Annotated in this window: 47 protein-coding genes; 8 read left to right on the top strand and 39 right to left on the bottom strand. The window is 43.1% G+C overall.

Annotated features, from left to right (window positions below):
• Positions 1-108: 108 nt before the first annotated feature.
• Genes ACTNBF_RS12595 through ACTNBF_RS12575 form a run of 5 tightly spaced genes read right to left on the bottom strand, consistent with a single transcriptional unit; the run spans position 109 to position 4,082 of the window.
• Positions 109-501 (bottom strand): pyridoxamine 5'-phosphate oxidase family protein, encoded by a 393-nt coding sequence (locus ACTNBF_RS12595; protein WP_427820138.1) that lies wholly within the window; start codon positions 499-501, stop codon positions 109-111.
• A gap of 20 nt (positions 502-521) precedes the next feature.
• The gene (locus ACTNBF_RS12590) at positions 522-2,615 is read right to left on the bottom strand and encodes a molybdopterin-containing oxidoreductase family protein (RefSeq protein ID WP_441017174.1); all 2,094 of its coding nucleotides are present in this window, start codon (positions 2,613-2,615) and stop codon (positions 522-524) included.
• 15 nt (positions 2,616-2,630) lie between these two features.
• Complete coding sequence (locus ACTNBF_RS12585; RefSeq protein WP_441089395.1) at positions 2,631-3,065, bottom strand: 4Fe-4S dicluster domain-containing protein; 435 nt, start codon at positions 3,063-3,065, stop codon at positions 2,631-2,633.
• Positions 3,058-3,786: a molybdopterin dinucleotide binding domain-containing protein gene (locus tag ACTNBF_RS12580; protein ID WP_441089394.1), complete on the bottom strand. Its 729-nt coding sequence runs from the start codon at positions 3,784-3,786 to the stop codon at positions 3,058-3,060. The genes ACTNBF_RS12585 and ACTNBF_RS12580 overlap by 8 nt, the downstream gene beginning before the upstream one ends.
• Positions 3,787-3,797: 11 nt before the next feature.
• Positions 3,798-4,082: a hypothetical protein gene (locus ACTNBF_RS12575; protein WP_441017181.1), complete on the bottom strand. Its 285-nt coding sequence runs from the start codon at positions 4,080-4,082 to the stop codon at positions 3,798-3,800.
• Positions 4,083-4,353: 271 nt separating this feature from the next.
• Here ACTNBF_RS12575 and ACTNBF_RS12570 point away from each other — a divergent pair, with 271 nt between their 5' ends.
• From ACTNBF_RS12570 to ACTNBF_RS12560, 3 genes are all read left to right on the top strand, one after another.
• Entirely contained in the window at positions 4,354-5,439 is a 1,086-nt protein-coding gene (locus tag ACTNBF_RS12570; protein WP_427808790.1) for an extracellular solute-binding protein, read from the top strand.
• Between the two features lie 92 nt (positions 5,440-5,531).
• Entirely contained in the window at positions 5,532-6,527 is a 996-nt protein-coding gene (locus tag ACTNBF_RS12565; RefSeq protein WP_441025998.1) for an ABC transporter ATP-binding protein, read from the top strand.
• A gap of 5 nt (positions 6,528-6,532) precedes the next feature.
• Positions 6,533-8,206, top strand: coding sequence for an ABC transporter permease (locus tag ACTNBF_RS12560; RefSeq protein ID WP_441089393.1), 1,674 nt, complete (start codon positions 6,533-6,535; stop codon positions 8,204-8,206).
• Positions 8,207-8,596: 390 nt separating this feature from the next.
• Here the strand turns inward: ACTNBF_RS12560 and metG are convergent, their stop codons facing one another.
• From metG to ACTNBF_RS12535, 5 genes are all read right to left on the bottom strand, one after another.
• On the bottom strand, positions 8,597-10,501 hold the full coding sequence (gene metG, locus ACTNBF_RS12555) for a methionine--tRNA ligase (RefSeq protein ID WP_427808794.1): 1,905 nt from the start codon (positions 10,499-10,501) through the stop codon (positions 8,597-8,599).
• A gap of 58 nt (positions 10,502-10,559) precedes the next feature.
• The gene (locus ACTNBF_RS12550; protein ID WP_441089392.1) at positions 10,560-10,808 is read right to left on the bottom strand and encodes a hypothetical protein; all 249 of its coding nucleotides are present in this window, start codon (positions 10,806-10,808) and stop codon (positions 10,560-10,562) included.
• 162 nt (positions 10,809-10,970) lie between these two features.
• A complete protein-coding gene (locus ACTNBF_RS12545) occupies positions 10,971-11,177 on the bottom strand; it encodes a type II toxin-antitoxin system HicA family toxin (protein WP_441089391.1) in 207 nt (68 codons plus the stop codon).
• Positions 11,156-11,581, bottom strand: a complete 426-nt coding sequence (locus tag ACTNBF_RS12540; RefSeq protein WP_427820131.1) for a hypothetical protein — start codon at positions 11,579-11,581, stop codon at positions 11,156-11,158. The genes ACTNBF_RS12545 and ACTNBF_RS12540 overlap by 22 nt, the downstream gene beginning before the upstream one ends.
• A gap of 176 nt (positions 11,582-11,757) precedes the next feature.
• Positions 11,758-12,240, bottom strand: coding sequence for a GNAT family N-acetyltransferase (locus ACTNBF_RS12535; RefSeq protein ID WP_291817189.1), 483 nt, complete (start codon positions 12,238-12,240; stop codon positions 11,758-11,760).
• Between the two features lie 184 nt (positions 12,241-12,424).
• Here ACTNBF_RS12535 and ACTNBF_RS12530 point away from each other — a divergent pair, with 184 nt between their 5' ends.
• The 4 genes from ACTNBF_RS12530 to ACTNBF_RS12515 all read left to right on the top strand — a co-directional run bounded on the left by ACTNBF_RS12530 (position 12,425) and on the right by ACTNBF_RS12515 (position 15,849).
• A complete protein-coding gene (locus tag ACTNBF_RS12530) occupies positions 12,425-12,784 on the top strand; it encodes a BlaI/MecI/CopY family transcriptional regulator (protein WP_291817187.1) in 360 nt (119 codons plus the stop codon).
• 2 nt (positions 12,785-12,786) lie between these two features.
• On the top strand, positions 12,787-15,333 hold the full coding sequence (locus tag ACTNBF_RS12525) for a M56 family metallopeptidase (RefSeq protein ID WP_291817185.1): 2,547 nt from the start codon (positions 12,787-12,789) through the stop codon (positions 15,331-15,333).
• Positions 15,334-15,395: 62 nt separating this feature from the next.
• Positions 15,396-15,578 carry a hypothetical protein gene (locus ACTNBF_RS12520; RefSeq protein ID WP_291817183.1) on the top strand — a complete coding sequence of 61 codons (183 nt, stop codon included), beginning with the start codon at positions 15,396-15,398 and terminating at the stop codon, positions 15,576-15,578.
• A 13-nt stretch (positions 15,579-15,591) separates the two neighbouring features.
• Entirely contained in the window at positions 15,592-15,849 is a 258-nt protein-coding gene (locus tag ACTNBF_RS12515; protein ID WP_291817180.1) for a spore coat protein, read from the top strand.
• Positions 15,850-15,904: 55 nt separating this feature from the next.
• On the opposite strand, the gene ACTNBF_RS12510 is transcribed toward ACTNBF_RS12515, so the two are convergent.
• Together ACTNBF_RS12510 and ACTNBF_RS12505 are read right to left on the bottom strand one after the other, a co-directional pair.
• Positions 15,905-16,207: a hypothetical protein gene (locus tag ACTNBF_RS12510; RefSeq protein WP_427820128.1), complete on the bottom strand. Its 303-nt coding sequence runs from the start codon at positions 16,205-16,207 to the stop codon at positions 15,905-15,907.
• A gap of 26 nt (positions 16,208-16,233) precedes the next feature.
• Positions 16,234-16,632 (bottom strand): DUF6483 family protein, encoded by a 399-nt coding sequence (locus tag ACTNBF_RS12505; protein ID WP_291817176.1) that lies wholly within the window; start codon positions 16,630-16,632, stop codon positions 16,234-16,236.
• Positions 16,633-16,819: 187 nt separating this feature from the next.
• On the opposite strand from ACTNBF_RS12505, the gene ACTNBF_RS12500 reads away from it, so the two are divergent.
• Positions 16,820-17,149 (top strand): hypothetical protein, encoded by a 330-nt coding sequence (locus tag ACTNBF_RS12500; protein WP_441089390.1) that lies wholly within the window; start codon positions 16,820-16,822, stop codon positions 17,147-17,149.
• Positions 17,150-17,232: 83 nt separating this feature from the next.
• Here ACTNBF_RS12500 and ACTNBF_RS12495 read toward each other — a convergent pair whose 3' ends face one another.
• The 27 genes from ACTNBF_RS12495 to ACTNBF_RS12365 form a co-directional block, all read right to left on the bottom strand.
• On the bottom strand, positions 17,233-17,898 hold the full coding sequence (locus tag ACTNBF_RS12495) for a YczE/YyaS/YitT family protein (RefSeq protein WP_441089389.1): 666 nt from the start codon (positions 17,896-17,898) through the stop codon (positions 17,233-17,235).
• Positions 17,899-17,903: 5 nt separating this feature from the next.
• Complete coding sequence (locus tag ACTNBF_RS12490; protein WP_441089388.1) at positions 17,904-20,132, bottom strand: alpha-galactosidase; 2,229 nt, start codon at positions 20,130-20,132, stop codon at positions 17,904-17,906.
• Positions 20,133-20,222: 90 nt separating this feature from the next.
• Entirely contained in the window at positions 20,223-21,104 is an 882-nt protein-coding gene (locus ACTNBF_RS12485) for an AraC family transcriptional regulator (RefSeq protein ID WP_441049557.1), read from the bottom strand.
• A 7-nt stretch (positions 21,105-21,111) separates the two neighbouring features.
• Complete coding sequence (locus ACTNBF_RS12480) at positions 21,112-22,500, bottom strand: MATE family efflux transporter (RefSeq protein ID WP_441089396.1); 1,389 nt, start codon at positions 22,498-22,500, stop codon at positions 21,112-21,114.
• A gap of 286 nt (positions 22,501-22,786) precedes the next feature.
• Positions 22,787-23,725 (bottom strand): LCP family protein, encoded by a 939-nt coding sequence (locus ACTNBF_RS12475; RefSeq protein WP_441026014.1) that lies wholly within the window; start codon positions 23,723-23,725, stop codon positions 22,787-22,789.
• 10 nt (positions 23,726-23,735) lie between these two features.
• Positions 23,736-25,244, bottom strand: a complete 1,509-nt coding sequence (locus ACTNBF_RS12470) for a polysaccharide biosynthesis tyrosine autokinase (RefSeq protein ID WP_441089387.1) — start codon at positions 25,242-25,244, stop codon at positions 23,736-23,738.
• 5 nt (positions 25,245-25,249) lie between these two features.
• Complete coding sequence (locus ACTNBF_RS12465; protein ID WP_441089386.1) at positions 25,250-26,701, bottom strand: polysaccharide biosynthesis tyrosine autokinase; 1,452 nt, start codon at positions 26,699-26,701, stop codon at positions 25,250-25,252.
• A 1-nt stretch (position 26,702) separates the two neighbouring features.
• Positions 26,703-27,575 (bottom strand): hypothetical protein, encoded by an 873-nt coding sequence (locus ACTNBF_RS12460; RefSeq protein ID WP_441089385.1) that lies wholly within the window; start codon positions 27,573-27,575, stop codon positions 26,703-26,705.
• Positions 27,576-27,590: 15 nt separating this feature from the next.
• Positions 27,591-28,352: a tyrosine-protein phosphatase gene (locus ACTNBF_RS12455; RefSeq protein WP_441089384.1), complete on the bottom strand. Its 762-nt coding sequence runs from the start codon at positions 28,350-28,352 to the stop codon at positions 27,591-27,593.
• Between the two features lie 18 nt (positions 28,353-28,370).
• Complete coding sequence (locus tag ACTNBF_RS12450; RefSeq protein ID WP_441089383.1) at positions 28,371-30,155, bottom strand: ABC transporter ATP-binding protein; 1,785 nt, start codon at positions 30,153-30,155, stop codon at positions 28,371-28,373.
• A 6-nt stretch (positions 30,156-30,161) separates the two neighbouring features.
• The gene (locus ACTNBF_RS12445; protein WP_441089382.1) at positions 30,162-30,626 is read right to left on the bottom strand and encodes a S24/S26 family peptidase; all 465 of its coding nucleotides are present in this window, start codon (positions 30,624-30,626) and stop codon (positions 30,162-30,164) included.
• Positions 30,623-31,507, bottom strand: a complete 885-nt coding sequence (locus ACTNBF_RS12440) for a hypothetical protein (RefSeq protein WP_441089381.1) — start codon at positions 31,505-31,507, stop codon at positions 30,623-30,625. Before ACTNBF_RS12440 ends, ACTNBF_RS12445 begins: the two co-directional genes overlap by 4 nt.
• The gene (locus tag ACTNBF_RS12435) at positions 31,500-32,597 is read right to left on the bottom strand and encodes a radical SAM protein (protein ID WP_291816738.1); all 1,098 of its coding nucleotides are present in this window, start codon (positions 32,595-32,597) and stop codon (positions 31,500-31,502) included. Before ACTNBF_RS12435 ends, ACTNBF_RS12440 begins: the two co-directional genes overlap by 8 nt.
• Positions 32,598-32,671: 74 nt before the next feature.
• Positions 32,672-33,106: a hypothetical protein gene (locus ACTNBF_RS12430; RefSeq protein WP_441089380.1), complete on the bottom strand. Its 435-nt coding sequence runs from the start codon at positions 33,104-33,106 to the stop codon at positions 32,672-32,674.
• Between the two features lies 1 nt (position 33,107).
• Positions 33,108-33,404, bottom strand: a complete 297-nt coding sequence (locus ACTNBF_RS12425) for a PqqD family protein (RefSeq protein ID WP_427820112.1) — start codon at positions 33,402-33,404, stop codon at positions 33,108-33,110.
• Between the two features lie 79 nt (positions 33,405-33,483).
• Entirely contained in the window at positions 33,484-34,368 is an 885-nt protein-coding gene (locus ACTNBF_RS12420) for a metallophosphoesterase (protein ID WP_441089379.1), read from the bottom strand.
• A gap of 169 nt (positions 34,369-34,537) precedes the next feature.
• Positions 34,538-35,917: a polysaccharide biosynthesis tyrosine autokinase gene (locus ACTNBF_RS12415; protein WP_441089378.1), complete on the bottom strand. Its 1,380-nt coding sequence runs from the start codon at positions 35,915-35,917 to the stop codon at positions 34,538-34,540.
• A gap of 3 nt (positions 35,918-35,920) precedes the next feature.
• Positions 35,921-37,429, bottom strand: coding sequence for a polysaccharide biosynthesis tyrosine autokinase (locus tag ACTNBF_RS12410; protein ID WP_441089377.1), 1,509 nt, complete (start codon positions 37,427-37,429; stop codon positions 35,921-35,923).
• Positions 37,430-37,442: 13 nt separating this feature from the next.
• Complete coding sequence (locus ACTNBF_RS12405; RefSeq protein WP_441089376.1) at positions 37,443-38,240, bottom strand: hypothetical protein; 798 nt, start codon at positions 38,238-38,240, stop codon at positions 37,443-37,445.
• Between the two features lie 335 nt (positions 38,241-38,575).
• The gene (locus ACTNBF_RS12400) at positions 38,576-38,851 is read right to left on the bottom strand and encodes a PqqD family protein (protein WP_441089375.1); all 276 of its coding nucleotides are present in this window, start codon (positions 38,849-38,851) and stop codon (positions 38,576-38,578) included.
• A gap of 12 nt (positions 38,852-38,863) precedes the next feature.
• Entirely contained in the window at positions 38,864-39,436 is a 573-nt protein-coding gene (locus ACTNBF_RS12395; RefSeq protein WP_441089374.1) for a hypothetical protein, read from the bottom strand.
• Positions 39,426-40,541 (bottom strand): radical SAM/SPASM domain-containing protein, encoded by a 1,116-nt coding sequence (locus tag ACTNBF_RS12390; protein WP_441089373.1) that lies wholly within the window; start codon positions 40,539-40,541, stop codon positions 39,426-39,428. Before ACTNBF_RS12390 ends, ACTNBF_RS12395 begins: the two co-directional genes overlap by 11 nt.
• On the bottom strand, positions 40,528-41,418 hold the full coding sequence (locus ACTNBF_RS12385; RefSeq protein WP_441089372.1) for a hypothetical protein: 891 nt from the start codon (positions 41,416-41,418) through the stop codon (positions 40,528-40,530). Before ACTNBF_RS12385 ends, ACTNBF_RS12390 begins: the two co-directional genes overlap by 14 nt.
• Positions 41,419-41,489: 71 nt before the next feature.
• Entirely contained in the window at positions 41,490-41,753 is a 264-nt protein-coding gene (locus ACTNBF_RS12380; protein ID WP_441089371.1) for a hypothetical protein, read from the bottom strand.
• Positions 41,754-41,773: 20 nt separating this feature from the next.
• A complete protein-coding gene (locus tag ACTNBF_RS12375; protein ID WP_441089370.1) occupies positions 41,774-47,653 on the bottom strand; it encodes a family 20 glycosylhydrolase in 5,880 nt (1,959 codons plus the stop codon).
• A 504-nt stretch (positions 47,654-48,157) separates the two neighbouring features.
• Complete coding sequence (locus ACTNBF_RS12370) at positions 48,158-48,391, bottom strand: hypothetical protein (protein ID WP_441089369.1); 234 nt, start codon at positions 48,389-48,391, stop codon at positions 48,158-48,160.
• 75 nt (positions 48,392-48,466) lie between these two features.
• Complete coding sequence (locus ACTNBF_RS12365) at positions 48,467-48,682, bottom strand: hypothetical protein (protein WP_441089368.1); 216 nt, start codon at positions 48,680-48,682, stop codon at positions 48,467-48,469.
• Between the last annotated feature and the right edge of the window lie 138 nt (positions 48,683-48,820).

The raw sequence follows: 48,820 nt of genomic DNA, 5'->3' as shown, positions 1-48,820 counted from the left end.
CCCGCGGCCCCGGGCCCCCGCCCCACACCCCCACCCCCCCCCCCCCCCCCCCCCCCCCCCCCCCCCCCCCCCCGCCCCCCCCCCCCCCACCCCCCCCCCCAAAACAAACTAGAAACAAATCGTCTCCGGTTCACTTGTGAAGCTGCTGAATACTGCAGTTGCATTCTGAAAATAAAATACTGCTGTATTTCCATCATCTTCGGAATACATGGCTCTAAGAGATGTATAATCATCCAACATAGATTTTCTTGCCTCTCTTCTGTCATCTTCTACCAATTCTCCTGATACGCGAAGCCATTTTCCGTTCATGCATGCGCAGACTTCTACGTTCGGGTTCTCTTTCAACTGTTTATACACACTTTTCACTTTTCCGGTCTGTATATATAACTTTCCTTCAAAGATATGCGCCGTTCCAAAAGGTCTGACTCTTGGCTGGTTTCCGTCCATCGTTGCGAGATAATATGTTTCTGCTTCTTTTAAAAATTTTTCAACGCGTTCCATGTTAGTATCCTCCATGTTCTTTATTTTATACTTGTCACTTTACAAGGTACGGATTTGAATGTCAAGAATCCGGACAATGGATCTGAATACTTCATACTGCAGATTTCATTGACATTATGTTTCTTCCATTCTCCTTCCATATAGAAGCTTCCTGCACCGCCGGCAATATGTATACTGCCTTTTGCCATCGGGCAAATGCGTACTTTGAATTCACCTTTTCCAAAGACTGTCTCTACGATTGCTTCTTCTCCATCTTCCAAGCCATAACGTTTTGCATCTTCTGCGTTCATATCAATTGTTGGAAGTGGTTCTCTTTCGGCTATTTCCTTTAATCCCGGTCCAAATGAGCAAAACCTTAGGGCACTTCTTGCAGCTGTTGTCATAATGAGTGGATATTCTTCTTTGCTTCCCATTTCTTTGACAGAACGGATATCCTCATATTTCGGATACGGTGTATAACCGCATTCTGCAATATAAGTCGAACTGATCTCAAATTTCCCGGAAGGAGTCGGAAATCCCGGCTTACCATCCTCGCGCAGTTCTCCGGTCTTATATTTTTCATATTGGATTTCAGGTGGATTGACCACACCATATTCACTCTTCTTAAGCCGGTCAAGCAGTTGCTCGTTGCCACCGCACATCCAGAGCATAAGCTCCTCATCGTTCTTCGGATATGCGTCTCCAAATCCCATTCGCTCCGCCAGTTCCTGTAAAATAAACACATCACTTTTGGCCTCTCCGACCGGTTCTATGATTCGGTTACGCAGACGCATGCCACCCTGAACCGGAACGACCGACTGATCTTCATAATAAGTTGTGGCAGGCAGAATCACGTCAGCATATTTTGCATCATCGGTCATAAACCGGTCGAGAACCACCAGACAATCCAACTTTTTATAGACCTCGTGCCACAGGCTTTGTTCCGGATATGTGATGGCCGGAGAGGCTGCACAGATCAGCATTCCCCGCACCGGATACGGATCGTCATGCAGCACCGCCTCCGGTATTTTCACAAACTGTCCGCTTCCGGTAAGCCTGCTGTAAAGCGGAAATTCTTTCGCACCGACAGCATCTTCCACAGTTTCCATCGGTCGTAGAGGAATCGTCGGATTCTTCTTAGAAGCAATACAGATTCCGCCGGGAACATCGATTTTCCCGGTGATCGCCCAAAGTATCTGGATGGCTCTGTTATTTTGTACACCGCTCAGCTGATATTCCAGTCCTGTGTATGAAATCAGTGAAATCTTTGTCGTACTGCAGAAAATATCTGTTAATTTGCGGATGTCTTCCATGGAAATACCGCAGCACTCTGACATTTCTTCCAGGGAAACCGTTCTCAGATATCCTGCAAATTCATCGAACCCTTTTGTATATTCATTAACAAATACTTTGTCATATCGTTCTTCTTCCACAATAATCTTCAGCATCGCAACCGCGAGTGCTCCGTCTGCTCCCGGAATCACCGGAATCCACCAATCGGCAAGTTCTGCCATTCCTTCTCCTCTCGGGTCAATCACAATGATTTTTGCACCGCGCGCTTTTGCTGCCTTTACCAGTTCCAGTGTAGTAAGCGGTCCGGAATCTGTTTTTGAATTTTTCCCCCAGATAAATACGACTTCACTGTTCGGAATATCCTGATAAAGCTTCGGCGTCGGGACACCATAGGTCAGTACAGGTGTCATCATATTAGAAGAGACATTACAGATACATCCACAGCTCATATCGTTATGGGATCCCAGATTTTTAAAAAATGCATTCACTCCGTTAAAGCATCGCATCGTTGCTGCTTCTCTTCCGCTGCTGCCCACATAACTTACCAATGCGTCTGCACCATATCGCTCTTTAATTTTCATAAATCCGGCTGCCGCTGCGTCTAAAGCCTCTTCCCAAGTGGCCTCCCGAAACGCTCCGCTTCCTTTCTCTCCGTTGCGGATCAGTGGTTTCCGTATCCGTTTTTCTGAATAAACGATCTGTGGAGATAATGCCCCACGCGGACAGACACGCCCTCCCGGGCAGTCCCTGTCGGGTTCTACTTTGATCAGTCTGCCGTCCTCTACAGTAGCTTCAATCGGACATTTATCCGGACAGATGCCGCAAAATCCTTTTTTCTTCATTTCTTCCTTCCTCCTTTATTCTGCGAGGCGAAGCGCTCCCGTATTGCACGCCCTCACACACGCCGGTTCCAGTCCACAGGCCACCCGGGTTGCACAGCCGTCACATTTTACGATTTTTCCTTCTTTATCATATCTCGGAATATCATGCGGACAGACTCTCGCACATGTTCTGCAGCCAATACATTTTTCTTTGTGCAATGCGACAACAAATCCATTTTCCGTCCGTTCAAACACCTTCATCGGGCACTGCTCCATACAGGGTGCATCCGCACAATGAAGGCAGCTTCTGGTTATATAGCTCACAAGCCCGCTCTTCCGGGATGTACGTTTCTCATAGATCCGGGGTGAAACCGCATCGGCCTTCGTTTCATCATAGTGCTGATCCATACAGGCTACTACGCAGGCAAGGCATCCCGAACACAGTGCCGGATCACATACAACTCTACTCATGGTGCACCTCCTTCTTTTCCAGTCTGCAGCAGTAAGATTTATATCCCGGGAATCCGGATACCGGATCAAGATAATTATCATCAATCAGAAGATTGATGTCCTTATCTCCCGCTCCATGATATACATTCACTGCTCCCGGCAGACAGGACGAATTGATGCTTAGTGTCAATTCCATGCTTCCTACCGGTGTCTTTATCATTACAATCTCATTGTCTTCCATCCCCAGTTTTTGGGCATCATCCGGATGAATCTCAACAAGCGGATACTCTTCCAGATTTGCAAGCCACGACATCCGGTAGGTTCTGGAATGGAAGAGCTGTGGTTTTCTGCTGCCTGTCGTCAGAATCAGCGGGTATTCGTCCATCGGAAGTTTTTCCCTGAAATCATGGTAAACCGGAAGTGCCTCATTTCCTTCTTTATTACATGACGCCATGATGCTAGAGACAAATTCAATCTTTCCGCTCGGTGTCTTCACCTGCAGAATCTGTTCCGATGTGCGCCCCGGCATGATTTTCCTTGCCTTGATTCCTTTTGGCGCCTGCCTGATTTCTTCCAATGTGAGTCCTGTCGCCGAAACAGATTTCCTCAGATAATCCTCATGGCACCTGATCGGTTCTTCTCCTCCGATTGTAATTCCCAGTTTTTCTGCCAATCCGGTAATCACATCCATATCGCTCCTCGCCTCTCCCATCGGTTCTACTACCGGTGCCTGATAGTACACGGTGTCTGCGCCTAATACGGCAACCTGCTCCCGTTCCAGAGACGTTTCATCGGATACAACAGTCGATCCGGATGATAAAGTGACTGCTTCAGCGCAGCCCCTTTCACGCAGATTCGCCCGTTCGAACCGGGCATATCTTTATTTCCTTCTACCTTGATCACTTTTCCGTCTTTACAGTAGGCATCCACCAGACATGATCCCCCACAGAATCCGCAGATTCCGGTCTTAACCGTAATGCCTGTCTCTTCACAGGGAATCTTTGCCCGTAAGAGTTCCTCCTTCTCTAGTGCTTTCATAGTTTTCTCCTCGATATTTTTTCCATTTTACTATTGCTTCTATCGTAAATTTCTTTTTTCTAAATGTCAATCGAGCCTGAAAACTTGAATACATAATTAGTAATTTCAATATTTTCCCACTAAATATTACGTTTCTTGATATTTTGAAGCTGAAATATAGTTTTTTTCTATAAAATAGTGCTGTAATGTTTATTTATTAGCATTATTTTCTATAGTGCGTTATAATTGTCATGCCCTTGAGGCGAAATATAAAATTATTGGGAGGACAATTATGAAGAAAAGACTACTTGCAGCACTGCTTGCCGGTATGATGGTATTCTCACTGGCAGCTTGCGGAAGCAAAGAAAGCACAACAACAGAAGACCAAAAGGAAGATTCCAAGACAGAGGAGTCTGCAGAACTGGAAGATTCCCTCGTTGTATACTCTACGCATTCAGAAGACATGTTAGAAGAAATCTGCAACGCATTTACCGAAAAGACCGGTGTAGAGGTTGAATACATCAACCTGAAGGGTGAACTTGCCGACCGTGTCAGAAGTGAAAAAGACAACCCGCAGGCAGACATCATGTTCGGTGGTGATACTGCAACCTATATGCTTCTTCAGGATGAAGGATGCTATGAAGCGACAAAGCCTGAATGGGCTGGTGATCTTCCGGATGATTTCAAAGATGCAGACGGATATTGGTACGGAACTTATAAAACACCGGTTGTGATGTTCTACAACACCGACTTAATGACAGCAGAAGAAGCTCCGAAGGACTGGAGCGATCTGGTAAAACCGGAATATGCAGGAAAGATCATCACGCGTGATTCTCTTTCCTCTTCTATGCGTTCCACCATCGCCGCTCTCGTAAGCTACTATACCGCAAATGAAAGCGAAGAAGCTGCATGGGAATACATCGAAGGTCTGAATGCAAATATCAAGAATTACTACAACAGCGGAAGCATGATGTTCCAGGCTATCGGGAAAGGCGAAGCAGCCATCTCTATCGCAGTACTTGACAACATCATTGACAACAGAGACAACAACAGCATGCCTCTTGAAATCGTAGATGCAACAAGCGGCGCAATCACAATCACAGACTGTATCGCAGCAATTAAAAATGCACCACATCCAAATGCTGCAGCCGCTTTCGTAGAATTCGTGGGAAGCAAGGAATGTGAAGAAATGGTTGCAAATTCTTTCAACCGTATGCCGGCTCTCGATGCTGCTCTGGAAGGTGCTCCGGAATGGATGAAGACCGGATATGCTCCGATGACTCTTGACTGGGCTGATATCAGCGCAAACCAGTCTGCAACACTGGAAAGATGGGAAACCGATTATATTGACGGCAACAAGACCGTGCAGTCCAATTAATTGATACCAATCGGCAAACACCATAAACATTTGGAAATAGTGGGGCGCTGCTCCACTATTTCTGTATGTTCAATTCTATGAGGGAACAAAATATGAGTGACATTATCCTAAAAAATATTTCACACAGCTTTGACACGACCCGAGTTCTTGATTCTGTAGATATCACCATTAAGAAAGGGGATTTCTTCACACTTCTCGGCCCGTCCGGGTGTGGCAAAACCACTCTTCTGCGTATACTGGCAGGTTTTATCCGCCCAACCGAAGGGCAGGTACTGATCGGAGATACCGACATCACAGAATGGGCACCGGAAAAACGCAACATGGGAATCGTCTTCCAGAATTATGCACTATTCCCAAACATGACCGTTCGCGAAAATATATCCTACGGTCTGAAAATCCGGAGACAGTCCAAAGCCCAAATTAAAGAGAAATGCGACTACTACATGGATCTTGCGGGTCTGAAAGAACTGGAAGGCCGGCGTATTAATGAATTGTCCGGCGGTCAGCAGCAGCGGGTTGCCATCGCAAGGGCTCTCGTCATTGAACCTCAGATGCTGCTTCTGGATGAGCCAATGTCCAATCTGGATGTAGCGCTCCGCGTGAAAATGCGCGAAGAGATCCGTGCCATCCAGAAAAAAACCGGAATTACCACATTATTTATCACCCATGATCAGCAGGAAGCGCTTTCCATCTCCGATCAGATTGCGGTAATGCGTGACGGAAAAGTCCTGCAGATGGGCGCACCGGAAGACATTTACAATCATCCAAACCAGGAATTTGTGGCAAATTTTGTCGGCACATCCAACAAAGTCCCCCAGAATCTTTATGAAGACTTTGGAATTTGCGGCCACACTGACGCCCCATATCTCTTTGTAAGACCAGAACATATGGCGATTTCCCACGATCCGCAGAACGGAATCCCTGCCCGCGTGGAAGAAGTCAAATTTTCCGGCATGTATTATGAATACACGGTTACCACAACGGATAACACATACCGCGTTATCGAGATTAATCGTGGAGATATTTCCAAAATCTGGCATGTAAATGACAGTTGTTTTGTTAAAGTTGCAAATATAGGCGGGGTGTAGAAGATATGAAAAAGGATAAAATAAGCATTTTCCGCTATCTATGGTATCTGATTCTCGGATTCCTCATACTCGGCTATATCATCGTTCCGTTTTTCCACACCTTCATGCAGGCACTGGAAACGGACTCCGGTTATGGGCTTGACGTGTTCCGGGAATTTTTTCAGAATCCAAACCAGCGAAAAGTTATCGGAAATACGGTTCTTCTGGGAGCCGCATCCGTACTGACTTGCGGAACCATCGGAATTATGCTGGCAATGTATATGACCTTTCTCGCCGGTAAATGGAAAAAGTTCGTTCACATTCTGCTGCTCAGTCCGATGATGATTCCAGGTGTTATCACCGTAATCTCATTTATCCAGCTTTACGGCGAGAGTGGAATCCTGACCAAAGGAATCCAGTATCTCCTTCACCTGGAGCAGATTCCATTTCAGTTTCAGGGATTTGGTGCCATCGTTTTCGTGGTAACGTATACACAGTACGTCTACTTTTACTTAAATGTCTATGTAGCCATGAAATATGTTGACAATTCCAGCATCGAGGCGGCAAGAAGTATGGGTGCCTCCTGGTTCCAGATTTTCAAAGACGTAATCTGGCCGGTCATCACCCCAGCTGTACTCTCCTCCGTGATTGTGACATTTGCATCCGGAATCAGCTCTTTCTCCGCTCCGAATCTGATCGGAGGCAGCTTCAAGGTGCTGAGCACGCAAATCGTAAAATCAAAGGCCAACAATCATATGGAAATGGCATCTGTTCAAGTTGTTGTATTATTTCTCATCAGCATGATCGTGATGCTGACGATCCAGTATTACAGCAAACGGTATGGGAACTATGCGTCGGACCGAAGCACAGCGATTGCGCCGCTTAAGGGAACGCATAGCCTGCTGTCATTCATAAGCCGGATCATCATTTTTATTCAGATCCTGTTGATCCTATTGCCGATCATCACCATTGTGTACCTTTCCTTCGTCCCGACAAGCTCCATCATGCAGGATATTTTCCCGCATACATTTACGTTGGAAAACTACCTGATGATCTTCCAGAAAACGCGAGTACTGAAACCACTGATCAACAGCTTGAAAATGTCTGCCATAGCAGTCATAGCCGGTCTTGTCATCACCGTGCCAAGCTCATACATGATCGTAAAATACAAAAGCAAATTCCACGCTTTCCTCAAAGTCCTGCTCATGCTCCCGTGGACCATGCCGGCAAGCGTTGTAGCCATCAATCTGATCAACGCATTCAGCCAGAAAAGTATCTTTGCCTTTGGGAATGCCTTGATCGGCGGGTTTTACATCGTTCCGATTGCTTATACGATTAATTCCATCCCGCTGCTCCTTAACTCCAACGAAGTGGCTATTATGGGATTAAACAAGAATCTCGAGGAAGCATCAAAAAGCCTGGGAGCCAACATGGCTCATACATTTTTCCGTATTATCATGCCGAATATTGCTCCCGGAATTATGGCCGGTGGCGTACTGGTACTGATTCGGTCACTGGGAGAATACACCATGTCCGCATTGCTCTACGGTGTATTCAATCGACCAATCTCAATTTCCATGGTGACCGCTATGCAGGAATATAAGATGGGGCTTTCACTGGCATATGGAGTGATCGTTATCCTGATCTGCTATACGGCGCTGGGGATTATCTTTAAATTGGATAAGAAGCGGTTCTTCTAGGTGACTAAGGGACGGGTTTTCCGTCACACAGCCACATTAATAATAATGAAGCAGTGATCAGGAGATTAACAAAGTCTCCCATCACTGCTCTATTTTCCTCTCCACTTATTCCACTTGGAAATCAAAGCTCTTTTATAATATTTAACATAAACAACCAGCAAACCTAAAAGCATAATGATTGTTTCAATAACAAGTGCAAGAAACATAGTCTTTTTTGAATATGCCTCCTCAATGTAAATCATAAAAACGGGAATTCCCCATATTCCAAACTCAATGATAGTACTCCTGGTTTCAAGATAATACTTAGATTTATTTCTTCATTTTCGAGTTAGGGAGGACAGGTTCCTTGACTCACTCACAAGTGAGTCAAGGAACCTATCCCCAAAATTGCTAGCAGATTTCCGCTCCTGCCGGCATCGGTTTTTCCGGTGTCATCAGTGCCAGATTGCCGTCTGCATCTTCTGCGCAGAGCAGCATTCCTTCAGACAGAACGCCTGCCAGTTTTGCAGGTTTTAAGTTTACAAGTACCATTACTTTCTTTCCGACCATCTCTTCGGCAGTGTAATGTGCTTTGATCCCGGATACGATCTGTTTTACCTGGCTTCCGATCTTCACCTGAGAGCAGAGAAGTTTTTTGGATTTCTTTACTTCTTCGCAGGCAATGATCTCGCCAACCTGGAACTGCATTTTTCCGAAATCTTCAAATGTGATCTCCGGTTTTGCTTCGATATCGATCACATTTTCGTCTTCTTCTTTTTCTTCCTCAACCGGCGGATGAAGTTCTTCTACTTTGGCAAGGACTTCATTGATGTCCAGTCTCTGGAAGAGAATTTCCGGTTTCTCTACTACATGTCCGTCGCCGAGCTGAGCCAGGATCTTCTCAGAAGTTTCCGGCATGAAGGATTCGAGAAGGCGTGCGCCTGCGGAAATGCTCTGGATCAGATTCCAGAGTACGGTTTCCAGACGGTCTTTCTTCGCTTCATCTTTTGCCAGTGCCCACGGCATGGTTTCGTCAATGTATTTGTTGCAGCGTTTGAAGAGATTGAAGATCTCCGTCATGGCATCTGCCACACGCAGTTCATCCATCTTCTTTTCTACCAGAACCGGTGTATTTTCGGTCACTGCTTTCAGGTCTGCATCCACTTCTTCTGTCACACCTTTATTCGTTACGGTTCCGCCGAAGTATTTATTTGTCATGGAAACGGTACGATTTACCAGATTTCCAAGTGTATTTGCAAGGTCAGAATTGAGACGTTCTACCATCAGTTCCCATGAAATTACACCGTCATTTTCAAACGGCATCTCATGCAGAACAAAGTAACGTACCGCATCCACTCCAAAGAAATCTACCAGTTCATCCGCATACAGAACATTTCCTTTGGATTTGCTCATCTTGCCGTCGCCCTGCAGAAGCCACGGATGTCCGAATACCTGCTTCGGAAGCGGAAGTCCCAGAGCCATCAGGAATATCGGCCAGTAAATGGTATGGAAACGGATGATATCCTTTCCGATCAGATGAAGGTCTGCCGGCCAGTTCTTGTTGAATAATTCTTCGCTTTCACCGTCACAATGATAACCGATACCGGTGATGTAGTTTGTCAGCGCATCCAGCCATACATAAGTGACATGCTTCGGATCAAAGTCTACCGGAATGCCCCATTTGAAGGATGTTCTGGATACACAAAGATCCTGAAGTCCCGGAAGCAGGAAGTTGTTCATCATCTCATTCTTTCTGGATACCGGCTGGATAAACTCCGGATGTGTGTTGATGTAATCGATCAATCTATCCGCATATTTGCTCATCTTGAAGAAATATGCCTCTTCTTTTGCCGGCTGTACAGGGCGTCCGCAGTCCGGGCATTTGCCGTCTACAAGCTGTGACTCTGTAAAGAAAGATTCACACGGCGTACAGTACATTCCTTCGTAATATCCTTTGTAAATGTCGCCCTGATCGTACAGTTTCTTGAAGATCTTCTGTACTTCTTTCTCATGATAATCATCGGTTGTACGGATAAATTTGTCATAGGAAGTATTCATCAAATCCCAGATCCGCTTGATCTCTCCGGCTACGTTATCCACATATTCCTTTGGTGTGATTCCGGCCTCTTCTGCTTTGAGCTCTATCTTCTGTCCATGTTCATCTGTTCCGGTCTGGAAGAAGACATCGTATCCCTGACTTCTCTTGTAACGTGCGATAGCATCTGCAAGCACGATTTCATAAGTGTTTCCAATATGCGGTTTGCCTGATGTGTAGGCAATCGCAGTTGTAATGTAATATTTTGGTTTATCTGCCATTTTGATTCCCTCTCTTTATAAAAAAATCCCGTCTTCCTAAAAATAAGAAGACGGGTTATTACCGTGTTACCACTTCTACTTCACTCTCACCCTCACGGATCAGAGTCTCTGTAAGTGCATCTGCACTCATCCGCTGTAACGGGCGGAACCCATCGCAGCCTTGCAGGGAAAATGGAATCACCTTTCTTCCTGTTCGGTGCGCTGCTCGGAAGCCATGTTCGGCTGATCTTTCTCCATCCCTCTCAGCATACGGGATTTCTCTGTAGAAGTCCAAAAAGCTTACTCTCTTCGTCATTGCTTTTGTCATATTTTGTTCGACTATCTCTTTCTGTCTTTGAAAATCGTATCATATTCATGAAGGGATTGTCAAGACTATGAGTGGATTTGTAGTATGTTCCGACCATATATGACTCATGTACGCTGTTGGCACGTAGCCAGCAGTAAATGCTGGCTACTGTGTGAACAGTAACTATATATGTTCATTGAAATATTCTTGTGTCACTTTTAATTGTTTCTTCAATATTTCCTTCCACATTCTTGTATGTATCTCTCCTGAACCTTTAGAAACTTTCGTCATCCTGATGCTTCCGTCATCGTCTATCTTCCGATAAAAATAATGATCCGTATCTTTGCCATCACGCTCACAAAATCTCTTTAGCTCTTTCCATCTCGGCATTCAATACTCTCCCCTATCTTCTTGGGATCATCCATAATAAGTGCTTTGAAGATATACGGCACATGTCCTTTTCTGTTTGGACTACGTGAATACAACGCATAATCATCATAATACTCTGCCGAATACTCTAAGATAGACTTTCCCAGCAATTCTCGTGCCTCTGGTTCCGTGCACCCATTTTCAATTAAATCAATTTCATTTAAGGATAACGTGACTGTGCCATCCTCTTCCACAAATCTATCTGCAGTAAAATGATACGCTTCCAGAATTTCAGACATCGTTTCCAGATTTGAGAACCACATCTTATCCCTGGTCCGCTTAATAAATTTCGGTTTATCATGAATCACGCTGTCGCAGACAGAACTCCATTCTTTTCTTACTGTTGTTGCCTGTTCCATTAACATATCCATCATCTCCTTATATACCTCCATTATAACAATTTGCGTACACAATGTCAATATTGTACAAAATGTACATTTATTATATGAAAGTATAAACAAAAAAATTCCACTATTTTTGGCTGATATTTGCAAACTTCAAAAGAAAAACCATTTATCTTTCACATAACAGCACTTCCCCATCAAAATTCCAACCGCATCTGGTACCACACCACATTCCCATGTACCGATTCTGACACACCTTCATTCACAAACCCAAACTTGGCATAATAATGAATCAGTTTATCCTTACAAGTAAGCACCACGCCTTTTCTTCCCTGTTCTCTGGCATCTGCAATTACCTGCCTGAGAAGCTTTTCGGCACATCCCTGTCTCCGGTACGACGGAATCGTATTGACTCCGAAGATCATCTGCCATTTTCCGTCTTCCTTGTGCAGCGATGCATTTTCATACATCTCATCTGCCAGGTCCGGTTCATCGGTCACCATTCCGTTAACAAATCCCACCAGTGTATCCCCGTCAAAAAGAAGCCAGAAATAATCCGGGTAAACAGTAAGTCTTCCTTCAAAATCTTTTTCCGTAGCCGCTTCCGCCGCCGGGAAACATTCTGCTTCTACAGCTGTGATTGCTTTCAAATCTTCTATTGTTGCTTTTCTGATCTTCATATATACTACCTCATTTCTCTTTCATGATCGACATTCTTCCTTCAAGATAATACCTTCTTTTCGCATGCGATACAAGTTTTTCCTCATAAAATCCTCTTCTCTATTGACATATTAAGTCTATTATTATAGACTAAAAGAAAAGCAAGTCTATTCTCATAGACCATTTTGTAAAGGGGGTTTTAAAATGGATTTAAAATTATGTGACAGTGAATATCGTTTTATGCTTCTGGTGTGGGAGACTGAGCCGGTGCGTTCCGGTGATCTGGTGAAGCTCAGTCATGACCGGCTTGGCTGGAAGAAGTCGACCACCTATACAGTCATCAAAAAGCTCGCAGAGAGAGGGTTCTTAAAAAATGAAGATACCATCGTTTCCTCGCTGGTTCCGAAGGAAAAATGTCAGGCTGTGGAGTCCGATTATTTTGTAGAACGGACTTTTGAAGGTTCCCTGCCGGGGTTCATTGCCGCCTTTCTGGGTGGCAAGACGATTTCGGAGAAAGAAGCGGAGGAAATCAAACGCATGATTGACGAACATAAGGAGGGATGATTATGAATCTGATCCGGGAAATATTCCTTACAATTTGCAATATGTCTTTCACAGCAGGCATTGTGATTCTCCTCGTACTGCTTGCAAGACAGCTTCTTCGGAAATCACCGAAAATATTCTCTTATATGCTGTGGGGAATCATTGCGTTTCGCCTGATCTGCCCGTTCTCATTTTCCAGCCGATACAGTCTGTTCAGTCTGGATCTGTTAAGCAGGCATATCTCCTCCGGGAATCAGATGATCTGGGACACCACAGACGATCTGCAATCTCCTAATGTTATCTATAACGGCAATACGGCGGGTAACACGAGTTCAGGAGGCACACCATCTGATATCTCCGAGGCAGTCGATGTTTCAAAGCAGACCTCAGCAGAGAAAGCAGCAAGTCAATCCGAAACCAACCGGCAGCCTTCCGGTTCAGGCGATACAAATGCCGGATCCACAGTAACTGCCGGTTCTTTCCCCTCTTCTGCTGCTTCGCCTGATTCCGAAAGATCAGCAGAATCTTTGCAGGGAATTTTTACCGTTACCGATATCATGATTGGAATCTGGATTTCCGGTATCCTGCTGTTCCTTACTTATCAGGCGCTTTCCGTCAGACGGCTGAAAAAGACGGTTGCCACCGCCGTAAAATACGAAGATGATATCTATGAATGTGACAGCATTTCCGTCCCTTTTGTTATGGGATTCCTGCGTCCGAAGATCTATCTTCCTTTCCGTCTGAGTGAGACGGAGCACCAATGTATCCTTTTGCATGAGCGATACCATATTCGCCGCCACGATCATCAGGTGAAGGTGCTTGCCATCCTTCTTCTTGGTGTATACTGGTTCAATCCTCTGGTATGGATCGCCTATTATTTCATGTGCCGCGATATGGAGATGAGCTGTGATGAGCATGTTCTTCTGAACACGGAAGCGGATTTCCGTGAACCATACAGCCGCACGCTTCTCGGATTTGCCGCAGGCAGAAAGTACCATACTGCCGGAGCTTTGGCATTCGGCGAAACTTCTGTTAAAAGCCGTATCAAAAATATACTGTATTTTAAGTCTCCGGGAAAACCGGTAATCGCCGTCAGTATTGTAATTTGTCTTCTTACTGCTCTGCTGGGATGTGGGAATGTTCTGAATCAGAGCTCTATGCGCAATAAGTCAGGCGCCGCTACAGTTTCGTCCGACGGAACTGAATATGAATACCGGGTTTCTTCTGACATCAAAAGTATGCTTCTATATCAGGAATGCTATACTGACGGAGAATTGACCGGATATCAGATCCTGCAGCATGTAGATTTCACAGAAAATGGGCTGCCGCGCAAAGGAAATTTCACCGTAAAACGGGATTTCAACTACCCGGACGCTTCCCAGCGGAATGCTCTTTTCTCCGTAAATTTCGAAAATACCCAGGCTGATTTCAGCGTTTCCAATGCCATCCATTTCTTCGGAATGGCGGAGAATTATTATTTGGCGAACACCTCCGCTTGGGCTGATATTGTTCCCGATAAGGAGATCGTCCTTGCAGCATGGCATTTTGACGACGGCGAAGGTGTATCTGCTATTTCCTGCAGTGAATACATGGATAAGGCCAGGAAAACGGAACTCCTTTCACAAAACAGCGGAGACATCCTGTACTACCTTGTTTTTTCCCGGAAAACAAGTGATGAACTTCTGGAGGCATATTCTGTTTCTGAGCGTGCAAAAGAATTGTATCAGTCAAAAAATCCCTATTTAGGCGATGTCGTGGCTGATGAAACTATTTTGCAGCTTATAAATATCTCTTCTTTTGGAGAATATACTTTAAAGCTGAATACTAAGGAAACCGACTATGGTATTACAATAAACTTTGCAGAATCTCCCCGCAATGAGTATACCGCCTATAGCGATATGCTGAAAAAAGCCGCACTTTTTCTGATACTAACCGATAATGCCGAATATGTTGAGTGGACATACCCTGCCCCGGACGGGACCGAAATGAGGAGGTTTAGATGTACTGCCGAAAATCTGGAACAGATTCTTCAAATAGAAGATATCAAAAGCTTTTCCTCATCGGAGGCGGATCTGCAAATATTCTTAACCGAATATTTACAGGCAATACGTCAATATTACGAACCGGCTGCAAATTTCGGAGAAAAATCAGAAAGTCCGGACGGCACATTATATCAATACACCAGATATATAATCGGAAAGCGAAATGGTGAAACAACCGACAACATTTACAAGATCCTCACAAATGAAGAAGCTGTAACCATGTCGGACGTCGAAGAAGCACTTCTGGCAGGCGGGAAAAGTGAAAAACTGTACATACTGAAGGAAAGCAGTTCCCAGGAAGATGCAGAATCTTCCACCTCCGGATCCGATGGATTTCTTGCACCTGACGGACGCGTTTATAAATATAAAGCGCTGTTTACAGGACGCCATCCAAACGCAGCCTCCGACAGCACTTATCTGGTATATGCAAATGACGCGGATCTTACATTTGACGATATAACGAACTATATCTTTGGAAGTACCTATCCCAAGGAAAGGCAAATGTATATCATTCCCCAGCCAGAATAAAAAGGATATTTCTAAGCCATACTAAGTCCGTAACACGAAATGTACAAAAGGAGGATGATACTATGTCTGATATTTCGATTCTGGACTTACAAAATCTGCGTCACCTGATCGGCGGTTTTGAAACCTGCCACTGCAAAATGACGGATTATGCATCCCAGTCACAGGATCCTGAAGTAAAAAAGATTTTTCAGGATGCAGCGGATTCTGCCATGAAAAATAAGCAGGAATTGATGAAATTTTTATAGGAGGCACAGAGAAATGGACGAAAAGACGATGGTTACCGATACTCTGGTAGGAGTCAACGGGGAATTGAAAATGTTTGCGGATTATATTACCCAGACAGAAAACAAAGAACTGAAACAATGTCTGAAGCAGATGCGAAATCAGACTGAAATGTCTCAGGAAAAACTTTATCAGGTTGCCCGGGAGAAAAGTTATTACGTTCCGGCAGCCAAAGCGACTCAGGAAGAGGTTGAACATGTTAAATCCATCCTGACTCAGCCGCAAATGAAATAATCCTCAGAATTGCATGGGCTGTCTACCTGGCAGCCCATACATTCTGCCTTCATGATCACGGCATATACCAGTAAGAATTGAACTGATACAAATAAGTTCTTGCCCCTCTCGGCATCTGTGTTAACGCATTGAAAACATTATAATAATCTCCCGCTCCCATTCCCAGACAAAGTGCCCCCAATGTTCCCAGAAATAAAAAAAACAATCCCACAGTTATCACAAGAGCTATGACATTTGCAACAATCCCCAAAGTCTTTGCATCATCAAATTCCTTAAATTTCACCGCGCCCGGCTTGTGTTCGCCATGTGGAAGCGTATTTACATCTCCGTTATATTTTCCTTTGTAGATCAGTTTCATTTTCATTCCTCCTACTCTTTGCCCCTCTATATATGGTTCTGCAGCAATACTTCTACAACATCTTTATATCCACAGTGAAGAGCAATCTGCTTCAAACCATCCAACGCCTCTTCCATCGAGTAATTATATTTCTCCAGAAATGCATCCCCTTTTTCAGCAATATACTCGTAAAAGAATACTGCCGCTGCCACTTCATCCTTATCATGATAATCCAGCGTTTCCAAAAGCATATTCTCCGCCTCATTGATTTTTCCGGCATCAATCAACTGCTTCCATTTCTCCGGTTTTGCTCCGGAAACTCCGTATTTATTCTCCTTGTCAAGTTCCACCTGTACATACTGTTTTCCTAATACTAAACTGGATAAAATGGCGACCATCTCTTTGATAATCCGCATAATATAGTCTTTCTCATCTTCAAACTGCATACTTTTCTCCTTTATTCAAGCATAACCCTATATGTAAAATATATCTTACATTTTCAAGAATACACAGTTATGTCCGTATTATCAAGTGTATTTTACATTTTATACTTTTTTAATTTGCCTGGTCTGCGGCCTTATGTTATACTTTCTACACTTGGAAACATTGATTGGTAAAATTATCGCTGTTTTCTTGTATCGGCTGAATGTACCACGCAAGGAAGTAGAATCATTTACCGATCTGATTACACGGAGGGATTTTGATATGTTATTTGACAGTTTTGAAGCTTATGATGTTCAGGAAACACGTCGGATCAGTAAGGAAGAGGGGCGCATGGAAGGTCATATGGAAATCCTTGTTCCACAAATCTGCAAAAAACTCAAAAAGCAACTGCCCCCTACAGAAATTGCTGATCTGCTGGAAGAAGATATTCAAACGATTCAACGGATCTGTGATGTATCTGAAAAATATGCACCGGAATACGATACCAATAAAATCATCGCAGAACTCCTCGACTTATAATGAGCCCTATTTAATAAAAAACATCATCGGTGCACAGACAAATTACCCGCCGCACCGATGATGTTATAATTTCCAGCAATTTACTATAAATCCACAACCTTCTCAATCCGCTTCCTGAAGAACTGGATCAACGGCCCGTTCAGCAATGCATTTGCAATCGTTCCAATCCCCACGATCAGCCACACATTATTACCTGCCGCCAGGCAAAATGCGACTCCGATCACAATGACTGTAATATCGGAAGCTACTCTGGCAAATTGAAAAGGCACTTTCCCTTTGGTCAGCTTCTCAATGATCAGAGCCACACTGTCATACGGAGAGAGTCCCATATCGGCGATCATATAAAGCGCCACACCGAGTGAGGCAAACAGCGTTCCCAGACACAAGGCCAGTATCCGAAGCGGAAGTGTCATTTCCACTTTCAGTACATCCAGCACTACCCAGCACAAAAAGTCTGCCGTATAGCCTACGCCTACCATATTAATAACCGTTCCCGGTCCGATCAAATGACGTACAGTAAAAAATACTACAACCAAAATTAATATATTCGCCACAAGCTGCCAGTTTCCAAAGGACCATCCGATAAAACCGCTGATTCCAAGATTCATCCCACTAAACGGATCTACTCCAAATTCACTCAGGCGATAGCAGGTCACACATATTCCGATCAAAAGAATTCCCAGCAGCATGAACGCAGCCCTCATTCCAGTTACGCCCTTTGCCTTTTCTTTTTTTTCTTCTTTCTTCATTTCTATTATTCCTTTGCCTTTAACACATAGATTCTGGAATCAAAGTCTGTACATGGCGTTTTACCGGACAGAATTTCTCCTGCCGTCACATCGGAAGTGAGAAGGCCCAGATTCATCAGCTCATCTCCATAATTATCCGTACCGTTTTCCACATTTTCATACAAAGTATCTTCCAGCAGTCCCCGGAGCTGTATCCGGGTATATGGCATATTGACTCCATTAAGTACACGATACCATCCCACCAGAGATGTTTTCTTATCCTCGCTTACCACCTGCCAGATCGTCTCATTGTTCTCAAACGGACTCTTCAGGCGATAGAAGGTACCGAACTGTATGATTTCTCTGTATTCCTTCATAAAACTTATCTGCGACTTCACCTGCTCGATTTCTTCATCTGTCAGTTTGTTCAGATCCAGTTCGTAGCCAAATGTTCCAAAGTATGCTACATTTGCCCGTGTATGAAGTGGCGTATTTCGGAATACCTGATGATTCGGAGTCACAGAAACATGGGCGCCGATACTGCTGATCGGGTAGCACATGGATGTGCCGTACTGAATTTTCAGTCGTTCCACGGCGTCTGAGTCATCGCTTGCCCATCCCTGCGGGGCATAATACAGGATTCCCGGGTCGAATCGTCCTCCTCCGCTTGCACAGGACTCAAACAGAACTTCAGGAAAGTTACTCGTAAGTCTCTCATACAAGTCATACACTCCCAGAATGTACCGATGGAACACTTCTCCCTGGCGGTCCGCCGGAAGTGCTGCCGAATAACACTCCGTAATGCTGCGGTTCATATCCCATTTGATATAAGAGATGCGCGCTTCCGCAAGCAGCTTCGCCATCATTTCGTAAATGCAGTCCACTACTTCTTTTCGTGAAAAATCCAGCACATACTGATATCTTCCGTGGGAAACACTGCGTCCCGGCGTCTGAAGAATCCAGTCCGGATGTAAGCGATACAGATCGGAATCCTTGTTCACCATCTCAGGTTCAAACCAAAGTCCAAACTTCATACCCAACGCTTCAATCCGCTCTGCCAATCCTTTGATTCCTCTCGGAAGACGTTTCTTATTCGCGTACCAGTCTCCAAGGCCTGCGCGGTCACTGCTTCTTTCTCCAAACCAGCCGTCGTCGAGTACAAATAGTTCCACACCGCACTCTTTCGCTTTAGAAGCGATCTCCACCAGCCTGTCCTCGGTAAAATCAAAATACGTCGCTTCCCAGTTATTATTTAAAATCGGTCTTACCCGGTCTCTCCAGTATCCTCTGGCAAGTCGGGAGCGGTACAGCCTGTGAAATGCCTGACTCATGCCATTCAGCCCTTCATTCGAATAAACCATAACCGCCTCCGGTGTCTGGAAATGTTCCCCTATATCCAGTTTCCAGTCAAACCCTGCCGGATTGATCCCCGCCGTGACTCTTGTCACATCATGCGTGTCCACTTCCGCCTGCATCCGGAAATTGCCGCTGTATACCAGACTGAAGCCGATAGCTTCCCCCTGATGTTCCGTCGTATGCGGGCGCTTCAGCACAAGAAACGGATTATGCTCATGAGATGAATTGCCACGTCTGCTGTCCACAGCCTGAATTCCCTGTTCCAGCACGCGCGTCTTAACATATCTTTCTCTCGCCCATGCTCCGGAGAGCTGCAGCCATACATAATCCTTATCCGGCAGATCCAGACTCAGGCTCATGGCCGTGAGAAGGTGAACCGGAGCTTCTCCTTCATTTACAAACCGTGCACTCCTTGCGATCACTCCGTCCTTTTCGAATATCGTGTAAAGAAGTTCTAACTTTACTCCGGTCAATTCATCTTTCAAAATAACCGTCAGGGTCTGTGCCTCATCATCTGATTCCGTATACGTTGCCGGAAGCCCTTCGAGGCGCGGTTTTCCGCCATTGATCGTATGCCCGGCATACCGGAAATCTGAAAGACGGCTTCCGTTTTCCTGCAAAATCTCCACCGCCGGATGGCGATAGTCGGTCGTTCCGTACACCGGATACTCCTGTTTCAAATGCTCCAGTGAAAAGGTCCGATCCCCCTCATAAATATAAGAAGCCATTGGTCTGGGTGCTTTTTCAATCAAATAAGAGAAATCCTCTTTGTCACGAATCCGTTTCCCATAGTAAAGCTGTCCTAAATGGCCATTTTCCAACACACACATCAGATAACTGATCTGCTGATTATATAAGTGAAAGATTCTGCTTTTTTCATGATAAATAATTGCTGCCATCTTCGTTCCTCCTTTGAATTTCTGATAACAAGTATATCGCTCCTCAAAGGCTTGCGTTAGTTCTTTTTGTCAGCAAAAACATATCAAATGTTAGTTTTTTCCGGTTCCCGGGCTCTTCTGATTCATGAGCAGACGATCTTTCGCTGCCTGCCGGTTCGTCTTACGAAATTCTGTCGGAGTCATCCCGGTCTCCTGCTTAAAATTCTTTGTAAAAACCAGCGTGCTGTGATATCCACAGGCAACAGCGATATTTTCCACCGATTCTTCCGTAAGAATCAACTGTTCTCTCGCTCTGGATATCCGGAATTTTGTCAGGAACTCCTTGGGCGACAGCTGCAGCTTATTTTTGAATAACGTATAAAGATAACTTCGATTTACTCCCAGATAGCCTGCCAGTTCTTCTACCGTAAGTCCTGCCGCGTAATGATTCCGGATATAAGTCACCGCTTCTTGAATATAACGATTCTCTTTATTCTCTTCCATTAATTCCTCTATCACCACATCGGATGCCAGAACCGAGAACAACTCGTATAACTTTCCCTGCAGATAATACAGATCTGAAACTGTTGATCTGGTATGCTTCATCATATCCATCACAATTTCATTCAGCTTCTCCCCGTCCGCGCACCGGAAAATTCGCTGTTGACTGTTCAGTCCAATGTCCTGTATAAATTTTTTTGCACCGGTTCCACCTACTCCAACCCAGAGATAGCTCCAGGGTTCTTCCTGATCGGCCTGATAGAAGGTCAGTTCCTCCGGCTCGATGAGAAATCCCTGTCCCTTTGACAATTTGTATTTCTTTTCTCCCACCTGGTAAATACCTTTGCCATCCATAATATAGTGAATAATATAATTCGGACGACTTGCAGGACCATAACTGTGCAAGGGTTCACACTGTGCAAAACCACAGAAACAAAGGTGAAATTCCTTGAACTTCGGTTCTAAAAGTTGTAATACATATGAATCTTCCATCGTATACTTATTCCTCTTGCCTCTTAAGCTCCAAAAGTTTCAATTCCTTCAGTTCTCTCAGTGTAAAGAAACCGCACACAATCGCAGCCGCCGCATCGGCAATCGGTCCCGCATACATGACTCCGTCGATTCCCATGAATATAGGGAAAATGATAATGAGCGGGAGCAAAAACAGAATCTGTCTTGTCAGCGACATAAACACACCCAATTTTGATTTCCCGATGGAATTAAAGAAATTGGACGTAACCGGCTGGATTCCATTGATCAGCGTCAGGAACATAAAAATACGAAAATACCGTTCTGAAAACTGGAAATATAGCTCACTTCCCTTCCCAAATACAGAAATGATCTGTCTCGGGAACACCTGGAAGCAGAAAAATGCAATACCCGAAAGCACCGTTGCCGTTCCCACTGCAAGAAGATAAGTCTTCCGTACACGATTGTATTTCTTCGCCCCGTAATTGTAACCGATGATCGGCTGTACCCCCTGGGAGATTCCGATGATAAACGACATAAAGATCATATTTACCTTCGATATGATTCCCGCACATGCAAGCGGAATATCACTTCCATAAACGGAACATGCCCCATAATACGCAAGCGTGTTGTTCATCACGATCTGCACAACTGCCATAGCTATCTGATTGAAGCATGCACTCATTCCCAGCTTGAAAATATTCAGACAGCGGATTTTCTTCATCCGGAAACAGCCCTTCTCCAGACGAATATTCCTAAAACGAAACATATAGCGGAGACTGATCGTAAATGACAGGATCTGTCCCATAATAGTCGCAAGCGCAGCACCAGACATTCCCATGTGGAATGCAAAGATAAAAATCGGGTCCAGAATCGTATTCACAATTGCCCCGGCAAGCATAGACATCATCGAATAATTCGGACTGCCATCCGCCAGAATCAGTTTACTCATACCGGTGTTTGCAATCAGAAATGGAAATCCAATTGCCACAATCCTGGTGTACTCCTCCGCATACGGCAGTACATCGCTGGTCGCACCGAAAAACTTCAGCATCGGAGTCAGAAACAGTAAGACAACCGCAAGCAGACAGATCCCGAAGATTCCCATCAGAGCGATAGCATTCCCGGCATATCCGGCGGATTCCTTTTCCTCCCCTTCCCCCAGTTTCAAAGAGAAATTCGTTGCACCTCCGATTCCGATCAAAAGGGAAATCGCTGTGCATGTCGTCGACAGAGGAAATGCAATATTCGTCGCCGCATTTCCAAGCATCCCTACACCCTGACCAATAAAAATCTGATCCACAATATTATATAACGCTGTGACCAGCATGGATATAATGCACGGAATTGCAAAATTCACCAATAGCTTTGACTCTTTTTCAAAGCCAAGCGGATTGTGCTGATCCTCCATATTCTGCATAGAATGCTGTCCCATTGCTCTGCCTCCTTATATTTTTTCTTCCGTTTGTTCCCCTGTAATTTGTACACGAAATCATGATACACCTTTTTTTTCTTCTCTGTCAACAAGGGACATGTGCGTCCCTGGCACGTAACCGGAAGAAATGCCGGCTGCTGTATGAACAGTAATCGGAAGTCACTTCAGGCTACTATGCGAAAAAACCGCATCATTTCCAATAATGCCTTACTTGATACCTTACCGGAAATGATGCGGTTTTCTATTTTTATACTGCGAACTGCTCCCCACCTTAATACAACAATTCATTCAAATATTTTTTGTTTGCCTCAATATCGATTTCCAGCACGTCCATTCCTTCATAGGTAACCGGCTGGTATGCCCCCTCTGTCGGCATGCTTGCCTGCTGCATCCTCAGATTGTCGATCGCCAGTACTTGTTTTGCCAAATCATAAATCTCCGTCACGCTCATGTTTGTTTTCACATGATTCATGCAGTAATTGATCAGAGGCAGGATGGCGGAAGCATCTTTCTCCGCCATAATCTGGCGGTAGATTCCGTACATAACGCTTCTCTGTCGTCTGGTCCGTTCAAAATCGCTTCCAAGTGTACGATTGCGTGCATGGGCCAAAGCCTGCGATCCGGTTAATGTCATATCGCCGCTCTGTATATCCGGCATTCCGTTCTGACGGTAGTATTCTGCCTCTTCTTCCGTAATGAAAACTTTTACCCCGCCGATTTCATCAATAATACTGACCAGATTTTCAAAATCAATGGTTATATAATTCTGGATATCCAGGTCATAGGTCTTGTTGATCGTATTGATCGTCAGTCCGATTCCTCCATATGCATAAGTGTGTCCCAACCTGCTTTTCCCGTATCCGTCAATATCTACTAATGAGTCCCTCAGAAAAGACACGACCGTTGATTTATTCTTACTCTTATTGAACGATACAAGCATCATGCTGTCAGAACGTCCCATATCGGAATTCGGATCGCGGGAATCCGTACCAACTAAGAGAACATTGAAAACATCTTCGTCCTTTGGATCTTCCTGTGCTATTTTTACACTTTTTGCGGTTGGGTCCACCTGATCTTCCGGTACGATCGAGACAACATCCTGATAATATTTCCATGCGATTGATCCATATATTCCAACATTCAGTAATATAGCTGCCAATAACAATAACCCAAGAATTTTTCTTTTTCTATTTCTTCTGAAAAATCTCATCTGTCTCCTCCTACTCTTTAATGATTCGCCCGTATTGATCCTGTGTACCCTTCGGGGCATTTCCATAATGCCTGTATGAGTCCGACTCTTTTTTCACACCATACCGGCTGTAACCACTATAGCGTTTATAGCCGTAGCCATAACCGTAGCCATATCCGTAACCACGACCGCGGCTTTGGTTGTCCCCGTTAAAGGTGTAACCGATCAGGTGAATACCGCTCATTACAAGTGACTGGATCCCTTCCCGGATCTGCTGCATCTTGGTATGATCATATCGGATCACATAGAGCGCCGCATCCACATACCTTGCAAGAACCGCCGCATCGGCCAGAATACCGGATGGTGCTGTATCCAGTATAATAAGATCCGCCTGTTTTTTCAACGTACGAATCAGTGCTTCCATTCGTTTTGTTCCCAGCATCTTCGTGTTCTTTTCATCATTATTCCCACCGTACAGAATTTCAAGACTTCCCTTACCTGTTTCTACACGGATCAATGCATCATTCAGAGCAGTTTCTTTTTTCAAAACAGCGCCCAGCCCCGGATGCGTTTCCCGGTCATTCATCACTCCGGCGACGGATGGATTTCTCATATCACAATCAATCAGTATCACTTTCTTTCCCTGATTTGCAATGGAGATTGCCAGATTGACTGCAAGTGTTGTTTTGCCTTCCCCCGGTATGGAACTGGTAATCATGATTGATTTGAATTGATTCTCCTCCATATCTTTCATGACCTTGATCCGAAGCTTACGGATTGCTTCCACATATCCCTGCGAAATTCTTTCATTTAACAGACAAAGAGAATTATTGAAAGTCTTCTTTTTTCTCTTCTTAACCTGAATATACGGAATACTTCCGCAATCCATCAGATTGATTTGATTTTTCAATTCTTTCTTTGATTTCACAGTCCTTCTTGTAAGAACATAAAACGCCAGTATCGCAAATCCGAAGCCGGCACCCTTAAGTGCCCCTCGCTTATACGAGCCGCGGATCACTTCTTCTCTTCTTGTGTCAGACGGGATTCCCGTTTCGTCCAATACGGTCAGTTTCGTCTTTCCTACGACAAATTCTGCCACCTCCGGATAGTTCTTGAGGACAGACTGAAGCGTGTTATATGCCACCTGCGGATCACTCGACGTCACGGAAATGGTCAATAGATTCGTCCCCTCATCCGCCACCGCGCTGACCGTTCCGGGGATCTGCGTAAGCCCCATATCCTCCGCCACAACATCCGCGAGAACTCCACTGCTTAGAATATATGGGAAAATCTGTGCCATATCTTCTGCCGAACTTCCTGTAGAAGATGTAACCGATACCGTAGCCTCTGCCACATATTGCGAGACATAACTGGTACTTGTTGCAAAATACCCTCTTATCGCAAACACGACGGTCAATACAAGGATCAACCACCATAGTTTACGCAGCCCCTGACAAAAATCCACAAAAAGCGAAGTAATATCAATTTTTTCCAACTCTCTTCTTGATTCATTTTCAAATACTTCTTTATACTCTTCCATGTACCTTATTTCCTTCTATGATTATAGTGTCCGTAATATCCATACTCACCATATTTCCCATAATAGCGCCCGATCGTATTATCTGCCGCACCGGCAAAGGATTTCACACCGTTTAGAACAACTCCCAGAATTTTCGCGTGACCGTCACGGAATTCATCCAGAATATCATTTACATCTTCAGCCAGCATATAATTCTGCCTCACCACCATGAGCACGGCATCCGCATGCTGCGCCCACACCTGTGCATCTCCCAGAAGTCCTGCCGGCGGAGTGTCAATGATCACATAATCCGCACTCTTGCGGCATGCTTCCAGCAGGATGGGCAAGCGCTCTGAATAAAGCAGTTCTGTGGAAGAAGAGTAGCAATTTCTTCCGCCCAGAAAAAACAAACGCGGTCTGTCTCCCGTTATCAGAATATCCGACAAATGACCGGAACCTTTTAAGAACTCACCAAGCTCTTTCTGTTCTGTTTCCTTCTGATTGAAAATAAGAAACTGGGAAGGTCTGCGAATATCGCCATCTATCAGGATCACTTTCTTCCCCTGGTCCGCGAGACTGATGGCAAGATTCGCCGCCACCGTAGATTTTCCTTCATTCTCAGACACACTGGTCACGACCAGGGCTTTTCTCCCCTCTTTCGCCATCTGATATTCTACCTTCGCCGTCGCCTTTTTATAGCTTTCTACAAAGGCAAATCCAGAAAGCGGGTTATCAATCAGAACCGCCGCTTTTTTTCGGCTTAACACATCTCTTACAGTCTTATATTTATATTCGAAACTGATCGATCCAAGACTTCTTGCATCCAGCTTTTTCTCAATCTCATTTTCCTGCTTTACCGTATTGTGCATCACCGACAACAGCCCGAATAGCAGCGTACAGATCGCCGCACCTGCAAGAAACCCTTTCTTTGCCTGGGCACGCGCATCCAATGGATTCGCGGATGCGTACGGCATCTTCGGTTCCTCCAGAACGTTTAATACTGCATTCCCAACCGTGTAAATAGATACTTCAGTATAATGATCCATGATCGTGCGGATGATATCAATGGATTCTCTTGCGTTATCTGCCGTCACACTCAGGGTAAGCAGATTGGTTCCTTCCATAACGTCTGTCTGGATCTTCGCATCTACCTCTTCTATCCCCAGATTTTCACAGATGATCTTTTTCATCACATTGCTTTTCAGTGTTTTCTCCAAAACCTGTGCCATATTATAAGTCGCGCTTAAATTGCTGTAAGAATAATTGCTTTCTTTCGAACCGACCACGAAGGTTGCTGTCGAAGTGTATTCGGGAACATACTTTATATTTGCCGCAACATAGAACATCATCGCCCCCGCGAGCGCTCCCAGAATGATCGCCCACCAGTTACGAAGAAGATCCTGCACCAGAGTAAAAAGATCGATCCCCATATCGACAGCCCCCGCGATTTCTTCCCGTTGTCTTTCCTCTCTGCTCATTCTACTCTTCCTCCACAACTACAAATAGCTTCGTAACCGCTGTCGATGCATTTTCACCGGTGTAACTGTATTCTACCGTGTATACCCCGGGATTCGCATAGTCCACTTTCGAATCGATCCGAATGGCCTCCCTCGTCCCGGCCAGGAACTCTTCATCCTCTTCATACAGATATTCTGTCCCATTTTTCTCGATTCCTATAATCAAAGATTCCGGATCGATCATCTGATTTACTTTCGTGTATACAATATAATCTGAAAGAAGCGGATACTCTTTTCCGTTTTCCTCACGGTCATTTGCTTCCGTAACAGTCATCTCGATTTCCACTTGGCACACATCTCCGGCGCTATTGCTGACCTGCAGAGTCACCGGATAATCCCCCGTCAGGGAGCTGTAATAACTGTCATCCCAAATCGTTCGAATCTGACTGCTTAAATCTCCATCCAGGCAATCCTCCGCCGACAGTCCTTCCCGGATCGCCTGCTCAATCTCTTCTGAAGCGGTAAACCGGAACGGTTTTTTCATATAGATCTTTGGCGAAACATAATCGGTATATTCTACAGATCGTTCCAGTGTTCCGATATTATTGGCCTCATCAAAAACAACATACGTAACATTGCGCCTGCTATTGATAAAATGCGTCATGGCAGAGATTCGGATATATTCCGTAAGATCGCCATCTTTATCATCCTTTGCTGTTACACCTTTAAGCAGTGCGGCTTCTCCATCCTTCACGCTGACAGATACCGTGTCCTCTTCACATGTGATCACAGGCGGCGTATCATCGGCCATCATCTTCTCTTTCACCTGATATCCTATAAACAAAGCGAACGATACGGTAAATACCAGACATATCATCATTTGCAATCTTCTCATAATCAACTTCCTTATCTACACTTCATAATCAGAGAACGGGATCGGCTCCAGTCTCAGGATCGGCTGATTCTTGCAGATCCTTGCGGGATTATGCTGAAACAACAGATCCGCTATCTTCTTCGAATACTGCTCACAGACCACCTCGTACGCATCCTGAAGATATGGCGTTCTCCGAAACGGGCTGTGGGCATCACTTGCCACCACGGACACAAGATTGTGGGAAAGCATCTGCTGCGCACATCTTAGCGCATTTCTTCCAAATCTCCCGAGGATACTTCCTTTGTTAACCTGTATAATGTATCCTCTTTTGCGCCACTGATAGGCAATTTGCGGATAATCCTGTATAAATTCATACCTTTCTGCATGCGCAATGACCGGCCTTGCTCCAACCGCGCTTACCCGTTGCAGAAGAAGCGATGCGAAATCAGGATCCTCATCGAAAGCGAATTCCATCAATATGTATCGGCTCTGATTAAGCGGCATGACCTTATGATCCACAATCATCTCCGGCAGATCGTGCGTGGCATAAACTTCCACTCCCGGATAGAGTGTTAAGGGAATCCGCTCTTCCTTTAAAGCTCTGACACAATCCTGATACAGCCTGACATAGGCATCGCTGAAATAATTATCATAAAGTCCCGGAAGATTGCAATGCGGTGTCGCCACCATCGCCGTCACTCCACTTTCCACCGCCATTTTCGCCATCTCAAGTGTTTCATACATATCCTCCGCACCATCATCGATCCCCGGCAAAATATGACTATGTATATCTATCATCTTCTCATCCTTTACTCCTTAAAAATCAATCGCCATCTTACCGGCCTCTTCTTCCGAAAGCTCCGTGACCTTCGTCTCCATAACCCGGTACACTCTCTGGCACATATTCAGCACACTCGGCCTGTGCGTTGTGACGATGCAGGTTTTATTGGGCTTCTGACTGATAATATTCCGCAGCACCCGGCGTTCTGTCGTCACATCCAATGCGGATGTTGCCTCGTCCAGAAGCAGAATCGGCGCATCGCGAAGAACCGCTCTTGCGATTGCGATTCTCTGTGCCTGCCCCTCTGAAAATCCCCGTCCTCTCTCTCCGATTTTACTATGGATCGTATCCGGCATCTTCTCCACAAAATCCCAGGCACAGGACACTTTTAACGCCTCAATGATCTCCTCATCCGTCGCATCTTCTTTGACCATCCGCATATTCTCGGCAATCGTACCGGAAAGAATCGTATTTCCTTGCGGCACGTAGGCAAATAAATGCCTCGTCTCTGCATTCATCGCCACCTCCCGGCCATCCGCTCCGATCATCACAGCCTGTCCCTTCTCCGGCCGGATCAGTCCCAGGATCAGACGGATCATTGTCGTCTTTCCCTCTCCGGATGGGCCTACTAAGGCAACGATCTCTCCCGGATGGGCGTGAAAGGAAGAGTCTGTAATCACTCTGGTCCCTTCCACATAAGAGAAATCCACATCTCTCATCCGCACTTCAAATCCTGCTTCCGCTAAGCGATCCAGTTCATTACTCTCCGGAATATGAACTTCTTTCGGAAGCTGTGCCAGTTCCCGGATACGGTGTGCGGAAATCGAGCTGTTCAAAAATGCCGGAATAATCGAGATCACACTGTTAAATGCAGAATTCAGGTTCCCCCTCTGCTGCAAAAACAGCGTCATCGTACCATAGGTAATATCATGGGTCCATAACCGGAACAAGCAGTACCCGAACGCTGCATACTGGACGATCATCCCCATAATCGACATGAAGATTCCCGTCTTGATTGAAAACATATTATATTCCAGGCTGACATCTTTAAACCTGCTTTGCCACATCCGCATCTTTTTCCCATATAAATTAGAAATCCCGAAAGATTTGATCGTATCAAAATTGTAGAACGTCTCCACTTCAAAGGTCATCAACTGACTGCTCATCTCTTTGACCTTTTTTGCATACTCCCGCTGCTTCTTTATCAGGAATTTTGACATCAGAAGCATGACCGGTGCACTCGCGAATGCCAGAAGAGACATGATTTTGTCGTAATGCCAGATCACAATGAATGTAGCCACAAAATTATAAATTGCAATTACGATAGACGGCAGCCAGCTAATTGCATTTCCACTCACCGTACTCACATCACTGTTAAAACGGTTCAGCACATCTCCGTTACTGTACTTGTTAATCTCAAGCCAGTCTGCATCGATGATTTTATCGAAGATATCTGCCTGAATATCGTTATTAATATAGATACTGAGCTTCGTGGAAATCCTGTTAATTATATTCGAAAAAGCCAGGCTGAAAATGGCACTTCCCACGGTAATCACAATCATGATCCACAGCTTATCGGTCTGGTACCCTGTAATGATGTCGATCATATATTTACTCGCCACACTGCTCACCAGCCCCATCGAGGTGCTGAAAATGCCGAGCAGCGTATAGAACACGATCGCTCCCTTGTATTTTTTACTGTAAGAGAAAATCCATTTCCAGTCGTCAATAATCTCGGAAAAGGTCCCGTCTTTCCATCTTCCTATCAGAATGTCCAGCGACTCAAACGAGATTCCCTTATTAGTTTGATTCTCTTCCATTATAGTCTATAGTCCTCCGTCACAACTGCCCTGCCTTCGGATACCGGCATATAGCCGCATCATCACATGCCGCAATGGTATGATATGGATCCACACATGTTCAAAAAATTCCCACCAGAAGTCCCCGGGCGAGATCCATTTCCCTTTTCTCTGAACTCTGGTAATAACCGCAAACACCTGCGCTTCCGCTACCGGACCTTCGATTACCGTCTGCGCATCTCCCACGATATAGAGACCCTCCGGCTTCACTTTCCAGATACGGTGCATGATGTACTGACCGGTTTTTCTCTGGAAAAATACGATATCGCCGGGCTTTAAGGGGCGATTGGGCTTCCGGAAGTATACGTAATCTCTTTCATGGATCAGAAACGGGGACATACTGTTTCCGGAAACCAGAAGGCTTACCTCTTTGCCTTGCTGCACGAGGTCTTTTAGTATGGTTAGATATTCTTGTGTGTCTACCCTTCTCATAGGTCTATATCATCCTCCACAGTATTTGTTTCCGGAAAAATAGCCTGTTCCAGACATTGGACAGCATCCTCTGTCATATTGCAGGTAAGCTGATAAACCGGAATCTGACCGATCAGATCTTCAATCAGTTCCATTGCACGCTGCACAAATGCAGGGTTCCACTGGTTGATCGTGATCTGCGCATAGAGCTTTGTAAATGCCTGAACGGGAGAAAGCCGTTCTATATGATTGGTCTCCCCCTGTCTCAGCATCACAATCGTATAGAGAGGCGTATCTTCTGCTTCACAGATGTCTGATGAACCACAGACAGGCCAGCCACAGGCTGACCATACTCCGTCTATTTTTCTTAAAAGCGCACGGTCTCCATTGACAATTCTGCTGCCCCGGTATCGCTTCCACAATTCTGCCTGCGTGGATTTACCGATTCCGGAAGGAGCGGAAAACAGAATGGCTTTTCCTTTGTATACTGTATAGGCACAATGAAGAATCAGGCTGTCTCGTTTTATCATGTGCCGTTCTAAAGCAAACAGGGAAGTAAATACAGTATCAAAATGTATATCCTGAATCTTCTTTTCGGATAACTGGATTTTCGCGCAATTAACCCCATTCTCTCGGTATAAGGCATAAAACCCTTTTCTGCCTTTCGCACCTATCAATCGCCATTCAAATTCTTGACTAGAGTAAATCACGATATCCTCCCGATTGGCAATTGCAGATTTGTCCGGTCTTTGAATCGAACAAGAAAAGGAAATGGTATAAAAATAGGACGCTTTACCTTGAGATACCGCAAAAGTCATAAAATTGTCTGGAGGGATAATCTCTGTAGGATAAGAAAGAGAGAAACAGAAATCACCAACTTGAAATAGCTTTGCTTTATTCATAATCTAGCTCTTCCTTTAAACATTCTAAAGTTTGCTCCGTATATCGGCACATATACTCCGGTACACCCCCAAAACTTCCACTTTCATACAAGGCACATGCCGCACATGTCTGACATACATCCCGCTTGGAGCATCCCGTACATATATGACTCAAGCAAATATTCTTTACCCCATCAGAAATCGTTCTCCATGCATCATCAAAACTTTGATCAAAAACAGAAGCAGATGGTGTCTTAAGCATGACGCAGGGCTGCATTTTTCCCTGCCAGTTAATGGCAAAAGAACTCCTCCCTGCCAGGCATTTCATTTGGTCTCTATCCTCTGTGGCAGGCATTGGATGCTTCGCTTTAGAAAGGAACTGTTTTGCAGATTCCCGAAATTCAGTTTCAGATTGAGCATATTTTTGTATCATTATTCGTGACCGAGCAGCCTCCATGGGTGTCAATCTGGAATGAAAATCATATATTTTGCCACGTTCTCTTGTCGCAGGGTACATATACGTGTCAATATTAATTGGTGTATCCAGCTGGTATGCAATATCAAGTAGTTTCTTGACTTCTCCCTGGTTTGCATTTACAAGACTCCCATTGATCTTGACATCAATATTGCGCTCTTTGAGCAATTCTATCGAGCGAATTGTTTGTTCAAAACCTTTACTATAATGGCACAATCTCTCGTATGTATCCTCACAGGATCCATACAGTGTGATATTAATCCGTCGTGGCTTATGCTGTGCAAAGAAATCTGCCCATGCTTCATCAAGCAACGTTCCGTTTGTGTTGAGTGTAGGAATGATTCCCATCTGTTTCAAAGCCAAGTAGACTTTTTGAAACCCCGGATAAAGAAGCGGCTCTCCCCCGGTAAGTTGAAGGAATAACACACCACTTTTTTGCATTTGTCTACAAATACCAATCCATTCTTCTGGGGTACGCAGCCGACCTTTCCGCTCCATTTCCGAACGGCTGAGCCGGACATAACACATATCACAGTTCATATTGCAAAGGGGAAGAAGTTCCAGGCTCCCGTTGATGGGGACATTCTGCTTCTTCGCATTCTCAATCAAATATTTTTCAAGTGTACTATTATCCATAAAAACTTCCTAAAATTAAAAAGGAGGCTGCTGCTAAAACAATCAACAACAGTCCCTGTAAGGTTACATTATAGTTATGAATGATTCGGACGGGTATTATCAACATTGGTAACAATCAGTCTCCCCTTATGATGATATTCCTTATCTGCATTAGTATCTTTACTTGTCCAGGTAACATAATAAGTACCCTCTGCCTGTTGATACCCATAAATATTATATATCGGGCGATCCGTTTGAGTTACTCCTTTTATAGCTTCGAATCCACTGGCCGTGTCGCCATTAAAAGAAATTGTTGCGTTAAAGCCACATATTCCATGCTGCATTCCATCCCCATCTGTATACCATCCGCTCTCTTTCCCATTGTAATCGTCATATACTCCATTATCACCTTTTGCTTTCTTTGTACCTGGATATACGCACTGAATTGTTCCAGTGACACATGCAGCTACATATTCATTCGCCGTAAATTCCTGTACTAAAATTTCCGGCTCAATCCATTCTTTTTTCATATCAAACAACCTCCTCTAAAATCCTATACTTTAAAGACTCTTCCACAAAACGATCTGTAGATTTCCGAATCACTTCTTCCTCCACGTCATATTCTTGCATTCCTTTCCTAACTGCATCCTCTTTGGTATGAGGAGTCTGGAATACCTTCCAGAAGAACACAGCCGAATCATTTGGTGACATGACCGCATTCGAAATCATACATTCTTCATCCACCGGAACAATCACATATTCCCCGGCAATTTCTCGAAGAATATATCCTGGCTTAATACAATATTTCTTCTCTACATACTCTTCCATATCAAACCTTCCTTCTGATACTGAATATGTTTAATCGGCCTTTGTCACAAAGTATGTCTATTGGCATGATTTCACATTATCATTTACTCTGTATATGAATCACCGCAATCTCCGGAACATTATTGATCCTTGGCAGTATTTCTCCATAACTTCCGAGTCCGCTACTTACAAAGATATGCATCTGATCTTTTTGATACATACCATGGATATATTCAGGAAAATATCCCTGATCTCCGCCAAATACTCCCCCCAGCACAGGCAGAACCACCTGTCCTCCATGGTCATGGCCGCTGACTACAAGATTCACCTTCCATACAGAAGATGCATTTCCAAATATAAAACTGTCTGGTCTGTGCGACATCATAATCTTCAAACAGTCTGTATCCTGATACTCTTTCAAAAACGAACCGGCTTCTGCATCGATCGCCTCTGCCGAATCTTCGCCGTCCAGCCCAAAGGCATAGCCATACATCCCACCAATCCGGAGTGTCTGTCCTTTTATCTCAATATCCACATATTTCAATTCCAGACACGTAGCTCCAGCCTCATCAATCTTCTGAACCAGATCAGGATGTCCGTTTGTCATGTACGTTATCTCATGATTTCCCAGCGCATAATATATCGGGGAAATCTCATGAAGTGTACGTATCAGTTCTGTCACTACAGAGTCATCCTTCGAATCTTCATTCAGGAAATCACCATCCAGCAGGATGATGTCCGGTTCTTGCTGTGCGACTTTCCTCGCCAGCTCCTCATTTCCTTTTCCAAATTCATGTCCATGAAGATCCGACAGCACCACCAAAGTCAGTCCCTGTGATACTTTTTCTGTAGAATATGTATATTCCCTGATTGTCAGGCAATTATAGGATACGTATATGCTCACAGCAAGTCCTATCACCAAGATGAGTGCCAGTACGAGAAAAATTTTCTGACCGTTTCGTCTCATATTTTTCATTCCATCCATAATATATATGCCTTCTTAGGGCCTGGTAACCTCAAATATTAGGATTCTCTTTATTATAACCCACCTGATTTTAATAACCTCATCTTAAAGTATTAGATTTGTTCCACCTTTTTATGATTTTTTATTCTATATCCCCTGTTTTTCCCATTTTTTACGAAAAAGGAAACGATTATGCCCCATTCAATATTCCACCGATAATCTGAATCCGGCTCTCTGCCAGATGTTCCATTCCATCCATAATGTAATCCACCCTCGCAAAATCTTTCCTTACAACAAAGATCGCTCCGTCTGCATACTGTGCCAGAACAACCGCATCGGTCAGAAGTCCGGCCGGTGCACTGTCCAGGATCACATAATCTGCCCATTCCTCCATCTTTTCGATGATACGTTTCATAAGTTCCGTTCCAAGGAACTCAGAGCCATCTTTCATCGTACTTCCACCCGGAAGAAATAAAAGCTCTACATCAGAAGGAAGTCCCAATTCTGTACTTCCAATCAGGCACTCAGACATTTTCACTTTCTTCTCAAGGATCTCTGCCAATCCATCTCCCGGATCCAGATTCAGGATTTTGCGATCCGTGGGATGCCTCAAGTCACAATCGATTAGCACAACCTTTTTCCCTGCCTGCGCAAGCGACAATGCCAGATTTACCGCAACGGTACTTTTCCCTTCTCCGGCAAGGGCGCTCGTAATCAAAAAGGTTTTCATATGATAGGTATGTGCACTATATTCTACTTTATTTCGGATCATTCGAAACGATTCCAGGAACTTCTCATCTATTTTCGGATCCGTCAGAACTTTCCTCATCTGGCTGGATCTTGTTCGCCGCTTTTCATGGATTTCCGGAACTGCTCCCAGACATCTCGTGTGCATCCACTTGTGAATATCCTCTTCTTTGCGCACGGTTCTTCTTGTCACAACCAGAAGAGCCGTCCAGGCCATCGCCAGCAGGACTCCAAATGCCGCGCCTTTCACGGCACCGCGCTTAAAATCTCTCGGATTGTCCGGCTTAGGCGGGATACCGGTCTCATCCAGCATTTCCATATTCACCTTTCCCACGATCACTTCAGACACAGACGGATAATTCTTAATCACGGATTGAAGCGTTACATAGGCACGCTCCGCATCCACGTCCGTAACAGAAATCGTAAGAAGATTCGTATTTTCAACCACGGAAGCTTCAATATTTCCGGTCACTACGCCGGTTCCCATATCCTTTGCCACTTTACGTTTGAGTACTCCACTGGTCAGAATGTACGGAAATGTCGTCGCCATCTGTTCTGCCGCAGAATTATCAAAGAAATTCGACGATCCTGAATTTCCTCCCGCCTGCTGGTCACTCTGTATATTGATTGTAAATGTTGCAGAAGCCGTATATCTGGGCTGATACTGCATTCTGGCACGAGCGTAGAAGATTCCAGACCCTGATATCGTAAGAATCAAAACCCATGCCCACATCTTCCGGAATATACGAAAATAGTCTGACAGCAATCCGGTGATATCGATCAATTCCATTTCCTGACTTTTTTCATTTTCCTGATTCCCCATCGCTTATCTGGTCTCCTCTTTTTTCTGTGTTTTAGACTCATTCTCTTCCTGCCGTCTGTCATAATAATAAGATTGATACTTTCCGTATCCATAATATTTGCCATAACGGTATTTTCCATAGCCGTATCCATATCCATATCCGTAGCCATAACCATAGCCGGAGCTTATTACTGCATTACCAACCAGAACATCATTTAACACGCACCCGATCAGCCCATTTCCGTAATTCTCCAGCATATCGATCGTATCGTTAATGTACGGAATCTTCGCGCAGTTCTGTTTTACCACCAGCAAAGACAAATCGGTTTTTCTCGCCAGGATTTCTGCATCAGCCCTGCCCTTTGCAGCCGGACCGTCAATAATAATAAAATCCATCTTATTTTTCATCTCATTCAGGAACTCTCCGAACCGTCTCGATGTTAGAAACTCTGTAGCTCTTGCGTGCGGAACATTATTTACCAATAAATATAGCGATTTATCATCCACCTGAAATACCAGTTTTTCGAGATCCGTTACGAGCTGTGCTCCAAGCCCTGCTCCTTCCGGAACTTCTATGCCCATAGCCCCTGCAAGAGCCGTATTGCGAAGATCTCCTTCTATCAGAAGAACCTTCATCCCCCGCTGCGCCATCGCCAGCGCAAGATTGGCTGCCACGGTCGTTTTTCCTTCTTTATTAACTGTACTTGTAACCAAAAGAACCTTGTTCTGTTCCTGCCTGCTCTTATATAACAGTTTCGTACGCATTTTCTTAATTGTTTCCACAAATCCAAAGCTGACTGCCGGTTCCGTAATCAGCATTTTCTTTTTCTGCCGCTTGAGGCGCGCTTTCAGGTTCCGGTACGCCGGCTCGTGATTCAGCGTGCCAAATACAGTCGTGTCCAATTTGTCCGTCACATCATCCACACTCTTGATGTTGTCCTTTCGATAGGACATTACCGCCAGAAGAAGAACAACCAGCGCCGCAGATACCAGAAATCCTTTCTTCATCACATCTCTTCCCTGAAATGCCTGATCCGGTCTTGACGGGAAATTCGGTTCTTCAAACACCTCAAGTACCACATCACCAAGCACGTTTTTAGACACTTCCGGGTAATGCTCTAAGATACCATTCAGAAGCCGGAACGAGATCTCCGGTGAATAGCTAGTCACGGAAACAGTCAGAAGATTCGTCTCCGGTACAACTGCGATCCTGACTGTCCCCGGAAACAAATCCATTTCCAGGGAATCCGCTACCATTTTCTTCAATATCTGACTGTCCAGCACCGCCTGAAACACATCCGTCAGCTTCTGTGTCTGACTTTCATTTGCATAAGCCCCGGTGGTTGCCCCCTTTGCAGACACCACAAATGTTGTATTTGATGTATAAGTCGGACTATAAGAAGCCGCCGATGCAATATAGGAAAGAAAGGCCGCTGACAACGCGATAAACAGTACAACCCACCAATTTTTCAGCACATCCCGGAAAATATTATAAATATCCTCCATCTGTTTCTTCTGCATTTCCTTTTCCATATTTCTGACCTTTCTATCGTACTACCACAACCAGACGGCTCTTGCCGCTGCTCATCGTTCCTTCAACTACATAATCCACATAATAAGTTCCGGCCTGTGACGTATTCACATTCGACTCGATGGATAACTCTCCCTCTCTGTCTGCCTCTTGATAATATAAAGCAGGATCAAATGCTTCTCCCACGGACAGATAGATCAGATAGTCCTTTAATTTCACTTCAATTCCCGCATAGTTCTTATCGGAAATGCTGATCTGCGTTTTCAGATACACCGTATTTCCACCACTATCCATGACACGGAATTCGATCGGATACTCTCCGGCAGTCATCGTATTGATGGTTTTCTCCAGAGAGTATTTGATATTGGACGTCAGGTCCCCATCTAGCACACTCTGCGCCGATATGCAGGACAGAATGTCAATACTCTGTCCCACGGTAAAGCATAACGGTTTGTTCATATGAAATACCGGCGGAGCATAATCCTCGTACACCAAAGTCCGCTCGCATCTACCGACATTCATACTGCCATCTACCGCCGCATAAGTAATGATCCGCGTTCCTTCTTCTGTAAATGCAGACATACTTTCCACTACAACCGAATCCGTCACATCTCCGGAGCGACTGTCATTGGCAGTCACTCCGGCAAGCAGGTCTTCTTTTGCGGCAGTGACTGATACTCTCAGTTCTTCGCTGTCACAGGTCACTACCGGTGGCGTATTGTCCTGGATATGTTTTGAATATGTTCGAAACGCGACAAAGGCTCCTGTTGAAATCAGTAGGAGTATGACGCTGAAAACTCTTAATTTCTTCATCTATATCAATCTGCCTTTCTGCGAAAAAGTACCGATGAATGGCTAAATCTTATTCCTAAAAATACTCCCTTCCAGATCAACAGTCTTTTTGCTGTTTACCTGAAAGGGAGCACATCTGGAATTCATACATAAGCCTTCTAAATACAAAATTCCGAGGCTCAATCACTCACTCTGCTTTATCGGACTCATCGCCTAATAATCGCATAATATTAGAATTTTATTTATTATAACTCAGCTGGATTTCGTATCCTCATCTTAAAGTATTAGATTTTGTTAAATAATTTTTATGTTCTTTCCTGTAGACTGCCTGAAATTACTCCTACCACAAACACAATTTATTCTGAGAATTCTTCCAGTACATCCAGCCTTCTCATCTGTTCCAAGAATTCTTCTATATCATTTAGCGCCACACCTGGTTCCGTTTCAAATTCATCCAGAAGCCTTTTTAATAATTCTTCTTTTGATATTTCATCTTGAAGCTGCTCCCACAAAAATGCTCCTACTTCATTTGTCGTTATCATACCGGACAGCTTCAATGCCGCCTCTCCTAAAGGAACCAATACATAATCTCCCGCAATCTCGCGGACGGAAAATTCATATTTAAGCTTCATACTTTTTCTCCTCTAATGCTCGTACAGAGATACCAAAAGCGACTGTGAAATTAATTCATCTAATTCATTCATTTCTATCTGTTGATAGCTCTCTTTATTAATCGCATTTGGATCTTTCATATCAAAAGTAGCAAATCCCAAATCTCTGGTATAAAGGTCTATTGTACCAGATTCCGTTCGTTCCTCAGAAAGTGGAACAGAATAAACCGCTGCCTGTGTGCCTTCAGCTGTAAATATCACATAAACTCCATTACTATTTTCTTTTTTTGATAATTCAGTTCTGCCTGTTAAATAAATTCCATCTATTTTAAAATCTGGGTATTGCATGGAAAGAGCAGTTACCATACCGGCAGCAAGCCATTCTTCGTAATCTGCATTCGCCCTTTGTTCAATTGACATTTCCTGTCGTTCTTCTGTTTCACATGTTGCAGATTCGTCCTCGGACTCTTCCTCATTAATATTTCCATTTTTTAAAATCGTAAGTACACCAATAAGCACAAATATGCAAATAACAAATATGATCAAAAAAATAATTATTTTCCACAATGTATTTTTCTTTTTTCCTGAACATCTTTTATTTCTCAACGTATAGCCCTTCTTTCTGTCCTTTTACTATTTTTTCAATGGTTTTCTCTGCCATTTCTTTCAAATATGGAGCACATTCATTCACGTCACCAGTCTCAGCATATAACATGGCAACACATGGATTACATACTTCTTTTAAAGAACAACTTGTACATTTCTTCAATACTGACGTGCTCCGCACCTGATCTGTCAGTTCTTTCCAACAATCATGAAAAGATTTTTGAAATGGTGATACCTGCACTGGAAACGGCGTCATTCCACAAGCGCTCATAGTTCCATCCCAAGATACCCAAAAAGAACTTCTTCCAGCCCGACATTTCATATATTCTTCACATTGCCCCCAACTTTCATCTTTTTTCTCTCTTTTCATATAACTGTCCAACTGCCTTTGCAATACAGTCCGGCATTCCTTTTCAGTAAATTGGTAATGCATTTTTCTTAGATACATTTCTGCAGCCGTTTCTGCCGAAAAACGAGAATCACACTTTTCAGAATCTCTTCGAACAGGCGGAAACATATATGTTGACATTCTAACATTGATATTATGCTTTTTCCCAAAGTCGAGAATTTCTTCCATATCCTCCGAATTTTCCGGTATCATACTGGCATTTATAACTACCGGAATTCCTGTCTCTTTTATTTTTAAGATGGAAGACACTGCTTTTTCATAGCCATCTGCGTGTCCACATATACGTTGATAAGTCTCGGGAGATGCACCATATAAAGTAATATTTATTCGTGCAGGAGCTGCTCTTTTTAGCCACTCCAATGTTTCATAATCTATCAAAGTCCCGTTAGAATTAATCGAAAGAATAAAGCCCATCTCATGAAGTTTTGAATACAATTCTTTAAAATTTGGATATAAAAAAGGTTCTCCCCCAGTCAGTAGTAAATATAATGTTCCGTCTTTTTTACATTCTCTGGCTAATTCCAACCACTCATTCCATTGTTTAATTTGTTTTCCTTCTGCCTGTACTTGGCTTGCTGTTTTCCGGACATAACACATTTTACAACTAAAATTGCATATAGGAGACAATTCAAAACATCCACTCAAAGGAATTTTATTGGTGGACGCTTTATGATGTAAATAATCAGATACTCTCATTCAACATTCCTTCTTCCCAATATTTTTTTAATGTATCCACAGCATCTTTATCCGGACGACAAATTAACTTCACAACAGGAACACTCTGCACAAATTTCCCGACAATCTCAAATGCACGGTTAATCTCTGCTTTATTCCACAAAAACAGCTGTGTGCCGGTAACTAATGCACGAGTCTTCTGACTTTTAGTAAGATGCAGCACCTGATTTACTGCACCTTGCTCCAAAATCACAACCATTGCTAATGGAAGTGTACGATTAATACAAACTGTGGAAGATCCGCAGCAAGGATATCCATAGCCATACCACTTCCCCTCACACTCTCCTAAGAGAACCCGATCACCATTTATAATCTCTGCACCTGCATATTTCTCCCATAATTTCGCCTGCGTAGACTTTCCTGTACCAGAAGGTGCAGCAAAAACTATTCCTTTTCCGTTCCAGTCAATATAAGAAGCATGAAGGACAAAATCACCATGCTGAAGAAATTTACTATGCATTCCAGCACAACTAAAAAACCGAACTGCACTAAGTGGAGTCTGATTTACCATATTCGGATGAAAATAACAGGTAATATGATTCTCATGTTCTAATTCCTCCAGCCAATAACCAAACCCAAATCGACACGTTGCCCAATGATAAATGATCAGACACCCTTTGTCTGTTTCATATAATTCATATGTTTCATTTTTCTGCAAAAGGTATTTTTTCTGATAATCTTCTAACTGTAAAATCCTACTCTCATATGTTATTGTATCAACATAAGTATCTCTCTCATTTTCTGATATTAAATAACGTTCCATAAATTCATCTTGACTTAAAGATATATTATCTTTCCGCCAACAGAACTGTAAGTTTCCAATTCGATAGTAATACATTATTCCCCTTTCAAAAAAGGCGGTGCCATGAATCCACAGCAGCCGCCTCATTTATACGTATTAGCAACTCATTAAGAATAAATAAATGTTACACCACCAGTCATACTAGGTCCATGATAGCACAGCGTATCACTTCCATCACCATCATCTGGTGTCAAATCAACATCACAATGATCTGCATTGAAAAAGTAACCTCCATCCGTATGGTCATTGCATACGGAATAATCATAATGATTCAGAGGCTGATACCCCTGGCTGGAGCAACTGGCTGCAATAGCCGCATCCAGCTGAAAGGATTCCACTGTAAGAATAGGTTTTTGATATATTCTTTTCATTACACCGTTTCCTCCTTTCTCTACCGTGCTGTTACTTTAATACTAACTGTAGCTGATTCTCCAGCCGTCCCATCTGCACCATATCCCGTAACTGTATATTTCTGTGTACCAAGAGATGTTGCTTTAAAGGTAATTGTCCAATCTTTTGTTCCATCACCATTTTCTTTAATCGATGTCTTTATGCTTACATCACGACCAGCTGAATTCTGAACTTTCAAAGTTTCCACATCATCCGATGTTTTTACTTTTATAATTGCATCTTTATTTCGCTTCACAGTCTCTGTTGTAAATTCAGCACTGAGAATATCATAATTTGCTTCTTCAACCTGAGCATTGGAACCTTCTACATAATTGATTGTCTGTTCAACTACATCTTGATCAGACAGAATCTGTACAGAAGCAGTCTCATTACCTGACCCAATCTTTAGATCCGTAATTGATAAAACGCCATCACCTAAATTATCAATAACGACATAAACATAGTTATTTGAGCCAAACACATTGGCCACACCTTGACTGCCCATTAAATTAAAGTATTGCGCTGTACACGAAGAAATTGATATGCCTTCATTGCCAGTTCCTGCACCTACAATTTCATCAAAATCTGCATCCAGAACACTTACATGTAACACTACAGCTTCTCCATTAGCCGATTTTGCACCAATGTCAATGCTTGCAGGAAGTGTTGTTCCATCTACCTGAATTTTGAATCCGATTGCCTGATCCCCTGTCAAATAAACCTCATTATTGGGGCCAATGGTTTTATAATCAGAAAGTTTTACACCCTCTTGATTTTTATCGACAAAGGAAACTCCCTCTACATAATCGGTATCTTCTGCATCTGCTGTTTCATCAAATGTATTTGCTGCAATCAACATTGAACGAACTTCTTTAATAGAAGGATCTGCTTCACCATCTGCAACATATGCCATATAAGCAATACCAGCATCGCTGTTTGGTGTCATATTTGCCGCACTTGCTGATGCATTAATCGGATTATAGATCCGAATTGCATCAAAATGGAATTGACCGTTATTTTGCAAGGATTCATATTCTGATGTAGTATTTGGTGCGGAAACACCAATCTCTACATAATATGTACCGTAATCCAGATTCTCAATAGAAACAACTGGAATCTGATACAGTGTCAAATCACTCTCACTTTTGTTAAGTACTGTAACCCTTTTTGCCAAATTAGTTTTTTCTGCATCACTGTATACAGATACACGGATAAATCCTTCATCTTGTCCGGTACGGCTGATTATATCAAAGCCAGTACCCGTAAAAGAAAAGTTCACAGTTGTACTTGTTGAACCTGCACCGATTACTTTCCAGCTACTGTCATCTGATTGATATTTATCATCTGCATAACTGCTATCATAACCATACTGATTCTGTCCAACAGTTCCATCATCTTGCGGTCCATCCGCATTATTATCTCCATCAACCGTTACTTTTTTCCAGTCTGTACCAGTTGTTGCAAATGTAAACACTTTATCTGCAAAATCTGTCTCATAGTAAACATTTGTTGCTGGAATAATATCTACCTCAACCAGAATATAGTAAGTTACATAATCAGAATCACTTAATGCACTATCCTTCACTTCATAAACCGCATACACTTTTTCCACTTCAGAAAGCATCTTAGTCAGCTGAAACTGAATAACATCTGCTTTATTATCCTCGCTACTATCCAGAAGTTGATAGGTTCCATTACCATTTGCAGGAGTAAATTCTGTATTCAACTCTGTACGAATACCAGTAGTATTGGTACGTACATTAGTATGCGCACCATTTTTTGTAACACCATAGAAAGAATAAACAACTTCGCTACTTCTTGTGGCACTACTTCTTACAGTAAGGTTATCTGTAATATTAGCAATGTCAATATTAATAGCTTTTCCATAATCAATTACAATCTGTTCTTTTTCAATCGAAGCAAAGCTGTTCAATACTGTCAGCTTCTGATTCGCACGTCCATTAATAGCAATATTTTTGCCGTTAGATGTATAATAAGCTCTAGAGCTAACTGTATTAATATAAGGAGTATCCGTATCCATTACCGTTCTCTTAATACCGTATACACAAAGCTGTGTATCTACCGGTGCTCCCAACACGAGTAACTGTTTCAATTCATCTTCTGAATTGATTGCGACCTTATAAGAACCTCTTTCCAAAGAGGTACTTTCTGTACCTCCATTGGCTGCCTCGATCATGTCTGTAATTTCTGCCACCGTTTTTTCCACAGGCGTATCGCTGTTCAGCGTGCCATCCTGAGTCGGAGACGGACGATCATAGGTATGATAGTATACAATAATATCACTTATCACCGTTATCGCGCCATTCGTCTTATCCGAATCATATAACGTAATCGAATTACCTGACAGTTTACTGCCCAAGGTGTCATCTACAAAAGAGATATTTTTAATTGGTACAGAACGAAGGTTCAGAACATTAAAGCTATATGCAACGTTTGTTCCTGCTTCTACAATAGCACCATAATCTATAGAATTACCTGTTTCTGCATTATATTGTCCTTTAGTAGTAACAGCTTCTGTATCCATAATCTGAATGTTAGTAGCAAATCGCAGGTTAGAAGCTGTTGTATGTCGCTCTGCATAAAACATATCAAAGCTGTAGATACCACCATCCACCAGACCAAGTTCATCAGCCACATCATTCAGATATAATTTGTCAGCACATGATCCATGAGCTCCACCGATATCCATTGCCAGCTTTCCATTAATATAGAAATAAACATCATCATCACCAGCAAATTCAAAATATAGGTTCTGATCAGCATAGTATACAAATGAACCATTTGCATGCATTGTAAAGTGGAAGTTCTCACCATCTACTGCATCAGTTGTGTCCCCATATTCGTAATCACTGCCTTCATAACCAAGTCCGTTGATTGGGTCGAATTTACCAGGACTATTACTGGTACCAGTAGTTAAATCAGTATTGTAAAGATAATTTCCTGTTGTTTCTGTCTGATAACGCGCATCAATTGTGTATAAACCTGTATTTTCATCATACAACATACGTAACTTATTTACATCTGACACCGGTGTATTATAGGTTGCATTACCATCACCTGTTGTAGAGCGATACAAGTTAGTCAATAAATAATAAGCAAGATCCGTAGACGTGGCAATATTACTCCAATTCAGATATCCGCCATTCGTTCCTGTACTGGTCTTTGCCAATGTATCTGTCCAGCTACCCGGTATGCTTTTAACTGCATTAACTTTTTCAGAAATAGTGGTATTCCAATTAATTACAGTGGAATGTTTCCAATCACCACAGGAATCTTCTGTTCCAGTCAAATCAGAATAATATCCTGCATTAATCAGCGCCGCAACATATTCAACAGTTGCCTGAGTATATACTAAATTTCCATCTACCAAAGTGGATTCTGTCAGTCCCTGTCGTCTCCACACATCGTCATCTGCATATTCCTCCTGTGAAGCCGGAGTGCCCGGAAGTAAATTTTCATAAGCAGACGCCCATGGTTTCAGCAAATCATACGCTCCTAAATTTGTTGCATTTTGGTCATACTCAAATAAAACACCATCTGCTCGGAAATCCAGAATTTCTATCGGAATTTCAATATAACTGCTTGTCGTATCAGATAATATAAGTGCATTGATCGCAGCTCTTAAAGAGACTTCAGCTTCGTCAATCTGCTCTTGTGTAGTTTCTGTACTTTCTTCATAAGCGCTGAGATAAACATTTATTGCAGACTCCAGTTCCGTCTGTAGTGCACTAAATTCTTCTGCTCCATATCTACCGTCATCATTGCTGTAGCTACGCGCTTCAATAATCGCATTATATAAAGAACGCGTTGCAAGAACACCTATACTCTCAATTTTCTTATACAAAGTATGCATATTGTTGCTATCACTTGTACCCGAATTCCATCTTGAGAAAATTTGCCCATTAGAAGCATAATAATTAATCGCATTATTTCCATTAGACAACTGTACTTTTCCACCAGAAATTGTCGCTGTTATATTCTGTGGTGTTGAACTGACAGAAACCCCATTATTACTAATATACAAATACTCTCCAGAAGCATTAGTAATATAATATGTACCATCGTCTTGCTGAGTAAATGTCCACTCATATGTACTATCCACCGGAGTTGCAACTGAATTTTCAATGGTTACTGTACTATTACCAAGCCCACTGCCACTGGCATTTGTATTCATTGCTTGATTTGTCCCATTAACAATAATATATGTTCCATCTTCAATTGTATCCGTCGCCTTAGGATCCCAAGATATCTCTGAAACTTTCCACCAATTATTTTTAGCTTCGGTAATTACAATCTGAATATAGCGAATCTGCATATTTCCTGCATCTTTTTTATAGGAATCTGTAACAGATTCAGAGGAACTTCCGCTATGCGTACCGATTGTCGTCCAAGTAGTGCCATCAGTAGAAACCTGAACATTAGCATTGGTACAAGTATCTCCATCAGCCGGAGAAGTCACCGTGATACTAGTGACCGTTTGAACTTCTCCTAAATCTACACGAATATAAGTCCCGACATCCTGTGCTCCATTGGTCCATGCATAAGTTCCAGTATCTCCGTCAATGACATTACCGCCATCATAATACCAGCCACTAGATGCATTCGTAGAAACCGTAGGTGATGCAAAATTCACAAGTTCATAACCAGCCCCCTGTGTCGGTGCAGGCAAATCACTGTCTTCCTCGGAACTAGCAAGCGCTGCACTAAAATCGGAAAAATAACTCGTAATATTTGTCTTAATCTCCTCAGCAGTTTCACGATTAGCATCATCACACCAAATAGCAAGACTGGCTCCCAGAATATTCTCATTTTCATCCACAGTCGCCCCATTAAAAGTTAACGGAGTCCAGCCGGATAAATTTGGTTTCCATTCATAACTCTTCAGCACATAATAAAGTGCATTAGAATTAAAATTAACCACTTTATATCCATTATTTAAAATGCTCGTCGGGTCACCATTCCAGCAATTAATAACAACATCTGTACTCAACCCATTCCCTACTGCCTGTCCATCATTCCAGGCATAAGCAGTCATATTCTTACTTTTCACATAAGACGCCAAATTATTTAAGTACGTTGCTATAGTTTCTGTACTACTTCCATTTGCAGCAAATTCATCGCCACCAATACAAAAATCGGTGCACCCAATACCCAAAAAGAAATCTACATATTTTTCTATTAATGCAGTAGCAAAATTGACAGCTTCCTTATTCTCAAGATTTAACGCATAGGAAGGTCCATTGTCTATTCCCCAAGTTCCAACATTTCTATATGTTGGGAAATACCACAAAATCTGTCCCATATGTCCCGGGCTGTTTAATTCTGGAATAATCTTGATTCCAGAAGCCTGTGCATAACCTACAATTTCTCTCATGTCAGTCTGCGTTAAATATTCACTAGAATCCCAATTGCTCAATCCCTGGCAAACATCAACAGCACCTTCATTTTGTTTCTTCAAAAAATCAGAATCCGAAAGATTTTGTGGATTCTCGACCAAATGAGCCATAAATTCTTGATCATACTCTACAGTATTACCACTTCCATCATCAAATGAAAGACTCATATCATCCAACAAGAGGCGGAAACCTTCATCATTGGAGAAGCTAATATACAGCGTATTCATATTGTTTGAAGCCATTTCATCAATAATTGATTTAAACCAATCCACGCTGAAATATTTTCGGCCAGCATCTACAAACAGCGCTCGAATAGAATAATCACTACTGTAGGTAGTATCCACATCGTTTTGCGCATCGGCGTCTTCTTCACCAGCCGCAATTGCACTGCTTGGTAATATTGAAAACACCATACACAGCACCAGCAACATAGAAAACAATTTCCTCATTACTTTACGTTTCATCCTTTTTCCTCCCTTTTTATTTATAAGTTTTTGAAATCTAACACTTTATATAACTTTTAGATTCCTTTATCAAAAAATTATCACCCCTTTGGTCAAAAGATCTATTAAATGATAGGAAATGCAGGCCTTACTCTTCATTTCACTAATCTTCCCTTATATTGTCTGCAATACACTATTTTCATTAATCTATCTTTCTTTATTCAATTCCACACTTCTCATTGTCAGTCATATAATTCCGGTTTATCGGACTCACCACCTAGTAAGCGCATAATATTAGAATCTTATTCATTATAACTCACCTATTTTTCACATCCTCATCTTAAAGTACTAGAATTTGACGCTTTTTTTATGTTTTTCGTGTATTTTGTACCCACACAAACTCACCGTAAATTGCTCTTAGTGTAGACAAAGAATAAGCGAAATCAAAAAAAGATGCCGAGAGCAATTTCTACGCTTTTGCCCTCCGCATCTTTTCTTTTCATTCATATTTACTTAGATATCAATCTATCTCCAATAACTCTCTACATCCTTCTCCGCCTGTTCTCTGGAGATTTCGAATTTCCGCATTACTCTTTGGATTGCAACATCTTTCTCTATTTCCAAATCGTACAATGTTTCCACTACGCCTTTTACCACGCCGAGTTCCATGCCACATTCCATACCACGCGTCATTCCACGCTCCATTCCAATCTCTATTCCTTCATTATACAAATCTTCCAATGCCTTACACATATCCACAGTCTACTTCCTCTGATTCTTTCCTATATTTTCCTTCAATATTTTCTCCGAGTACAGAGATCCCAACAAATCAACCTATCTCCAATAACTCTCCACATCCTTTTCTGCCTGCTCTCTGGATATTTCGAATTTCTGCATTACTCTTTGGATTGCAGCATCTTTCTCTATTCCAAAATCGTACAATGTTTCCACTACGCCTTTTACCACGCCGAGTTCCATGCCACATTCCATTCCACGCTCCATTCCAATCTCTATTCCTTCATTATACAAATCTTCCAATGCCTTACACATATCCACAGTCTCCTTTCCCTGACTTTACTCTATATTTTCCTTCAACATTCTCTCCGAATGCAAAAATTCCCGGATCACATAATACGTTTCTTCATCTACATTTTGAAAATACTCTTTTCTTTCGTTTATGTACTTCAG

This window comes from Bariatricus sp. HCP28S3_A4 (genome assembly GCF_052066395.1).
GTDB lineage: Bacteria > Bacillota > Clostridia > Lachnospirales > Lachnospiraceae > Allocoprococcus.
Note: the sequence above shows the minus strand (reverse complement) of the source record. Positions and strands in the feature narration are given on the sequence as shown.

Bases quoted from the DNA above. Each gene is read 5' to 3' on its own strand.
- ACTNBF_RS12480 (WP_441089396.1), bottom strand. From the start codon at position 22,500: ATGCAGAATATGGAGGATCAGCACAATCCGCTTGGCTTTGAAAAAGAG.
- ACTNBF_RS12365 (WP_441089368.1), bottom strand. From the start codon at position 48,682: ATGTGTAAGGCATTGGAAGATTTGTATAATGAAGGAATAGAGATTGGA.
- ACTNBF_RS12455 (WP_441089384.1), bottom strand. From the start codon at position 28,352: ATGATAGATATACATAGTCATATTTTGCCGGGGATCGATGATGGTGCG.
- ACTNBF_RS12595 (WP_427820138.1), bottom strand. From the start codon at position 501: ATGGAACGCGTTGAAAAATTTTTAAAAGAAGCAGAAACATATTATCTC.
- ACTNBF_RS12490 (WP_441089388.1), bottom strand. From the start codon at position 20,132: ATGGCAGCAATTATTTATCATGAAAAAAGCAGAATCTTTCACTTATAT.
- ACTNBF_RS12380 (WP_441089371.1), bottom strand. From the start codon at position 41,753: ATGAAAAGAATATATCAAAAACCTATTCTTACAGTGGAATCCTTTCAG.
- ACTNBF_RS12405 (WP_441089376.1), bottom strand. From the start codon at position 38,240: ATGAAGAAATTAAGAGTTTTCAGCGTCATACTCCTACTGATTTCAACA.
- ACTNBF_RS12385 (WP_441089372.1), bottom strand. From the start codon at position 41,418: ATGTATTACTATCGAATTGGAAACTTACAGTTCTGTTGGCGGAAAGAT.
- ACTNBF_RS12465 (WP_441089386.1), bottom strand. From the start codon at position 26,701: ATGAGCAGAGAGGAAAGACAACGGGAAGAAATCGCGGGGGCTGTCGAT.
- ACTNBF_RS12420 (WP_441089379.1), bottom strand. From the start codon at position 34,368: ATGGATGGAATGAAAAATATGAGACGAAACGGTCAGAAAATTTTTCTC.
- ACTNBF_RS12390 (WP_441089373.1), bottom strand. From the start codon at position 40,541: ATGAGAGTATCTGATTATTTACATCATAAAGCGTCCACCAATAAAATT.
- ACTNBF_RS12535 (WP_291817189.1), bottom strand. From the start codon at position 12,240: ATGAAGATCAGAAAAGCAACAATAGAAGATTTGAAAGCAATCACAGCT.
- ACTNBF_RS12410 (WP_441089377.1), bottom strand. From the start codon at position 37,429: ATGGAAAAGGAAATGCAGAAGAAACAGATGGAGGATATTTATAATATT.
- ACTNBF_RS12440 (WP_441089381.1), bottom strand. From the start codon at position 31,507: ATGAATAAAGCAAAGCTATTTCAAGTTGGTGATTTCTGTTTCTCTCTT.
- ACTNBF_RS12485 (WP_441049557.1), bottom strand. From the start codon at position 21,104: ATGGAAGATTCATATGTATTACAACTTTTAGAACCGAAGTTCAAGGAA.
- ACTNBF_RS12585 (WP_441089395.1), bottom strand. From the start codon at position 3,065: ATGAGTAGAGTTGTATGTGATCCGGCACTGTGTTCGGGATGCCTTGCC.
- ACTNBF_RS12575 (WP_441017181.1), bottom strand. From the start codon at position 4,082: ATGAAAGCACTAGAGAAGGAGGAACTCTTACGGGCAAAGATTCCCTGT.
- ACTNBF_RS12540 (WP_427820131.1), bottom strand. From the start codon at position 11,581: ATGTTAATGGAACAGGCAACAACAGTAAGAAAAGAATGGAGTTCTGTC.
- ACTNBF_RS12530 (WP_291817187.1), top strand. From the start codon at position 12,425: ATGGATTTAAAATTATGTGACAGTGAATATCGTTTTATGCTTCTGGTG.
- ACTNBF_RS12400 (WP_441089375.1), bottom strand. From the start codon at position 38,851: ATGAAGCTTAAATATGAATTTTCCGTCCGCGAGATTGCGGGAGATTAT.
- ACTNBF_RS12470 (WP_441089387.1), bottom strand. From the start codon at position 25,244: ATGGAAGAGTATAAAGAAGTATTTGAAAATGAATCAAGAAGAGAGTTG.
- ACTNBF_RS12570 (WP_427808790.1), top strand. From the start codon at position 4,354: ATGAAGAAAAGACTACTTGCAGCACTGCTTGCCGGTATGATGGTATTC.
- ACTNBF_RS12495 (WP_441089389.1), bottom strand. From the start codon at position 17,898: ATGAAGAAAGAAGAAAAAAAAGAAAAGGCAAAGGGCGTAACTGGAATG.
- ACTNBF_RS12510 (WP_427820128.1), bottom strand. From the start codon at position 16,207: ATGAAACTGATCTACAAAGGAAAATATAACGGAGATGTAAATACGCTT.
- ACTNBF_RS12430 (WP_441089380.1), bottom strand. From the start codon at position 33,106: ATGAAAAAAGAATGGATTGAGCCGGAAATTTTAGTACAGGAATTTACG.
- ACTNBF_RS12565 (WP_441025998.1), top strand. From the start codon at position 5,532: ATGAGTGACATTATCCTAAAAAATATTTCACACAGCTTTGACACGACC.
- ACTNBF_RS12415 (WP_441089378.1), bottom strand. From the start codon at position 35,917: ATGGGGAATCAGGAAAATGAAAAAAGTCAGGAAATGGAATTGATCGAT.
- ACTNBF_RS12560 (WP_441089393.1), top strand. From the start codon at position 6,533: ATGAAAAAGGATAAAATAAGCATTTTCCGCTATCTATGGTATCTGATT.
- metG (WP_427808794.1), bottom strand. From the start codon at position 10,501: ATGGCAGATAAACCAAAATATTACATTACAACTGCGATTGCCTACACA.
- ACTNBF_RS12460 (WP_441089385.1), bottom strand. From the start codon at position 27,575: ATGAGAAGATTGCAAATGATGATATGTCTGGTATTTACCGTATCGTTC.
- ACTNBF_RS12505 (WP_291817176.1), bottom strand. From the start codon at position 16,632: ATGCAGTTTGAAGATGAGAAAGACTATATTATGCGGATTATCAAAGAG.
- ACTNBF_RS12515 (WP_291817180.1), top strand. From the start codon at position 15,592: ATGGACGAAAAGACGATGGTTACCGATACTCTGGTAGGAGTCAACGGG.
- ACTNBF_RS12520 (WP_291817183.1), top strand. From the start codon at position 15,396: ATGTCTGATATTTCGATTCTGGACTTACAAAATCTGCGTCACCTGATC.
- ACTNBF_RS12375 (WP_441089370.1), bottom strand. From the start codon at position 47,653: ATGAAACGTAAAGTAATGAGGAAATTGTTTTCTATGTTGCTGGTGCTG.
- ACTNBF_RS12450 (WP_441089383.1), bottom strand. From the start codon at position 30,155: ATGGAAGAGAATCAAACTAATAAGGGAATCTCGTTTGAGTCGCTGGAC.
- ACTNBF_RS12425 (WP_427820112.1), bottom strand. From the start codon at position 33,404: ATGGAAGAGTATGTAGAGAAGAAATATTGTATTAAGCCAGGATATATT.
- ACTNBF_RS12545 (WP_441089391.1), bottom strand. From the start codon at position 11,177: ATGCCGAGATGGAAAGAGCTAAAGAGATTTTGTGAGCGTGATGGCAAA.
- ACTNBF_RS12435 (WP_291816738.1), bottom strand. From the start codon at position 32,597: ATGGATAATAGTACACTTGAAAAATATTTGATTGAGAATGCGAAGAAG.
- ACTNBF_RS12475 (WP_441026014.1), bottom strand. From the start codon at position 23,725: ATGAGATTTTTCAGAAGAAATAGAAAAAGAAAAATTCTTGGGTTATTG.
- ACTNBF_RS12590 (WP_441017174.1), bottom strand. From the start codon at position 2,615: ATGAAGAAAAAAGGATTTTGCGGCATCTGTCCGGATAAATGTCCGATT.
- ACTNBF_RS12525 (WP_291817185.1), top strand. From the start codon at position 12,787: ATGAATCTGATCCGGGAAATATTCCTTACAATTTGCAATATGTCTTTC.
- ACTNBF_RS12445 (WP_441089382.1), bottom strand. From the start codon at position 30,626: ATGAGAAGGGTAGACACACAAGAATATCTAACCATACTAAAAGACCTC.
- ACTNBF_RS12550 (WP_441089392.1), bottom strand. From the start codon at position 10,808: ATGACAAAAGCAATGACGAAGAGAGTAAGCTTTTTGGACTTCTACAGA.